General features: G+C 69.9%; 42 protein-coding genes and 1 other RNA gene (1 of these 43 cut by a window edge). 14 read left to right on the top strand and 29 right to left on the bottom strand.

Features of this window, described 5'->3' with window-relative positions:
* Positions 1-505, top strand: the 3' portion of a protein-coding gene (gene murA, locus PXH83_RS10440) for a UDP-N-acetylglucosamine 1-carboxyvinyltransferase (protein WP_214922212.1). The gene continues 836 nt to the left of window position 1, outside the view; the window shows 505 of its 1341 coding nt (coding positions 837-1341); its start codon lies off the left edge, out of view; the stop codon is at positions 503-505.
* A gap of 406 nt (positions 506-911) precedes the next feature.
* Here the strand turns inward: murA and PXH83_RS10445 are convergent, their stop codons facing one another.
* The 12 genes from PXH83_RS10445 to PXH83_RS10500 form a co-directional block, all read right to left on the bottom strand.
* The gene (locus tag PXH83_RS10445) at positions 912-1193 is read right to left on the bottom strand and encodes an HU family DNA-binding protein (RefSeq protein ID WP_028815325.1); all 282 of its coding nucleotides are present in this window, start codon (positions 1191-1193) and stop codon (positions 912-914) included.
* Between the two features lie 255 nt (positions 1194-1448).
* The gene (locus tag PXH83_RS10450) at positions 1449-2873 is read right to left on the bottom strand and encodes an NAD-dependent malic enzyme (protein ID WP_274559115.1); all 1425 of its coding nucleotides are present in this window, start codon (positions 2871-2873) and stop codon (positions 1449-1451) included.
* Positions 2874-3261: 388 nt separating this feature from the next.
* Complete coding sequence (locus PXH83_RS10455) at positions 3262-5664, bottom strand: HelD family protein (RefSeq protein WP_420803143.1); 2403 nt, start codon at positions 5662-5664, stop codon at positions 3262-3264.
* Between the two features lie 96 nt (positions 5665-5760).
* Positions 5761-6513 (bottom strand): anti-sigma factor family protein, encoded by a 753-nt coding sequence (locus tag PXH83_RS10460; protein WP_274559116.1) that lies wholly within the window; start codon positions 6511-6513, stop codon positions 5761-5763.
* A complete protein-coding gene (locus PXH83_RS10465) occupies positions 6510-7139 on the bottom strand; it encodes a sigma-70 family RNA polymerase sigma factor (RefSeq protein ID WP_274559117.1) in 630 nt (209 codons plus the stop codon). The genes PXH83_RS10460 and PXH83_RS10465 overlap by 4 nt, the downstream gene beginning before the upstream one ends.
* A 61-nt stretch (positions 7140-7200) precedes the next feature.
* On the bottom strand, positions 7201-7758 hold the full coding sequence (locus tag PXH83_RS10470; RefSeq protein ID WP_274559118.1) for a CGNR zinc finger domain-containing protein: 558 nt from the start codon (positions 7756-7758) through the stop codon (positions 7201-7203).
* A 182-nt stretch (positions 7759-7940) separates the two neighbouring features.
* Positions 7941-9089, bottom strand: coding sequence for a uroporphyrinogen-III synthase (locus tag PXH83_RS10475; protein ID WP_274562760.1), 1149 nt, complete (start codon positions 9087-9089; stop codon positions 7941-7943).
* A gap of 114 nt (positions 9090-9203) precedes the next feature.
* Positions 9204-10535 (bottom strand): nitrate/nitrite transporter, encoded by a 1332-nt coding sequence (locus PXH83_RS10480; RefSeq protein WP_274559119.1) that lies wholly within the window; start codon positions 10533-10535, stop codon positions 9204-9206.
* Between the two features lie 105 nt (positions 10536-10640).
* A complete protein-coding gene (locus PXH83_RS10485) occupies positions 10641-11867 on the bottom strand; it encodes an acyltransferase family protein (protein WP_420803144.1) in 1227 nt (408 codons plus the stop codon).
* Positions 11864-13987 (bottom strand): bifunctional polysaccharide deacetylase/glycosyltransferase family 2 protein, encoded by a 2124-nt coding sequence (locus tag PXH83_RS10490; RefSeq protein WP_274559120.1) that lies wholly within the window; start codon positions 13985-13987, stop codon positions 11864-11866. The genes PXH83_RS10485 and PXH83_RS10490 overlap by 4 nt, the downstream gene beginning before the upstream one ends.
* Positions 13988-14065: 78 nt before the next feature.
* Entirely contained in the window at positions 14066-14941 is an 876-nt protein-coding gene (locus PXH83_RS10495; protein ID WP_274559121.1) for a hypothetical protein, read from the bottom strand.
* A 226-nt stretch (positions 14942-15167) separates the two neighbouring features.
* Positions 15168-16133 (bottom strand): LysR family transcriptional regulator, encoded by a 966-nt coding sequence (locus PXH83_RS10500; protein ID WP_274559122.1) that lies wholly within the window; start codon positions 16131-16133, stop codon positions 15168-15170.
* 83 nt (positions 16134-16216) lie between these two features.
* On the opposite strand from PXH83_RS10500, the gene PXH83_RS10505 reads away from it, so the two are divergent.
* Positions 16217-17545 (top strand): MFS transporter, encoded by a 1329-nt coding sequence (locus tag PXH83_RS10505; protein WP_274559123.1) that lies wholly within the window; start codon positions 16217-16219, stop codon positions 17543-17545.
* A 21-nt stretch (positions 17546-17566) separates the two neighbouring features.
* Positions 17567-17989 carry a hypothetical protein gene (locus tag PXH83_RS10510; protein ID WP_214922234.1) on the top strand — a complete coding sequence of 141 codons (423 nt, stop codon included), beginning with the start codon at positions 17567-17569 and terminating at the stop codon, positions 17987-17989.
* 56 nt (positions 17990-18045) lie between these two features.
* Here PXH83_RS10510 and ssrA read toward each other — a convergent pair.
* From ssrA to ftsE, 5 genes are all read right to left on the bottom strand, one after another.
* Positions 18046-18416, bottom strand: a transfer-messenger RNA (tmRNA) gene (gene ssrA / locus PXH83_RS10515).
* Positions 18417-18526: 110 nt separating this feature from the next.
* Positions 18527-19012, bottom strand: a complete 486-nt coding sequence (smpB, locus tag PXH83_RS10520) for an SsrA-binding protein SmpB (RefSeq protein ID WP_214922236.1) — start codon at positions 19010-19012, stop codon at positions 18527-18529.
* A gap of 18 nt (positions 19013-19030) precedes the next feature.
* On the bottom strand, positions 19031-20197 hold the full coding sequence (locus PXH83_RS10525; RefSeq protein WP_274559124.1) for a S41 family peptidase: 1167 nt from the start codon (positions 20195-20197) through the stop codon (positions 19031-19033).
* A 68-nt stretch (positions 20198-20265) separates the two neighbouring features.
* Positions 20266-21183 carry a permease-like cell division protein FtsX gene (gene ftsX / locus PXH83_RS10530; RefSeq protein ID WP_274559125.1) on the bottom strand — a complete coding sequence of 306 codons (918 nt, stop codon included), beginning with the start codon at positions 21181-21183 and terminating at the stop codon, positions 20266-20268.
* 9 nt (positions 21184-21192) lie between these two features.
* A complete protein-coding gene (gene ftsE, locus PXH83_RS10535; RefSeq protein WP_274559126.1) occupies positions 21193-21882 on the bottom strand; it encodes a cell division ATP-binding protein FtsE in 690 nt (229 codons plus the stop codon).
* 257 nt (positions 21883-22139) lie between these two features.
* Between ftsE and PXH83_RS10540 the strand changes: the two genes are divergently transcribed.
* Complete coding sequence (locus PXH83_RS10540) at positions 22140-22331, top strand: hypothetical protein (RefSeq protein ID WP_274559127.1); 192 nt, start codon at positions 22140-22142, stop codon at positions 22329-22331.
* Between the two features lie 398 nt (positions 22332-22729).
* Here PXH83_RS10540 and PXH83_RS10545 read toward each other — a convergent pair whose 3' ends face one another.
* From PXH83_RS10545 to PXH83_RS10560, 4 genes are all read right to left on the bottom strand, one after another.
* Complete coding sequence (locus tag PXH83_RS10545; protein ID WP_274559128.1) at positions 22730-23587, bottom strand: LPXTG cell wall anchor domain-containing protein; 858 nt, start codon at positions 23585-23587, stop codon at positions 22730-22732.
* A gap of 268 nt (positions 23588-23855) precedes the next feature.
* Complete coding sequence (gene prfB, locus PXH83_RS10550; protein WP_274559129.1) at positions 23856-24965, bottom strand: peptide chain release factor 2; 1110 nt, start codon at positions 24963-24965, stop codon at positions 23856-23858.
* Between the two features lie 121 nt (positions 24966-25086).
* Positions 25087-26355 (bottom strand): serine/threonine-protein kinase, encoded by a 1269-nt coding sequence (locus PXH83_RS10555; RefSeq protein WP_274559130.1) that lies wholly within the window; start codon positions 26353-26355, stop codon positions 25087-25089.
* Between the two features lie 137 nt (positions 26356-26492).
* Positions 26493-28136, bottom strand: a complete 1644-nt coding sequence (locus PXH83_RS10560; RefSeq protein WP_274559131.1) for a serine/threonine-protein kinase — start codon at positions 28134-28136, stop codon at positions 26493-26495.
* Positions 28137-28599: 463 nt separating this feature from the next.
* Between PXH83_RS10560 and PXH83_RS10565 the strand changes: the two genes are divergently transcribed.
* From PXH83_RS10565 to PXH83_RS10590, 6 genes are all read left to right on the top strand, one after another.
* A complete protein-coding gene (locus PXH83_RS10565; protein WP_274559132.1) occupies positions 28600-32199 on the top strand; it encodes an FtsK/SpoIIIE domain-containing protein in 3600 nt (1199 codons plus the stop codon).
* A 169-nt stretch (positions 32200-32368) separates the two neighbouring features.
* Positions 32369-33766, top strand: coding sequence for an ABC transporter substrate-binding protein (locus tag PXH83_RS10570; protein WP_274559133.1), 1398 nt, complete (start codon positions 32369-32371; stop codon positions 33764-33766).
* A 12-nt stretch (positions 33767-33778) separates the two neighbouring features.
* Positions 33779-35134 carry a carbohydrate ABC transporter permease gene (locus PXH83_RS10575; protein WP_274559134.1) on the top strand — a complete coding sequence of 452 codons (1356 nt, stop codon included), beginning with the start codon at positions 33779-33781 and terminating at the stop codon, positions 35132-35134.
* Positions 35131-36033 carry a carbohydrate ABC transporter permease gene (locus tag PXH83_RS10580; protein WP_274559135.1) on the top strand — a complete coding sequence of 301 codons (903 nt, stop codon included), beginning with the start codon at positions 35131-35133 and terminating at the stop codon, positions 36031-36033. Before PXH83_RS10575 ends, PXH83_RS10580 begins: the two co-directional genes overlap by 4 nt.
* A gap of 146 nt (positions 36034-36179) precedes the next feature.
* A complete protein-coding gene (locus PXH83_RS10585) occupies positions 36180-38420 on the top strand; it encodes a bifunctional glycosyltransferase/CDP-glycerol:glycerophosphate glycerophosphotransferase (protein ID WP_274559136.1) in 2241 nt (746 codons plus the stop codon).
* 19 nt (positions 38421-38439) lie between these two features.
* Positions 38440-39654: a glycosyltransferase 87 family protein gene (locus tag PXH83_RS10590; RefSeq protein ID WP_420803145.1), complete on the top strand. Its 1215-nt coding sequence runs from the start codon at positions 38440-38442 to the stop codon at positions 39652-39654.
* Between the two features lie 103 nt (positions 39655-39757).
* Here PXH83_RS10590 and PXH83_RS10595 read toward each other — a convergent pair whose 3' ends face one another.
* The gene (locus PXH83_RS10595) at positions 39758-44746 is read right to left on the bottom strand and encodes an NAD-glutamate dehydrogenase (protein WP_274559137.1); all 4989 of its coding nucleotides are present in this window, start codon (positions 44744-44746) and stop codon (positions 39758-39760) included.
* 493 nt (positions 44747-45239) lie between these two features.
* Between PXH83_RS10595 and PXH83_RS10600 the strand changes: the two genes are divergently transcribed.
* Positions 45240-45806: a DJ-1/PfpI family protein gene (locus PXH83_RS10600; protein ID WP_214922268.1), complete on the top strand. Its 567-nt coding sequence runs from the start codon at positions 45240-45242 to the stop codon at positions 45804-45806.
* Between the two features lie 182 nt (positions 45807-45988).
* Here the strand turns inward: PXH83_RS10600 and PXH83_RS10605 are convergent, their stop codons facing one another.
* Together PXH83_RS10605 and PXH83_RS10610 are read right to left on the bottom strand one after the other, a co-directional pair.
* On the bottom strand, positions 45989-46651 hold the full coding sequence (locus PXH83_RS10605) for an HAD family hydrolase (protein ID WP_274559141.1): 663 nt from the start codon (positions 46649-46651) through the stop codon (positions 45989-45991).
* A 73-nt stretch (positions 46652-46724) separates the two neighbouring features.
* Positions 46725-47231, bottom strand: a complete 507-nt coding sequence (locus PXH83_RS10610) for a DUF6912 family protein (RefSeq protein ID WP_274559143.1) — start codon at positions 47229-47231, stop codon at positions 46725-46727.
* 278 nt (positions 47232-47509) lie between these two features.
* On the opposite strand from PXH83_RS10610, the gene PXH83_RS10615 reads away from it, so the two are divergent.
* Positions 47510-48043, top strand: a complete 534-nt coding sequence (locus tag PXH83_RS10615; protein ID WP_274559145.1) for an Rv3235 family protein — start codon at positions 47510-47512, stop codon at positions 48041-48043.
* Positions 48044-48164: 121 nt separating this feature from the next.
* Here PXH83_RS10615 and secA read toward each other — a convergent pair whose 3' ends face one another.
* The gene (gene secA / locus PXH83_RS10620; RefSeq protein ID WP_274559147.1) at positions 48165-50999 is read right to left on the bottom strand and encodes a preprotein translocase subunit SecA; all 2835 of its coding nucleotides are present in this window, start codon (positions 50997-50999) and stop codon (positions 48165-48167) included.
* Positions 51000-51240: 241 nt separating this feature from the next.
* On the opposite strand from secA, the gene PXH83_RS10625 reads away from it, so the two are divergent.
* Together PXH83_RS10625 and PXH83_RS10630 are read left to right on the top strand one after the other, a co-directional pair.
* Positions 51241-51825, top strand: coding sequence for a GNAT family N-acetyltransferase (locus PXH83_RS10625; protein ID WP_274559150.1), 585 nt, complete (start codon positions 51241-51243; stop codon positions 51823-51825).
* A 50-nt stretch (positions 51826-51875) separates the two neighbouring features.
* Positions 51876-53048: a winged helix-turn-helix domain-containing protein gene (locus tag PXH83_RS10630; RefSeq protein WP_274559153.1), complete on the top strand. Its 1173-nt coding sequence runs from the start codon at positions 51876-51878 to the stop codon at positions 53046-53048.
* 33 nt (positions 53049-53081) lie between these two features.
* Here PXH83_RS10630 and PXH83_RS10635 read toward each other — a convergent pair whose 3' ends face one another.
* The 4 genes from PXH83_RS10635 to PXH83_RS10650 form a co-directional block, all read right to left on the bottom strand.
* Entirely contained in the window at positions 53082-53843 is a 762-nt protein-coding gene (locus PXH83_RS10635) for a response regulator (protein WP_274559155.1), read from the bottom strand.
* Positions 53844-54064: 221 nt separating this feature from the next.
* On the bottom strand, positions 54065-54754 hold the full coding sequence (gene hpf / locus PXH83_RS10640) for a ribosome hibernation-promoting factor, HPF/YfiA family (RefSeq protein WP_214922285.1): 690 nt from the start codon (positions 54752-54754) through the stop codon (positions 54065-54067).
* A 315-nt stretch (positions 54755-55069) separates the two neighbouring features.
* Positions 55070-55807, bottom strand: coding sequence for a ComF family protein (locus PXH83_RS10645; protein ID WP_274559159.1), 738 nt, complete (start codon positions 55805-55807; stop codon positions 55070-55072).
* A gap of 57 nt (positions 55808-55864) precedes the next feature.
* Positions 55865-57652, bottom strand: a complete 1788-nt coding sequence (locus tag PXH83_RS10650; protein ID WP_274559162.1) for an LpqB family beta-propeller domain-containing protein — start codon at positions 57650-57652, stop codon at positions 55865-55867.
* Between the last annotated feature and the right edge of the window lie 19 nt (positions 57653-57671).

Genomic DNA, 57671 nt, shown 5'->3' on the forward strand with positions numbered 1-57671 from the left:
CGGCGCGTTCGAGATCGACGACGAGGGCATCCGCTTCTGGCACCCGGGCGGGCCGCTCAACGCGATCGCCCTGGAGACGGACGTGCACCCCGGCTTCCAGACCGACTGGCAGCAGCCGCTGGTCGTGGCCCTGACGCAGGCGTCGGGCCTGTCCATCGTCCACGAGACGGTGTACGAGTCGCGCCTCGGCTTCACGTCCGCGCTGAACCAGATGGGCGCGCACATCCAGCTGTACCGCGAGTGCCTGGGCGGCTCCGACTGCCGCTTCGGCCAGCGCAACTTCCTGCACTCGGCGGTCGTCAGCGGTCCGACGAAGCTCCAGGGCGCGGATCTGGTCATTCCCGACCTGCGCGGCGGCTTCTCGTACCTGATCGCGGCGCTGGCGGCGCAGGGCACGTCGCGGGTGCACGGCATCGACCTGATCAACCGCGGCTACGAGAACTTCATGGAGAAGCTGATGGAGCTCGGCGCGAAGGTGGAACTGCCGGGCGGAGCGCTCGTCTGAGAGTTTTCCCACGAGTACGGCGAAGGGGCGGCCACCCGGTCATCGGGTGGCCGCCCCTTCGCCGTACTCAGTGGATGCTGGCGGCGGCGAGCGTCGCGATCAGCAGGGCCGCGCCCACGAGCAGGAGGGAGAGGCTGGGGCGGGTCGGACTGGCATCGCGCACGGTGAACTCCTGGTGGTCTGAGTCTGCGTACGGCTCCTCACCACTTTGCCGACGCTCAAACCTCCCGGCACACAATCTCGGCTGACGGTCGTTCAGGCGGCTCGTGAGCAGGCCTGTACGCGCCCGTAGAGCCTCCGTGGACCCCTGACCCGGTCCTGGCCCTGATACGGCCTCAGAAACGCGAAGAGGGCGGCCGCCCGGCGTGTTCCGGGTGAACGCCCCCTTCGGGTCTGCCTTGGGGTGTTACTTGCCCTTGGCGGCTTCCTTGAGCTTGGAGCCCGCGGAGACCTTCACGCTGTAGCCGGCCGGGATCTGGATCGGGTCGCCGGTCTGGGGGTTACGAGCGGTGCGAGCGGCACGGTGGGTGCGCTCGAAGGTCAGGAAGCCGGGGATGGTTACCTTCTCGTCGCCCTTGGCGACGATCTCGCCGACGGTCTCGGCGAGAGCGGCCAGAACGGCGTCGGCGTCCTTGCGGGTCACGTCGGCACGGTCGGCCAGGGCGGCCACCAGCTCACTGCGGTTCATGTTGTTACTCCCGTGTTCTTCTTGCCTGTAAGGCGTGAGATCGAAGCCGATGCTGCCAGGGCCCTCGGACAGTCCCCGGACCCGGGTCTGTCGTAAGACCCTCGCGCCCGAATACGCATCCTGCCCCCACCTGCGGCGGGAAAGCCAATCCGGCACCCTCCGGAGGGCCGCAAGGCTCATGGTCCGCCACCCTAAAGGGGCGTTTAGGGCCCTGCATCCCGCGACGCGCCGGATGTCAGGCGGACGTGGGGCCCGTCACAGAGCGGCGTCGGGCTTTGCGTCTGCCTTTGCGGCCGTACGGACGGCTCCGGCGACGGCGCCCGCCACCTTGTCGTTGAAGACGGACGGGATGATGTAGTTGGCGTTCAGCTCGTCCTCGGTGACGACGTCGGCGAGGGCGGTGGCCGCCGCCAGCATCATCTCCGTGTTGACCGTGCGGGAGTGGGCGTCCAGCAGGCCTCGGAATACGCCGGGGAAGACCAGCACGTTGTTGATCTGGTTCGGGAAGTCGGAGCGTCCGGTGGCCACAACTGCCGCGGTTTCGCGGGCGATTGCGGGGTCGACCTCGGGGTCCGGGTTCGCGAGCGCGAACACGATCGCGTTGTCCGCCATGGCCGCCACGTCGTCCCCGTTCAGGACGTTCGGGGCCGAGACGCCGATGAAGACGTCGGCGTCGACCACGGCCTCCTTGAGGGTGCCGGTGACGCCCTCCGGGTTGGTGTTGTCGGCGATCCAGCGCAGCGGCGATTCGGGTGCGGCGTCGACGAGGTCCTTGCGGCCCGCGTGCACCACGCCGTGGATGTCGGCGACGACCGCGTGCTTGACGCCCGCGGCGATCAGAAGCTTGAGGATGGCCGTACCGGCCGCGCCCGCGCCCGACATGACGACCCGTACGTCACCGATCGCCTTGCCGACCACGCGCAGCGCGTTGGTCAGCGAGGCGAGCACCACAATGGCCGTGCCGTGCTGGTCGTCGTGGAAGACGGGGATGTCGAGGGCCTCGCGCAGACGGGCCTCGATCTCGAAGCAGCGGGGCGCGGAGATGTCTTCGAGGTTGATGCCGGCGAAGCCGGGGGCGATGGCCTTGACGATCTCGACGATCGCGTCGGAGTCCTGGGTGTCCAGACAGATGGGCCACGCGTCGATGCCGGCGAAGCGCTTGAAGAGGGCCGCCTTGCCCTCCATGACCGGAAGTGCGGCCATCGGGCCGATGTTGCCGAGACCGAGCACCGCGGAGCCGTCCGTCACCACTGCGACGGAGTTCCGCTTGATGGTCAGGCGGCGGGCGTCCTCGGGGTTCTCCGCGATCGCCATGCAGACGCGGGCGACACCCGGCGTGTAGATCATCGAGAGGTCGTCACGGTTGCGGATGGGGTGCTTGGACGCCATCTCGATCTTGCCGCCGAGGTGCATCAGGAACGTACGGTCGGAGACCTTGCCCAGCACCACACCCTCGATGCGGCGCAGCTCCTCGACGATCTCGTCGGCGTGCGCGGTCGAGGTCGCCGCGATCGTGACGTCGATCCGCAGCTTCTCGTGACCGGAAGCGGTCACGTCGAGGCCGGTCACCGACCCGCCGGAGGACTCCACGGCCGTGGTGAGCTGGCTGACCGCGGTCCCGCTCGCGGGGACCTCCAGCCGGACCGTCATCGAGTACGAGACGCTGGGCGCCGTTGCCATGGCCGACTTCCTCTGCTTTCCCTAGCTTCTTTGCTGCGCGACCGTGGCTGTTGCCCGGCAACGCCCTCCGATGGTCCCACCTACCTGCGGGTAGCAGGTAATGCGGTCATTTTGTTTTCGGAAACTGTTTTCCACCATACGAGAAGCGCAGGTGAAACAGAAGAGGCCCGCGGCACCCGTGGGTGCTGCGGACCTCTTCTGTATGTACGTACCAAGTGGTGTACGTACTGAGCGCTCAAGTGGCACCGACCCGCCATGCTCGCCTCGCGGCAAGTGGTCGCTCGTAGCGACGAAGGTTGGGCCCGGGGGCTTGGATCGAGCCGGTGCCACAGCAAGGCTAACAAACCACCCCGGCAAGTGATTCCCCCAAGCGCACGTTGACCCCGGTTCAGTCCCGCAGCAGCGCCGGCACCCCGTCCGCACCCGGCTTGTCGCGCTCCCCCGAAACGACCGTGAGCTGCTGCGTCGCGCGTGTCAGCGCCACGTACAGCACCCGCAGGCCCGCCGGGGACTCCTCCGCGATTTCCGCAGGTGATACGACGACCGTCGCGTCGTACTCCAGGCCCTTCGCCTCCAGGCTGCCGAGCGCCACGACGCGCTCGCCCAGCGGCGCGAGCCACTTGCGGGCCTGCGCTCGCCGGTTCATGGCGACGACCACGCCGACCGTGCCGTCCACGCGCTCCAGGAGGCGCTGTGCCTCTTCCCGCATCGCCGTGGCGACGTCCTTGTCCCGTACGACGGCGAAGCGCGGCTGGACGCCCGTGGAGCGGACGGCGGCCGGTGACTCCATGCCCGGCATGGCCAGCTCCAGGACCTTGGCCGCCAGGGCTGCGATCTCGGCCGGGTTGCGGTAATTCACGGTGAGCGTGAACTTGCGGCGCGGGCGGGCGCCGAGGGCCTCGTCGCGGGACGCGGCCGCCTCGGCCGGATCGGACCACGAGGACTGTGCCGCGTCGCCGACGATCGTCCAGGTGGCGTGCCGGCCACGGCGGCCGACCATCCGCCACTGCATGGGCGTCAGGTCCTGCGCCTCGTCGACGATCACGTGGGCGTACTCCGTGCGCTCCTGGGCCAGCCGCTCGGCCCGCTCCCACTGCGTCTCCTCGCGCTGCGGCATCAGCTCTTCGAGGCCGCTGAGCTGGTCGAGTGGGTCGTACTCGCGCTTCCGCTTGGGGCGGGCCGGGGTGCCGAGCAGCATCTGGAGCTCGTCGAGCAGCGCCACGTCGTGGACGGACAGCGGACCCTGCCCCTCCGCGTCGAGACGGCGCAGGGAGCGGGCCAGCTGGCGGGTCTCGCGCGGGTTCAGTACGCGGCGGGCCCAGCGGCCCAGGCGCTTCTCGTCGGCCATGGCGGCGAGCACCCGGCGGGGTGTGAGCTCGGGCCACCAGGCGTCGAGGAAGTCGATGAACTCCGCCTCGGTCGAGATGTCGTCGTCGAAACCGGAGCGCAGCTCGGCGACCAGTTCGGGGTCCGTGTGGCGGCCCCGGCCGCTCGACTTGGACCACAGGGCGTCGAGCAGCAGCTTGCGGGCACGGGGGCGCAGCAGGTTGACGGGCGCCGTGCCGCTGAGGACGTTGTGCCGGATGCGGCTCAGGTCGTCGGCGTTCAGCTCCACGCGGGCGCCGAAGGCGACGACGCGCAGCCTGTCCGGGGTCGCTGCTGCCTGAGGCTCCTGCGGCTCCTCGTCGCCGAAGGCCAGCTGTCCTTCGGCGGCGGGGGCCGGCGCGGGCCGCGCGTCGAGGGCGCCGCGGGCCGCGTTGCGCAGCACCTTGAGCATGCGCGAGGAACCCTTGATGCGGGCGATGTTCGGTTCGTCGTACGTCGATGCCTCCGCGCCGTCGACGAGCGAGCCGACCGCGCGGATCGCGACCTGGCCCTCCTCGCCCAGCGAGGGCAGCACGCCCTCGGTGTACGCCACGAGAAGCGGCGTCGGCGACACGATGAGGATGCCGCCCGCGTACTTCCGCCGGTCCTGGTAGAGCAGGTAGGCGGCGCGGTGCAGGGCCACGGCGGTCTTGCCCGTGCCGGGGCCGCCGGAGACCTCGGTGACGGAGGCGGCGGGGGCGCGGATCACCAGGTCCTGCTCGGCCTGGATGGACGACACGATGTCGCGCATGGTGTGGCTGCGGGCCTGCCCGAGGGCGGCCATCAGCGCGCCGTCGCCGATGACGGCCAGCGGGGCGTCGTTCAGGTTCGCCGTCAGCTCGGGGCGCATCAGGTCGTCCTCGACGCCGAGCACCTTGCGGCCCTTGGAGCGGATGACCCGGCGGCGTACGACCCGGCCGGGCTCCTTGGGCGTGGAGCGGTAGAAGGGCGCCGCGGCCGGTGCGCGCCAGTCGATGACCAGCGGGGAGTAGTCGGCGTCGAGTACGCCGATGCGCCCGATGTGCAGGGTCTCGGCGATCTCGGCCGTGAGGTCGGGGCGTACCGCGTCGTCGGCGGGTTCGACCGAGGTGTACGCGCCGTCCGGGCCCTTCTGCCCGTCCTTGCCGCGCAGCAGATCGATGCGTCCGAAGAGGAAGTCCTCGAATTCGTTGTTGAGCCGGTTGAGGTGAATTCCGGCGCGGAAGACCTGCGCGTCACGCTCGGCGAGCGCGCCGGGCGTGCCGACCTGGCCGCGCTTGGCGGCGTCGTTCATGAGGAATTCCGCCTCGTGGATCTTCTCCTCCAGACGGCGGTACACCTGATCCAGATGATCCTGTTCGACACCGATTTCGCGGGTCCGCGCCGACTCCTCGGAGGAGTCGGAAGCGGAATCCACGGAATCGACAGCGGCATCCTGCACGGCCACCGAGGCCCCCTTCTGACGTGCTGCGGGCAGCCGTCAACCGTACGCGAAGGGGGACCCGGACCGCACCTGTACGGAACAGGGAATTGAGTGGATCTGTCAGGCTTCGACCTCGACCAGGCGCTTTCCGTCGAACGTCCGGACCTCGAAGTGGTCGATCTCGTCGCGGTTCATGGCCGCGCCGCCGTGCACGTACAGCGGGTTCTTCGCGGTCTTGTTCGTGCTGTCCGGGATGCCGTATCCCCACTTCGGGACGGCCCACGTGGTGACGGTCTCCTCCTTGCCGTCCTTCGCGACGGCGATGAGGCTGCACTTCAGCGGGCCCTTGACGTTCTTGAGCTCCAGGACGGTGTGGGTGCCCCAGCCCTTCTTCTCCATGCCGACGGTCGCACTGACCTTCGTGGTGGCGTCGGTCGCGACGATCTTCTCCTCCATGTGGTTGAAGAAGGCGTCCTCGGCCGGGCTGGTCGGGTGGGGTCCCGCGACATTGCTGCCGCCGTCGCCGTCCGACGTGGCCACGACCGCGATCGCAGGGCCGCCGACGACCAGTACGGCGGCTGCCGCCACCAGGTAGAACCCGCGCCGTCTGCTCTGCGCGCGCTTGGTGGCGACCTCGTCGGTGAGGCGGTCGAGCAGCTGGGGAGTGGGCTCGGTCAGCCGCGCGGGCGGGCCCGGGTACTCGGCGAGGGCGGCCATCATCGGTTCCATGCCGGCGAAGTCGTCCAGCTGGGCGGCGCAGTACTGGCAGCCGGCCAGATGGGCTTCGAAGGCGGTGGCGTCCGCGTCGTCCAGAATGCCGAGCACATATGCGCCGACGGCATCATGCTCGGAGTGCCGGTCCTGCGTCGTCATGCCGTCACCCCTCGTTCCTCAAGCGCGAGTTTCATGGAGCGCAGTGCGTAGAAGACCCGGGACCTGACCGTCCCACTGGGTATGCCCAGCGCTTCGGCCGCCTCATTGACCGTACGCCCTCTGAAGTACGTCTCGACAAGTGCTTCCCGGTGAGCGGGAGTCAAATCGTCGAGCGCGTCAGAGAGCGTCATCAGCCACAACGCCTTGTCGATCTCGTCCTCCGCGGGCATGACCTCCAGCGGCGACGGATCGACCTCCTGCGGCCGGGACTGCCGGCTGCGATGGTTGTCGATGACGATGCGACGGGCGACCGTCACCAGCCAGGGGCGGACAGAGCCGGTGGCCCGATTGAGCTGACCGGCATTCTTCCAGGCACGGATGAGCGTCTCCTGTACGACGTCCTCGGCGCGTTGGCGGTCGCCGGCGACGAGGCGCAGTACGTAGGCCAGCAGAGGGCCGGCGTGTTCGCGGTAGAGCGCGCGCATCAACTCTTCGTCAGGAGCCTGTTTTACGGCGCGCGGTCCCCCCAAACGATGTCGAGCCCTGTGCTGACGGTCATCGGCCACGGCCGCATCCTCGCGCACCCGAACCTCCTGGTCGAGACCCTGTGTGGCTCCCTCCTCCATCACTACGCAAGGACGGCCGGATCGACTCAACGCAATCCGAAGAAGTTTTCCGGGCTTTCGTTCAGGCGCGTGACGCGACTGCGCGGCGCCGGTGGCGGGCGACCCTTTCCCGGTTGCCGCACACCTCGCTGGAGCACCAGCGCCTGCGGCGCCCCCGGGACGTATCGAGGTACAGGCGACGGCAGTTGTCGCCCTCGCACTGGCGCAGGCCGGCGCGGGCGGCGGGGTCGGTCAGCAGGTCCACGGCGTCGCGGGCGACGGCGGCGAGCAGCGCCGCGCATCGGGGGGTGTCGCTGAGCGCCCTGACGAGGACGCCGTCCGCCGTACGTACGGCCCTGACGCCGGGCGGAGCGGTGGCGGCCAGGGCGTTGACGTACTCCAGGGCGCGGGGCGCGGGCCGCCCACCGAGCTCTGCGCGCACCAATTCGCCGACGTACTCCCGCACTTCGACGAACCGGCGCACCCACCCGTCGTCGACAGCGTCGAGCGCCACGGTGCAGGGCACGAGCCCGGCGCCCACCAACCACTCCCGGAGCCGATCGGCGTCGTCGAGCTGCTCGGCGGGGTGCACTCCTGTCGCTACCAGATCCAGACAGACGCGTCCGGAGTCGTACCGCATGCGCGTGTCACCGCCTCGGGGTTACCGGTGGGTGTCGTCCCGTCCCCCCAGAGTGCCCGCCAACACGCCGGCCCGGAACCCCTCCCACCGCACGTGCGCCCCCCGGAGGCCTTCCGGGCTCCGCAGTTCGGGAAGGGGCGGGGCGAGGGAAACGGAACGCCCCCCGGTTCATGCCCCCCGGCTCACGCGTCCGCGTACTTCGTGTCTGCCGCCGGGTCCAGTGCCAGGCGGTAGCCGCGTTTGACCACCGTCTGGATGAGGTTGGGGGCGCCCAGGGCCGTGCGCAGGCGGGCCATTGCCGTTTCGACCGCGTGTTCGTCGCGGCCCGAGCCGGGCAGTGCGCGCAAGAGGTCCGCGCGGGAGACGACCCAGCCGGGGCGCCGCGCGAGCGTTCGCAGGAGGGACATTCCGGCGGGCGGCACGGGGCGTACCTCGCCGTCCAGGAGCACGGCGTGGCCGCGGATCTCGACGCTGCGGCCGGCGACCGGCAGCGTACGGGCGCGGCCCGGGAGCTCGCGGCAGATCAGCTGGACGAGCGGGCCGAGCCGGAAGCGGTCGGGCTGGACGGTGTCGATGCCCAGCGCCTGGAGGGGCAGGGCGGTGACCGGCCCTACGCACGCCGCCAGTACGTCGTGGTTCAGCGCGGCCAGCAGCTCCGGGAGCATCCCGCGCTCCTCCGCCCGGGACAGCATCGACGCCGCCGCCGGGGCGCTGGTGAAGCTCACTGCTTCGAGGCCGCGGCCGACCGCAGCGTCGATGAGGCGGTCGAGCGGGGCTATGTCCTCGGGCGGCATCCAGCGGTAGACAGGCACGCCGACGACCTCCGCGCCACCGGCCCGCAGCGCTTCGACGAAGCCGGGGAGTGGTTCGCCGTGCAGCTGGATCGCGATACGGCGGTCCGCGACGCCCTCCGCGAGGAGCCGGTCGAGGACTTCGGCCATGGATTCGGAGGACGGTGACCATTCCTCCGTGAGGCCCGCCGCGCGGATCGCGCCCTTGACCTTCGGGCCGCGGGCGAGGAGTTCGACGCCCTGGAGGCGGGCGAGGAGGTCCTCGCCGAGGCCCCAGCCGTCGGCCGCCTCCACCCACCCCCGGAAGCCGATCGCCGTGGTCGCGATCACGACGTCGGGGGCCCGGTCGATGAGCTGCTTGGTGGTGGCGAGGAGTTCGCTGTCGTCGGCGAGCGGAACGATCCGCAGGGCCGGCGCGTGGAGTACGGAGGCACCGCGCCGCGTCAGCAGCGTGCCCAGTTCGTCGGCACGCCGGGCCGCTGTGACACCGACGGTAAAGCCCTCGAGGGGGCCTTGCTGCTCTGCATGCGTGGGGGACATGTCGTACCCGGCTCTCATACCGCTGTGCTGGTTCATGCGGATGGCCGAGCCTGTCACCAGCACGTGACAGGCTCGGTTCCCGAATATTTCCCCGCCGTTAACGGGGCTGGCGGATCAGACCTCGGCATAGGCGGGCTGCGGCTTTGCCTGCACCGCGACCGGCCGGCGAAGGTATACCGCCCAGGTCAGCGTGAAGCACACAGCGTAGAAGGCGAGGAAGGAGGCGAAGGCCGCCGTGCCCGTCCCGGCGGTGAGGAAGGACTGCCGGAAGGCCAGGTTGATCGCGAGCCCGCCGAGCGCGCCGACCGCACCGATCAGGCCCATCGAGGCCCCGGAGAGCCGCCGCCCGTACGCCGCGGCCGCCTCGCCCGTCATGCCCTTGGCCAGCGCCTTCGCCTGGAAGATCGCGGGGATCATCTTGTACGTCGAACCGTTGCCGAGGCCGGTCAGGACGAAGAGGGCAATGAAGCCGGTCAGGAAGACCGGGAGCGACTCGGACACGGAGGCGTAGACGACGACCCCGGTCGCACCCGCCATCGCGGCGAAGTTCCACAGCGTGATGCGGGCGCCGCCGAAGCGGTCGGCGAGGGAGCCGCCGAGGGGGCGGATCAGGGAGCCGAGGAGCGGGCCGATGAAGGTGAGCGAGGCGGCCTGCAGCGGCGTACGACCGAACTGCGTCTGGAGGACCAGGCCGAAGGCGAAGCTGTAGCCGATGAAGGAGCCGAAGGTCCCGACGTACAGGAAGGACATGATCCAGGTGTGCGGGTCGCGCACGGCGGCCTTCGCCGCCCCTGTGTCGTTGCGTACGGGCGCCAGGTTGTCCATCCACAGCACGGCGCAGACGGCCGCGACGATGATCAGGGGGATGTACGCGGCGAGCAGGATGCGGGGGTGGGTCGCGCCTGCCGTGCCGATGACGAGCAGGCCGACGAGCTGCACCACGGGTACGCCGATGTTGCCGCCGCCCGCGTTGAGGCCCAGCGCCCAGCCCTTCTTACGGAGCGGGAAGAAGGAGTTGATGTTGGTCATGGAGGAGGCGAAGTTTCCGCCACCGACGCCGGTGAGGGCCGCGACCACCATGAAGGTGGTGTAGGAGGTGCCCGGTTCCATGACGGCGTACGCCGCACCCGTCGGCAGGAGCAGCATCAGCGCGCTGAAGACCGTCCAGTTCCGGCCGCCGAAGCGCGCTACGGCGAAGGTGTACGGGACCCGGACGAGGGCCCCGATCAGGGTGGCCGTCGCGATCAGGAAGAACTTCCCGGCCGGATCCACGCCGTACTCCGGGCCCATGAAGAGCACCATGACGGACCACAGGGTCCAGATGGAGAAGCCGATGTGCTCGGAAAATACGGAGAAGAACAGATTGCGCCGGGCAATCCGCTCCCCCGTTTCCTTCCAGAAGGTCTCGTCCTCGGGGTCCCACTGTTCGATCCACCGGCCTGCCATGACGCGCCTCCACGGGTATCGGGTCGTGGAAGCGACGCTAGGTACGGCGGATTTCAGTCCCGTGCCGTGAGGTGACCGGCGCGCAACCTTGCTCTCACCCGGCGGTCAGTGCTTGTGTGAGCGGCTTGACTTCCGGGGTGACCCATTGGGCCACAGGCGGGGCTTGCGCTGGGCTGCGACGTCTTCCAGCCAACCGACAGTGATGATCATCAGGCCGATGAGCGGCCAGACGACGATCAGCATCAGCGTGGTGTACGCGTCCTCGATGTAGCCAGAGTACGTGGGCCAGACGCCCGGGATCTCGAAGAGCAGGTCGATGACGGGGATGGTCGCCATGATCAGCATGTTGTGCCAGAGGTAGATCGTCACCGCCCGGTTGTTCGCCAGCGTGATCACCGTGTCGAAGCCCTTCAGCTTCGGTGGCAGTTCCTTCCAGGACGGCGAGTACTGGAGGAGGATCACACAGAAGCCGAACGACCAGCACGCCTGGGCGAGCGGGATGTCGTTGAGGTCCCAGCCGTCCGCGGTGAGATGGCCGGATGCCCACCACAGGCCGAACGCCATGACCATCGCGGAAACTGACACCGATATGTAGCGCGGGACCTTCTGGAACAGGCCGTCGTTGTGGGCGAAGCCGAGCATCCAGCAGGAGGCGTACACCGCGAAGTCAGTGACGGCGTTGCCGGCCTCGCCGGGGATCGTCACCAGGCCGGTGCCGATGACCGCGGTGACACCGAGCGGCGCGAACAGGGCCACCCACGGGACCCTGCGGAACGCCCACAGCAGCAGCGGCGACGCGATGACGAACCACAGGTAGGCGCGGATGTACCAGAGGGGACCGGCGGCCTGGACCGCCCAGGTGTCCTCCAGGAGGCCCGGCTTGTCACCGCTGTGCCAGGGGTACGGCGGTGCCCCGAGCGGGAAGACGTAGTTGGCGAGCTTGACGAACCACCACAGGCCTTCCTCCTTCAGCGGCTCCCAGCCGAAATAGAACATGATCGGCACGATGGTGAGCGAGAACGCCCACATGGGCGGCAGCAGCCGTCGGACACGGCCACGGATGACGCCCGCCGCCGGCCGCTTCAGGGAGCGCGCCATCAGCGACCCGGCCAGCGCGAACATCACGCCCATGGACGGGAAGAGCACGGTCAGCCAGGCCCAGCCGAAGATGTGGTAGACGACGACGCGGACGAGCGCGACGGCCCGCAGCACGTCGAGATACCGGTCGCGGCCGGGCGGTCCCGCAGTGGGCGCGGCGGACGGACGTGGCCCGGCCTGTGCCCGCGGCATCGGGGCGGTGGCGTCGATCGGGCCGGTGGTACCGAAGGTCATGCGACGGGCCTCTTCTCGTTGCTCCGCTGACGCTGCGCCGGGATGGAGCCGGGCGCCTCGACCACACCGGTGCGGCGCAGCTTCTGCCAGCGCAGCCGGCCACCGGTGAGTGCGGTGATCCAGGACTGGAGCAGCACGACGTACATCAGCTGCCGGTAGAGGATCTGCTGGAGGGGCAGCGAGATCAGGTGGGTCATCTTCTCCCGGTCGAGCCGGAAGGCGTACGCGGCGCAGACCGCCTGTATGGCGAGCACGCCGAGCCAGGCGACGACGGTCTTCTGGGTGGGGCCGAAGACCAGGCCGTACAGCAGGAATACGTCGATGAGCGGCGCCAGCAGCGGGAACAGCACCATGAAGAGGGAGACGAGCGGAAGGCCCACCCGGCCGAAGCGCCCGGAAGGGCCGCGTTCGATGACGGCGCGGCGGTGCTTCCAGATCGCCTGCATGGTGCCGTAGCTCCAGCGGTAGCGCTGGGACCACAGCTGCTGCACGCTCTCCGGTGCCTCGGTCCAGGCGCGGGCCTTCTCCGCGTACACGACGCGCCAGCCGTCGCGGTGCAGCGCCATGGTGACGTCGGTGTCCTCGGCGAGGGTGTCCTCGCTCATGCCGCCGAAGCGGTGCAGCGCGTCGGCGCGGAAGGCGCCGACCGCGCCGGGGATCGTCGGCATGCAGCCCAGCAGGTCGTACATGCGGCGGTCGAGGTTGAAGCCCATCACGTACTCGATGTGCTGCCACGCGCCGATGAGCGAATCGCGGTTGCCGACCTTGGCGTTGCCCGCGACGGCGCCGACGCGCGGGTCGCCGAAGGGCTGGACGAGCTCGCGGACGGTGGCCGGCTCGAAGACCGTGTCGCCGTCCATCATGACGACGATGTCGAAACGGGCGTGCGCGATGCCGTTGTTGAGGGCGGCGGGCTTGCCCGCGTTCTCCTGGCGTACGACGCGTACGTTCGGCAGGCGCATCGCCTCGACGATGTCCGCCGTGCCGTCCGTCGAGCCGTCGTCGATGACGATGACCTCGATGGGGTGCTCGCTGGACATCAGGGAGTGCACCGTATTGGCGATGCACTCGCGTTCGTTGTACGCCGGGACGAGCACCGAGACGGGGCGGGTGACCGGCGGGCCCCAGCTGAACGTCCGCCTGCGCACCTTGCGGGCGTGCAGGACCGACAGCAGCAGCATCAGGCCGAAACGCAGCATGACGAGGACGCCGATGGCGGCGAGGCCGACGACCAGGACGCTGGTGGTCTTCTCGGAGAACGCCACGGCGTAGACCCAGGCCTTGCCCTTCCACAGCTCGGGGCCTGTGACCTCGGTGTGGGCGGAGGGTGCGCCCAGGGCCTCGGTGAGGTTGTTGAACCGGTAGCCGCGCTCCTGCATCGAGGGCAGGAAGCGGTCGAGGGCCGCCACGGTCTGCGAGCGGTCGCCGCCGGAGTCGTGCATCAGCACGATCGAGCCCTCGGTGCCCTTGGGGGTGGCTCTCTTGATGATCGCCTCGACGCCGGGGCGCTTCCAGTCCTCGGAGTCGGTGTTGTTGAACGCCGTGATGTAGCCGCGGCTGCCTATGTACTGCGTGACCGGCCAGGACTTGTTGTCGAGGGCGTCGGAGAACGAGGAGTACGGCGGGCGGAAGAGAGAGGTGCGGATACCGGCCGCGCCCGCGATCGCGAGCTGGTTCTGGGACAGCTCCCAGTCGATGCGGGACTTGGTCTGGAAGGAGAGATCGGGGTGATTGAAGGTGTGCAGCCCGACCTCGTGCCCTTCGTGCACCATCCGCTCGACCAGGTCCGGGTGGCGCGAGGCCATCGTGCCGGTGACGAAGAAGACGCCGTGCGCGTCGTACTGCTTGAGCTTGTCGAGAACCTTCGGCGTCCACAGGGGGTCGGGGCCGTCGTCGAAGGTCAGGACGAGCCTGCGGTCGGGGATGCTCAGTGCCTTGGGGTCCTGCGCGCTACGCGCGTCAATGACCGGGCCGCCCTTGAGGATGCGCTCGGGGACCTGGTCGATGGGGGCCGGGGGGCGGACCCTGTGGTCGGCGAGGATCTCGCTGTGTACGTAGCCGCGCAGCATCAGCATGGCGAGCAGCGCCACCAGGAACAGCGAAGGCAGCAGATAGCGCATGGGTATACGGCGCCGAATGGTGCGTCGCCGTCTGCGGGTGGCGCGAGCGGTGCGCCTGCCGTGGGATGCCATCTCTGACTACGTGCCTTTCGCGGCAAATTCGCTGGTGGTGCCGCCCGAGCCGGCATCCGGGTCGGTGCCGGCACCGGGGTCGGTGCCTGGGTCGTTGCTGCCCGGGTCCGTGGGGTCGGTGCCCGTGCCGGGATCGGTGGCCGGGTCGGTGCCCGGGTCGGCGCCGGGGTCCGTGCCCGTGTCGGGATCGGTGCCGGTGTCCGGGTCGGTGCCGGGGTCGGTCGCCGGGTCCGTGCCCGCGTCGGGGTCCGGGTTCGTGTCGGGGTCGGTGTTGGCGTTCTGAGGCGGGCGGTTGCCGGCCGGGGCGCCGGTGCTCTCGGTGGCCGGTCGACCCGGCTCGGGGGCGACGGGGCGGCTGGTGCTCGACGTGCCGCCGGCCGCGGGCTGCGCGGTGGTGCTTGCCGATCCGGTGGGGGTCGCGCCCGGCGTCTGCCCGGGGGTGGCTCCCGGATCGAGGGGATCGTCGGGGGCGGGGGAGATCTCGACGGTGTCCGGATTCTTCTTGTCGTCGGCGAGACCGGGTATCTGGAGCCAGGGCGCGGTGGAGTTGCCACCGGCCAGGGCGACTATGAGCGTGATGGCGTAACAGGCGCAGGCGGTGGCGAGAACCCAGCCGACGCGGCGGAGCTTCTTGCTCCTGTTGCCGCTCTCGTCGACGAACACCGGCCCGTCGGAGCCCTCCTGGGGCTCCAGGACACCCGGCAGCTCCGACACCGGCCGGCCGAGGCCGTCGAACTGCACCGATTCGTCAAACTGCGCCGCGCGGTCCAACTGCACAGTGCCGTCGAACTGCACAGTGCCGTCAAACTGCGCCGCGCCGTCGAACTGCCCGATGCTGTCGAACTGCCTGGTGCCGTCGACCCGCACAGTGTCGAGCTGCACAGTGACGTCATTGAGATCTTCGGGATACCCGAACCGGGCATCCGCATCCTCTCGCCAATTCTCCACAGTCGTACGCACATCCCCCACACAGAAAGTGATTCGGGTGCGCACTGCGACTACTGGATACCTGCCGTCGGACCGGGCCCCCACCCACCCCGAGCGCCCCCTACCACACCGCACCCAGGCGATGAATGTAGCGCACGCCGATGACAGTAGGGCTGCCGAGTCAGGTGTTGTTGAGCATCAGTGACATATCGGCTTCGGGCAGCCAGCTCCCGGCAGGCATTTTCAGCCACTTGTGGCGCTTCAAGAGCTCATCAGTCACCCTATTTAGGACGTCAAGCCCCTTATGTCTGAGCCCTTTTCGCCACACAAGTGAGATGGGCGACAGCGGCACAGGGTCGACGACCGGCCGCAGTTCCATGCCCGGCACCGCGATGAATTCGGTACTCGCCAGCACCGACCAGCGCCGCTTGCGGACCAGCCGTACGAACTCCTCCGCGCCCTCGATCTCCGGGAACGGCGCCGCCACCTCGATGCCCCGCCCCTCGAAAAGCCTGGCCGCCAGATCGGTCCACTCCGCCGTCGCCGGATTGCCCGCCCCGGCGTAGAGCGTCTCCCCCGCGAGCGCGTCCAGCGGCACCTCGTCCAGTGCGGCCAGCGGATGGTCGTCGGCGAGCAGCACCGCCATGCGCTCGAAGCGCACCGGCCGGTGCTCCAGCTGGTCGAGCACCGCCGGGTCGAGCCCGGCGACCCGGCCCGACGAGACATCGAGCCTGCCGCCGACGATCGAGGCCGCGGCGCCCGTGAGCCCGCTGTGGAAGCGCCCGACGAACTCGATGTCGGGCGCGGCGGCCCGGGCCGCCTCCAGCACCCGGTAGCCGGTGCCGACCGGCGCCCCGACGTCCACCAGCAGCGGCCGCTCCTCGTGCGTCCATGCCGCGCCCAGTTCGTCGTACGCCGCCAGTACTCGTCGCGCGTACGGCAGGAGCCGCTCACCGTCCGCCGTCAGCGACACGCTGCGGGTGGACCGTACGAACAGCTCGGAGCCCAACTCCCGCTCCAGCCGTCGGATGTCACGGCTGAGCGCCTGCTGGGCCGTGAAGAGCCGGGCGGCGGCGCGGGTGAAGTGAAGGTCCTCGGCCACGGCCTCGAAGGCGCGCAGCAGCCGGGGTTCTATGTCATGGGGCACGCCGTGAACCTACAACGCATGTGCGTGAATCGGCGCCCAGAAGGTGTTGGACCGCAGGTGGGACCCGCCCCGAGGGTTGATCCATGCCCCCATACGAAGCCCCCTCCCCCATGCTGGCCGTTTCCGGCGACGTACTGATCGCCATGGACCGGCACCCTCCCCGGCAACGCCCCCCGCGCGAGCCGAAACGCCTCAGACCCGGGCGCCTCTCCCCGTACCGCCGCCTCTTCGCCACGCCCGGTGCCCGCGCCTTCACCGCGGGCAGCCTCGTCGCCCGCATCCCCATGGGCATGTTCAGCGTGAGCGCCGTCATGATGATCGCCGGATCGCGCGGTTCGTACGCCCTCGCAGGCGCCGTCACCGCGACCGGCCTCGCCGCCACGGCCCTGGTGGGACCCTGGACGGCCAGGCTCGTCGACCGCCACGGCCAGGCCCGTGTCGCGGTGCCCGCCGCCGCCGTCGCCGTACTCGGATCGCTGGCCCTGCTGCTGTGCGTGCATTACGACGCCCCGGCCTGGACACTCTTCGCCGCGTACGCCGCCACCGCCACCACCCCCAACACGGGCGGCATGTCCCGCGCCCGCTGGTCCCATATCCACCAGGGCGACCGAGCGGCCCGGCACACCGCCAACTCCTTCGAACAGGCCGCCGATGAGCTGTGCTTCATGCTCGGCCCGGTGGCCGCCGCCTTCCTCTGCTCGGCGCTCTTCCCCGAGGCCGGCACGCTGACCGGCGCGGTCCTCCTGATGACCGGCACGCTGATCTTCGCCGCCCAGCGCGGTACGGAACCACCCGTCTCCCCCCACTCCAGGGGCGTCCGCTCGCCCCTCCACCTGCCCGGCATACGCGCCCTGCTGACCGTCTTCCTCGCCACCGGCGCGGTCTTCGGCTCCATGGAGGTCGTCACCCTCGCCTACGCCGACGACCGGGGCCACGGCGCGGCGGCGGGCGCGGTGCTCGCTCTCCAGGCGGCGGGGTCGTGCGTCGCGGGCCTGCTGTACGGGTCCGCGCGCCCGGCGGCCGACGTGGGGCGCCGGCTGCTCGCCTGCGTATCGGCGATGACCGTCCTGATGTCGCTGCCGCTGCTGGCGGCCTTCACCGGCTCGCTGGCCGCTGTCGCCGCCGCCCTGCTGCTGGCGGGCGCCGCCACGGCCCCGACGTTGGTCACCGGCATGGCGCTGATCCAACACGTCGTCCCGCAGGCCCAGTTGAACGAGGGCATGACGCTGGCCGTCGCCGCACTGCTGGGCGGAGTCGCGGCCGGCGCGGCGAGCGGCGGCTGGATCGTGGAGCACGCGGGCGCCGCGTCGGGCTACTTGGCCCCGGTGGCAGCCGCAGGCCTCGCCCTGCTGCTCTGCGCTACGCTGCACCGCCCCTGGAAGCGGGGGCGCACATTCCGCTCATTGTGTTGATTCCGTTCAGGGGAGGGCCTCATGGCCGTAAAGAAGTCGACGATCCAGCAACAGGTCGCCGCGGCCATCGCGCAGGCCAATCCGGCCGACCGTCCGATCGTCACCATCCAGGCCATCGCAGGTCCGAGCCCGTGGCTGATGAGCATGCTGGGCCTGATCGGCCAGGCATTTCTCACCTACTACTTCGTCACCGCGACCGAGCAGGCCGTGGTCATCCACAAGGCGAGCCGGTGGAGCAACCGCCCGCAGGAGATCGTCTACGCGCTGCCCCCGGCCGAGGCGGGCCGCCTGGTCAGCGGCATACAGCGCAACACCGTCTGGAGCGTCTTCCAGCTCCAGCTGCCGAACGAGCCGAAGCCGACCCGGATGAACGTCCACCGCATATGGCGCGGCGAGATGGACCAGCTGCTCACCCTGCTGACCGGCGTACAGCCCGCGGTCTGAGACATGACTGAGGCCCCGCTGTCCTGGGACGGCGGGGCCTCGGCCTCACATGGGAATTGTGGAGATGGCGGGAATCGAACCCGCGTCCAACGGTGCAGAACCAGGGCTTCTCCGAGTGCAGTCCGCTACGTTTTTCTCGGCCCCGGAGATCACACGGACAAGTCTCCGACGGGCTCAGTCACTGTTTGATTTCCCACCCGATCCCGTGACCGGACCGAGTGGTTTAGTTCCCTTGATGATGCCAGGATCCGGGTCGGGAACACCCCCGGGCTGACACTTCGCTAAGTCGCTACTTAGGCAGCGAGGGCGAAGGAATCGCGCTTGGAATCGGCGATTATTGGTTGCGACATATGGTTAACGAGATCATTGCCGCTTCCTCGACTCGCTTCCCCTGCCTCGACATCCGCTGTCGAAACCGATCATCCCCATGTTTATTTTTCAAGGTCGCACCCCACCAGCGGTGGAGTGCAGTCCCCATCGTACGTGACCAACGCACGACGGTGCCAGCGTATTCCTGCCGGGCCCGGCGGCCTGTCCTCAGACCTGCCCGCGTTCCCTGCGCTTCACGGCCGAGATGGCACGGTTCGTCTCCCGCAGATCCTGCTTCTCGCGGAGCGTCTGCCGCTTGTCGTACTCCTTCTTGCCCTTGGCCAGCGCGATCTCGATCTTGGCCCGGCCGTCCTTGAAGTACATCGCGAGCGGCACGATCGTGTGACCCGTCTCCTGGGTCTTGCTCGCCAGCTTGTCGATCTCCGCCCGATTCAGCAGGAGCTTGCGCTTGCGGCGCGCGGAGTGGTTGGTCCACGTCCCCTGGGTGTACTCGGGTACGTGGATGTTGTGCAGCCACGCCTCGCCCCCGTCGAGCTGTACGAAGCCGTCCACCAGCGAGGCGCGTCCCTGGCGCAGGGACTTCACCTCGGTGCCGGTCAGGACCATCCCGGCCTCGTAGGTGTCGATGATGAGGTAGTCGTGCCGCGCCTTCTTGTTCTGCGCGATCATCTTGCGCCCTTTTTCCTTAGCCATAGTGCGTTCATTTTCGCACTACGACCCTCCCCCGAGGCCACTCAATACTGTCCGGGCCCGTTCCTCGGCCCGCTCGCTCACCGCGAGGTCCGGGCTGATGCCCCTGCCGTCGACATTTCGCCCCGCGGGAGTGCGGTAATGGCCGACAGTCAGCTCGGCAACAGAACCGTCGGGAAGAACGCTCGGCATCTGGACCGAGCCCTTGCCGAAGGTCCGCGCACCCACAGTGACCGCACGGCCACGGTCCTGGAGCGCGCCGGTGACAAGCTCGGCCGCGCTCATCGTGCCTCCGTCGACCAGCGCCACCACGGGCCTCTCGGTGTCGCCGCCCGGCTCGGCATACAGGGCGCGCTGCGAGCCGTGCACGTCGTACGTCGCCACCAGGCCGCCGTCGAGGAAGGCGGAAGCGGCGGTGACCGCCTCGGTCACCAGGCCGCCCCCGTTGCCGCGCAGATCCAGCAGGACGCCGTGATCCTTGGGTACGGCCCGTACCGCGTCGCGCACCTGCTCGCCGGAGCCCTTGGTGAAGGACGCCACCTTGATCAGCGTCGCACCGTCCGCATGCCGCTGGACCGTGACGGCCTCGGTGGCGAGGCGGGCGCGGCGCAGCGTCTCGTGCCACTCCCGCCCGGCGCGCTCCAGGCCGAGTACGACGGATGTGCCGGCCTGCGCCGTGCCGTCGCCGCGCAGCAGCGCGACGACCTCGGTGACGGGGCGCTTCTCGACGCGGCGGCCGTCGATCGTACGGAGCCGGTCGCCCGCCCTGACGCCTTCGAGCTCGGCGGGGCCGCCGGGCTGGACCCTGGCCACCTCGATGCGTCCGTCGCGGGTGCGCTTGGCCCACAGCCCGACGCCGGTGTACTCGCCGTCGAGTGCCTGCTGGAACTCCTCGTACTCGCCCTGGTCGTACACCGCCCCCCACCGGTCATCGCTGCGGCTGACGACCTCCTCGGCTGCCTCCTTGCCCGACTTGCCGTCGGCCATCGCCTCGACCGCGGCGGCGGTGACTTCGTCGCGGTGGGCGGTGACGGCGACCGAACTGGCCGAGAGGGAAGGCGTTTTCTCGTCGTCGAGCTGCCAGCAGTCGGTGGCGGCGGCGGTGACGAGGACGGTCGCGAAGACCAATGTCAGGGCCGCCCCGCGGCGTACACCGCGGGACTGAAGGCTGAGTTCCGAGCCCAACATGGCGCTGAGTCTAGGACAAACAAAGGGCGCCGTACGGTTGGTTGACCGCACGGCGCCCAGGGCTCATGTCACACCTTGAGGTACTTGCGCAGCGCCACGAAGGCGGCGAGCGCGGGCATCAGCAGGCCGATCGCGATCACGAGCGGCAGCTTCGCGAGCACCGCGTCCCAGCCGATGAAGTTGACGAGGTTCAGCTTCTCGGACAGCGCCAGGCCGTGGTCGATCAGGAAATACCGGCCGACGAGCAGCATGACGCAGGCGAATCCGCCGCCGATCAGGCCCGCGAACGCGGCCTCCATGATGAACGGCATCTGGATGTAGAAGCTGGACGCACCGACGAGTCGCATGATGCCCGTCTCACGGCGCCGGCTGAACGCGGACACCCGCACGGTGTTGACGATCAGCATCAGTGCGATGACGAGCATCAGGGCCATCACGCAGAGCGCGGCCACGTTCATGCCGTTCATCAGGTTGAAGAGGTTGTCGAGGATGCCGCGTTGGTCCTGGACGGACTGCACGCCGTCCCGGCCCGCGAACGCGGTCGCGACCACCTTGTACTTCTCCGGGTCGTCGAGCTTGACGCGGAACGACTCCTGCATCTGGTCCGGGGTGATGGTGTCGGCCATCGAGGAGTCCCCGAACTGCTCCTTGTAGTGCTTGAACGCCTGGTCGGCGGACTCGTACTCGACGCTCTTGACGATGTCCATCTTGTCGAGGTCGGCCTCGATCTGCTTCTTCTGCTCCGCGGTGACCGCTCCCTTGGAGCACTTGGCAATGGTCTCCGCGTCGTTCTTGTTGCAGAAGAAGATCGAGACGTTGACCTTGTCGTACCAGTAGCCCTTCATCGTGCTCACCTGCTCGCGCATGAGCAGCGCGCCTCCGAAGAGGGCGAGTGAGAGAGCGACGGAGATGACCACCGCGAAGGTCATGGTGAGATTCCGGCGGAGACCGACGCCGATCTCCGACAGGACGAACTGGGCGCGCATGGCGTCCTTTCAGTGCTGGTAGCCGTAGACGCCGCGAGACTGGTCGCGCACGAGGCGGCCCTTCTCGAGTTCGATGACGCGCTTGCGCATCTGGTCGACGATCTGCTGGTCGTGGGTCGCCATCACCACAGTGGTGCCTGTGCGGTTGATGCGGTCCAGCAGCTTCATGATGCCTACGGAGGTCTGCGGGTCGAGATTTCCCGTCGGCTCGTCGGCGATCAGCAGCATCGGGCGGTTGACGAACGCCCTCGCGATCGCCACCCGCTGCTGCTCACCACCCGAGAGCTGGCCGGGCATCCGGTCCTCTTTGCCGCCGAGACCGACGAGATCGAGAACCTGGGGTACGGACTTGCGGATCTCTCCGCGCGACTTGCCGATGACTTCCTGCGCGAACGCGACGTTTTCCCCAACGGTCTTGTTGGGAAGAAGGCGGAAGTCCTGGAAGACGGTGCCGAGCTGGCGCCGCATCTGCGGCACCTTCCAGTTGGACAGGCGCGCGAGGTCCTTGCCGAGGACGTGCACCATGCCGTGGCTGGCGCGCTCCTCACGCAGCAGCAGCCGCAGGAAGGTTGACTTGCCGGAGCCGGAAGAGCCCACGAGGAAGACGAACTCGCCCTTCTCGACCTCCAGGGAGACATCCCTGAGGGCGGGGCGGTTCTGCTTCGGGTAGGTCTTGGAGACGTTGTCGAATCGGATCACGGGTGCACCACGGTCGCCGGGAGTAGGTGTGCGTGACCATACGCGACGTGGGCAGGCGTCCGCAGTCCGCGTCCTGAGATGGGCGATTTATCACGGATCGGCGACCGGACTTGCACGTAACAGAACGGTCGTAACCCGGCGGGCCGCGCCGTGACGCGTGGGAGCTGGCACAGTGGAAGGGGGAACAGTCGCGTTTCCCTGAGCGTTGGGCGGAGAATAAGAGGTTGCGGCTCCGCCGCGCGGGAGGAGGAAAGCGCATGACCTATGACCGACTGGTGTGCGCGAACTGCGCGGCCCCGGTGGCCGAGGGCCGTTGCCGTGTCTGCCGCGCCCACAGGGAGCGGCTCCAGCAGGAGGGCCCGCTGGGCGGGCTGAGTCCTGTGGTGCTGGTGGTACTCGTGGCGCTGCTGGTGGCCGCGGTGGCCCTGCTGGCGCACCAGACCGCGTAGCACGAGCAAGCACGGCGTACGGGCAAGCACGGCGTACTCGCGAGTACGGCCGCGCGGTACGACGGATTCCGCTGCCCGCGACCCGCCAGGGCGTGTCCGGCGGATCAGGCCGGCTTCAGGGTGCGGCGCCTTCTTGGCGCTGGTGAGCGGGGCCTGGTGCGTGCAGCTGCAAGGCGGAGGAGGGAGGCGACGCGATGGGGGTTCCCCCTGTTCGAGCGCAGTCGAGAACTCGGGGGAGTCGCCGACCGACAACAACGCCGCAGATGTGCGTGCCATGCCCCGCGGCCCAGGCATGATCCGCCGGACACGCCCTAGCCCCCTCTGAGGGCCTGTCAGGGCAAAGGGAAGGGCCCGGGGCGCTCAGCGCGCTCCGGGCCCTTCTCGTACGCCTAGCTGGATCAGACGGCGGCGCGGCCGCCTGCGAGGCGGGGCAGCATGCGGAAGCCGATGCCACCAGCGATCATCGTCGCGGCGCCGACCAGCAGGAACGTGGTCTCGGCGGCGCCCGTCTCGGCGAGCTCCTCCTTGGCCTTGCCCTGCTCTACCGGCTTGGAGCCGGCACTGTCGGTGTCGGTGTTGTCCTCGCACTCGGCGCCGTCGAGGTCGACGGTGCAGGTGCCGGTGTCACCGTCGGTGCCGCCGTCGGAGCCACCGGTCTCGGAGCCACCGTTGCCGTTGCCACCGTTGTCGGTGCCGCCGTTGCCACCGTTGCCGTTGCCACCGTTGTTGCCGTTGCCACCATTGTTGGTGCCACCGTTGTCGTCGCCCGGGTCGGTCGGGTCAGTCGGGTCGACCGGGTCCGTGGGATCCGTCGGGTCGACCGGGTCCGTCGGGTCGGTCGGGTCGACCGGATCCGTCGGGTCGGTCGGGTCAACGGGGTCCGTGGGGTCGGTCGGGTCGACCGGGTCCGTCGGGTCCGTGGGGTCGACCGGGTCCGTCGGGTCGACCGGGTCCGTCGGGTCCGTGGGGTCGAGCGGGTCGAGCGGGTCCGTCGGGTCGGCGGGGTCCGCCGGGTCGGCCGGGTCCGCAGGGTCGGCCGGGTCGGCCGGGTCCGCGGGATCGGCCGGGTCCGCCGGGTCGGCGGCTACGGCGATGTCGAGGCCCTCCTGGTCGACCTCGGCCTTGGCGCTGAGGCCGGCCACGTCGACACCGATACCGACGGCCGAGGCGGCGCCCGCGGCGGTCAGCGAAGCACCGGCGGCAATCACCGCACCGGCTGCTATACGCGCAACGCGGATCCGCGTCTTCTTGGTCATCTGCTTGCTACCCCCAGTAGCTGAATTCGTCAGTGGAGCAGCGCAAGGGGCGGAAGCGGCTGGGGATTTGAACACTCCCCCCGATCACACGCGCCCCAGGGATACGCATGCCGCGCGTCAGCTTTCCCAGTTTTAAAGGGAACGTCAAGGTCGTTGCGTACGCGATGTCCGAAATGACGTCAGTTGACCGTCGTACGGGAATGCGACTGTGACACAAAAGGCAACTGCCGCCTCAAGGGCGGCAGTTACTGTGTCGACAAAGCGAGTTTTACTTCGCCTGCTGCTTGCGCCAGCGAATTCCGGCTTCCAGGAAGCCGTCGATCTCACCGTCGAGAACAGCCTGCGGGTTGCCGACCTCGAAGTCCGTCCGCAGGTCCTTGACCATCTGGTACGGGTGCAGGACGTACGAACGCATCTGGTTGCCCCAGGAGTTGCCGCCGTCGCTCTTGCCGAGGGAGTCCATGAGCGCCTGTTCCTCCTGGCGGCGGCGCTCAAGGAGCTTCGCCTGGAGGACGTTCATGGCGCTCGCCTTGTTCTGGATCTGGGAGCGCTCGTTCTGGCAGGAGACGACGATGCCGGTCGGAACGTGCGTCAGACGGACTGCGGAGTCAGTCGTGTTGACGCCCTGGCCGCCGGGACCCGAAGCGCGGTAGACGTCCACGCGCAGCTCGGACTCGTCGATCTCGATGTGGTCGGTCTGCTCGACGACCGGCAGCACCTCGACGCCCGCGAAGGACGTCTGGCGGCGGCCCTGGTTGTCGAAGGGCGAGATGCGGACCAGGCGGTGCGTGCCCTGCTCCACGGAGAGCGTTCCGTAGGCGTACGGCGCCTTGACGACGAAGGTGGTCGACTTGATGCCGGCCTCTTCCGCGTACGACGTCTCGTAGACCTCGGTGGAGTAGCCGTGGCGCTCGGCCCAGCGGAGGTACATGCGCTGGAGGCGCTCGGCGAAGTCGGAGGCGTCGACGCCGCCGGCCTCGGCGCGGATGTTGACCAGCGCCTCGCGCTCGTCGTACTCGCCGGACAGGAGCGTCCGTACTTCCATCTCGTCCAGTGCCTTGCGGACCGCGAGAAGCTCGGCCTCGGCCTCCACGAGGGTGTCGGCGTCGTCCTCGGCCTCGGCGAGCTCGAAGAGCACAGAGAGGTCGTCTATCCGGCTCCGGAGGGCTTCCGTCTTGCGGAGCTCGGCCTGGAGGTGGGACAGCTTGCTCGTGATCTTCTGCGCGGCCTCGGGGTCGTCCCACAGGGACGGGGCCGCGGCCTGCTCCTCGAGCACGGCGATATCGGCCCTCATACTGTCGAGGTCCAGGACGGCCTCGATCGACCCCATGGTCGAGGAGAGGGACTTGAGCTCTTCGGAAACATCGACGACTGCCACGGGTCCAGCGTAACGGCACGGCGGCCAAGCGTTCCCCTTCGGCCGGTACTGCGCCTCCCTCCGCCCCACTCCGCCCTTGTCCTGCGGGCTACGGCCCTGCTGCGGCTTGGGCTACGGCGGGCTATGGCTGGGCCGGGGACGACTGCCGCGTGTCCTGGGGGACGGTTTCCGGGGTGTCGTCCGTCACGGCCAGCCAGCCGCCGACGCCCAGAGCGGCGGTGATCACGACCGCCGCCCCGCCGAGCAGGATGCGGCGCCTACGCACCGTGTCCGACTTGTGGCGGGCCGAACCGGGACGGCGCTGGCCCGCCGCACGGGGGACGCGGGCCGTGCCCCGTGCGCCGCCGGCCAGCTCGTCGGGGGCCGGGACGCGCATGCTCGTGTGGGTGTCGCGGCTGGAGTCGAGGGCCGAGCCGGGCACGAGCGGGACGGCGCCGCGGCGGCGCGGTTCGTCGGGTCCTGCCGGCCGCTGGGAGGGGTCGTCGTACGCCGCGCCTGCCGGGTTTGCTGCGTATCCGTCCCCCTCCGCCTCCGAGTCCGGCTCATCCACGTCCAGCGGCGGCATTCCGGCGAGAAGGGGCAGCTGGTCGCGGAGGCGGGCGGAGAGCTCGGAGGCGCGCAGCCGGGACGCCGGAGCCTTCGCCAGGCACTGGACGATGAGCTGCCAGAGCTCTTCCGGGATGCCGGGGAGGGGGACGACTGTCTCGGTGACGTGGCGGCGCAGTACGGCGCCAGGGTGGCCGCCGCCGAAGGGAGTGAAGCCCGCCAGGAGTTCGTACAGGACGGTGGCCAGCGCGTAGATGTCGACGGCAGCACGGGGCGGCAGGCCCTCGACGATCTCGGGGGCGAGGTAGTCCGGCGTACCGATGATCTTTGTCGCGCGGGTGCGGCGCGGGGTGTCGATCAGCTTGGCCACGCCGAAGTCCGTCAGCAGCGCGGGGTGCGCGCCGCCGGGGCCGAGGGGGCCCTCCATGTCCAGGAGGATGTTCTCCGGCTTCACGTCGCGGTGGACGACGCCTGCCGCATGTGCGGCGGCGAGGCCGTCGGCGACGTCGGCGGCGATCGCGACGGCCGCCTCGGGCGCCAGGCGGCGCTCGCGGTCGAGCCGGGTGCGCAGGTCGGTGCCGCGTACGAGGTCCATGACCAGCGCGAGGTCGTTGCCGTCGACGACGAGGTCACTGACGGAGACGACCCGGGGGTGGTCCAGTCCGAGCAGCGCGGTGCGCTCCTGGACGAAGCGCCCGACGAGCTCCTGGTCGGACGCGAGGTCCTCACGCAGCAGCTTGATGGCGACGGGGCCCTCGGGTCCGTCACCCAGCCACACCGTGCCGGCACTGCCCCGTCCCAGGATCTGGTGGGCGGTGTACCGGCTGCCGATCTTCCGTGCCAAGACTGCTCCCTCAGCGGCGAGACGCCCTCTGACGATCGCCCTGAGGTTACGCGGGCGCCGGGGCGTCGCGTGCCCCGTATGGCGCCAATCCTTGACTTCTGGGGGCGAAATCCACCCCCAGAAGTCGACAAATCAACTCAGCCGGCAGTTCCGGTTCCCGGTCCGCCGAGTTCGCTCAGAAACTTCTCGACCTTGTCGTAGACGTCGCCGATCTGGGCGAAGAAGCCCTTCGTCGTACCGATCCACTCCTGGAGCGGGGACAGCTCCCAGATCAGCCAGGACGCCACGAACAGCAGGAGGAACGTGAACAGGCAGCCCTTCAGGCAGCCGAGGCCCGGGATCCGCATCGGGTTGGCGCTGCGACGGCGCGGCTCGCGGGGCTCGCGCGGCGGGCGCGGGGCCAGCTGAGCGGGCTGCTGCGGCGGCGCGTACCGCTGCTGCGGGGCCGGAGCCTGGGGCTGCTGGTACTGCGGCGGGGGCGGCGGGGCGTACCGCTGCGGAGGCTGCGGACGCTGTTGCTGCTGATGCTGCGGGGGGCGCTGCTGCTGTTGCGGCTGCTGATGCTGCTGCGGCTGGCGCTGGGGGCGGCGGCGCAGCGGGTCCTGGCTCGGGTCGAGGTACTGGACCTGGGTCTGCTCGTTGCGGTCGCGGGCCGCGCGCAGCTGGCTCTGCCAGGGGTGCGGGTCCTCGGGGCCGGGGGCGCCCTGCGGTACCGGCGGCATGACTGCGGTCGGGTCGGCGGCACCCCCCTGGTGCGCGCCGGCCGACGGCATGACGCTGGTCGCGGCACTCGGGTCGTACGAGCCCGCGTTGCTCGGCAGCACCTGGGTCGGGTCGGCGGCACCCGGGGCGCCCGGGACCGGTGCGGGCGCCGGGTCGGGCGCGAGCAAAGCGCCGACGCCCATGGCCGCCTCGACCTGGGCGGCGGACGAGTGCACGCCGACGCCGGCCGAGACGGTGCGCAGGGCGCGGGCGAGGTTCTCGGCGCTGGGCCGCTCGTCCGGTTCCTTGCGCAGGCAGCGCTCTATGACCGTCCAGAGCGGCTCGGGGACGGTGGTGGGGCGGCGGGGCTCCTCGCTGAGGTGACGGTGGAGCACCTCCAGCGCCGTACCGCCCGCGAACGGGGGACGCCCGGTGACCAGCTCGTACAGCAGGATGCCCGCGCCGTAGATGTCGACGGCGGAGGTCTGCGGGCGCCCCTCGGCGGACTCCGGGGCGACGTAGGCCGGCGTACCGACGAACTCGTGCGTACGGGTGAGGCCCGGGGAGTCCGCGAGGCGCGCGATGCCGAAGTCGGTGAGCATCGGGTGCATCTGGCCGTCGCGCTCGTCGAGCAGGACGTTCGCGGGCTTGAGGTCGCGGTGGACCACGCCGTCGGCGTGGCTGGCGGCGAGCGCGTCCGCGATCTGCGCGGTGAGGAGGGAGGCGGCGACCGGCGAGAACGGACCGTTGTCGCGGAGATAGCGGTGCAGGTCCGGGCCGTCGATCAGGTCCATCACAAGGGCGAGCAGGTCGCCCTCGACGACCAGGTCGCGGGTCCGCACGATGTTGGGGTGCGTCAGACGCAGCAGTACGGAGCGTTCGCGCAGGAAGCGCATCACCACGTCCGCGTCGTTCGCGAGCTCCTCCTTGAGGACCTTGATCGCGACGGTCTCGCCGGGCTGGCCGGCCACGGCCGCCTCGGCGCCTGCGGTCTCGCGCTGGCGGGCTCGCCAGACGGTGCCCGTGGCGCCGCGCCCGAGCGGCTCCTCGAGCAGGTATTTGCTGCCTACCGGCCGCACGTCATGCGCTCCCTGCTGCTCGTGGTGTACGCCGTTTCATTGCGTTTCTGCTGCGTTCTACGGCGTTCTACGTCGTCCCGGGCGCTCGGGCCCGCATTCCGACCCACTGTAATGCCGCCCGAGTGCCACTGAACGGGGCACAGGCGGGTCGTGTTCGAGGGAAGACGCACGCATCGCATGGATGGTTGCCGAACATGCGTTCCGCACGTGTCGGCGGCGATGTCACCCTGCGATCCCAACCTGGCACTTTTACGTCCACAGCCGACCAATCAAGATCACTTGGCGGTGGGCGCCGGGCGTGTTGTCAGTGGCAGGTGCGAGGATGCCTGCAGCACGGGACTGTGGAGTCGGGAGCTTCGCGTCACGTGCCGACCTGTACCGGACGACGCGTCCGTGCCGGGTGGGGGGAATCACAGGACGGCTCCCCTGCCGGGCACTTCGCGCAGAAGGGACCGCTGACGCGATGCAGATCCGGCTGACCGTCCTCGCGCCGCGCAGCGGCCAGAGCACCCACGCCGTGCGTGACGTCCTCGTCACCGCGCCCGCCGGAACGGCGCTGGCCGCCGTGGCCTCGGGCCTGGCCACCGCGGTGTCCGGTCCCGGCTCGGGCCCCGAGACGACCGGCGCGGTGGTGGTCTACGCGGGGCGGGAGCGGCTCGACGCGCAGCGCTGCGCGCTGGGTGAGCCGCCGCTGGTCGACGGGGCGGTGCTGTCGCTGCACGCGCCCGCGCCGGACGGCGAGGCCCCGACGGCCCTGACCGCCCTGACGGAGACCACGCCTGCCCAACTGCACGTGGTGGCGGGCCCCGACGCCGGAGGCATCCACCTCCTCCACGGCGGCCAGGTCCGCATCGGCCGCTCCACGGACGCGGACGTGCCGCTGGACGACCCGGACGTGTCCCGGCTGCACTGCGCGGTGACGCTGGCGGAGGACGGCCGGGTCTCGGTGGAGGACCTCGGCTCCACGAACGGCACCGCCCTGGACGGCAAGGAAGTTACCGCCCGCCCGGTACGCCTGACACCGGGCGCGCTGCTACGCGTAGGCGAATCCGCCCTGCGCCTGACCCCCGGAAACCCCCGCGCGACGCTCCCGACAACCCCGGACGGCGAGGGTCACCTCCGCGTAACCCGCACGCCGGACGAGACGACCGGAAGCACGACCGGCACAACCCCGGAGGGGCCGATCCCGGGCCCGCACCGCGCGGGCACAGTCCCGTACGGCCCGGCGACGGGTTCACACCACCCGAGTGCGGCGTCCGGCGCCGACGTGACTGCGCGGGGCACCGGCGCGGGCTCCGTGCGGGGCTCTTCGGCGCCCGGTGGGCGCCGTGTCTCCGGTCGCCCACCCGCGGCGGCCTCCCCTGCCCCGGCATCGCAGAGCACGGCAGCAGGCGACCGCCCCGGACCCGTCCCGCACGACGATCAGGGCCGGGCAATGCCCGCTGCGGGCGGCACCTACGGCGAGCACGGCGGGCCCGCTCCGACAGCGTCCCCAAGTGACGCGTACGGCCCCGGTGGCCGGCCCGGCGCCGCGAGCGCCGCGTACAGCCACGGACCGACAGCGCCGCATCACACCGGCGACCAGTCCGCGCCCGCCACCCACGGCGGCCCCGCCGGCCCGCAGGGCAGCGCCGGCTTCGGCGACGGCGCCCACGGCCCCGGCAACAGCCCGAATCGCCCGGCCCAAGGCGTCGCCCACGGCGGGCCCGTCCCCGCCGGGAGTGATGTCACGCACGCACACGCCGCCTACGGCAGCGACGGTCGCCCCACGGCCGGTGCGCACCCCGGTGACGCCCCCGCCACCGGGCGCAGTCGCGAGGTGTACTCCGAGGCCCCCCGTCGACGGGGCGGCCGGGGTGGCATAGGGGCCTGGGCGCGGCGGCTTGCCGGGGGGCGGGCGGAGACCGTGGACGAGTACGCACCGGCCGAAGCCACTCCGGTCGGGATGCCGCCCGCCCACGGCGTCGCCGCCGTGCCGTCGGCCACCTCGACCACCGCCGCCCTGCCCGAGGCCTGGCCCGATCCGGCCTCGCTTCTGCTCACCGCACTCGGCCCCGGCCCCCGGCTGTGGGAGCGCGGCCCCGGGCACCCCGAGGCGCTCGTGCTCCGGCTCGGCACCGCCGACCGGGCCGCGCCCGACGGCGGGCGCCCGCTGCCCGCCGTTCCGGTGACCGTAGGGCTGCGGGAAGTCGGCTCGCTGGGGCTCGCCGGGCCCCGCGCACGGCTGGCCGGGCTCGCCCGGTCCGCCGTGGCGCAACTCGCCGCGCTGCACTCCCCCACAGACCTCGAAATCGTGCTGATCAGTACGGACAGGTCAAGGGCCGTCGAAGAGCGCACCGCTGAGTGGGCCTGGCTCGGCTGGCTGCCTCATCTGCGGCCCGCCCACGGCCAGGACTGCCGGCTGCTCCTCGCGTACGACAAGGACCAGGCCGCCGCCCGCGTCGCCGAACTGGTGCGCCGCACCGACGAGGAACCGCAGGGGAGCGGCGCCGAAGGGCCGTACACCGTCGTCATCGTCGACGGCGACCCCGGCTCCACCGCGCTGCGCGACGCCACCGCCCGGCTCGCCGCGACCGGCGCCGCGTCCGGTATCCACCTCGTCTGCCTGGCCGAGACGCCCGCCGCGTCCCCTCTGTCCCCTGTTGCCGAGACGTACGAAGCCGCCTGCGCGGTGTCGGCGCCGTTCCGCGAGTGCGGGGCCGCCGCGCTGCTCAGCGGCGATGTGGCCACCGCGCTGCGGCTGCTGCGTACGGCGGGCGGTCAGCCCGCGGGGCGCGGCACGCTGGGCGCGGTGGACGCGGTGTCCGCCGCCTGGGCGGAGCGTTTCGGGCGGGCGCTGGCCCCGCTGCGTGCGGACGGACCGCCGGCCGGACGCCCCGGCCGCGCCGCCGCGCTGCCCGCCTCCGCCCGGCTGCTGGACGAGCTGGGCCTGGCCAGGGCCACCCCGGCCTCCCTGATGGCGCGCTGGGCGGCCGCGGCCGACGACGGTCAGGCGCCCGGAGCCACGCGCGCGTGGGCGGTGCTCGGGGCGGGCCCGCGCGGACCGCTGTGTGTCGACCTGACCGCCGAGGGGCCGCATCTGCTGATCGAGGGCCCGGCCGGCAGCGGCCGCACCGAGCTGCTGCGTTCCGTCGCCGCGTCGCTGGCCGCCGCCGCCCGCCCGGACCGGCTCGGTCTCGTCCTCGTCGACGGCGCGGGCGGCGGACGCGGCGACGGCCTGCGCGCCTGCACCGAACTGCCACACGTGTCGACCCATCTGGTGGCGTCCGACCCCGTCCGGATGCGGGAGTTCGCCCAGGCCCTGGGCGCCGAGCTGAAGCGGCGCCACGAGCTGCTCGGCAGCCTCGGCTTCGCCGAATGGCACATGAACTGCGAGATCTCCGGCCGGCTGATCAACCAGCGACCGCCCAGCGCCGCCGAGCAGCGCGGCGACCTCGACCCGGCCCCCAGCGGCACGCTGCGCCTGCGGACCACCACGGCCCGGGCCCAGCAGGCCCGCCCGGACACCGGCCCGTCCCCGCTCCCCCGTCTCGTCGTCCTCGTCGACGACCTCGACGCGCTGGTCGCGCCCGCCCTCGGCAGTACGGGCAGGCCTACGGCGGGTTCGGTCGTACGGGCCCTGGAAGCGGTGGCCAGGGACGGCGAGCGGCTCGGCGTGCATCTGGTGGCCACATCCGCCAGGCCGGACCGTACGGCGGACACCGAGCTGGCCCGTGGGACGCGGCTGCGCGTGGCGCTGGACGCCCCGCCGTCCGCCCCCATACCCGACGAGCCTGCGGCGGGACGCGGCAGGCTGCGGCACGCGGACGGCTCCGCGACGCCGTTCCAGGGGGGCCGGGTCACCGGACGCATTCCCCGTACGGCGACTCTGCGGCCCACCGTCGTGCCCCTGGAGTGGGAGCGGATGGGCGATCCGCCGACCCGGCGCCCGGTGCGCGAGCTCGGCAACGGGCCGACGGACCTGGCTCTGCTGGCCAGCGCCCTGGACCGGGCGGCCCGCACGGTCAACGCGTCACCGTTGCCGCCTCTCGGCACCCCCGTCACACCTCGCCCTGAAGCCTGACTGGACGTCACGGGCCCATCACGATCACCCAGTTGACACTGATGGCACTATTGCGGGCTCCCGACCGCCGGGCGTAGACCTGACGCACGGGACAGCGAAACCGGCACCGGCGCCACCTTCGTCCGAAGGCTGCGCCGGTGCGTACGCGCACGGGAGAGACGGGGCAGTGATGCGCACAACTCTTCGCACGCACAGGGCTCACAATCCGCACAGGGCTTACAGCAGCCGAAAGGCCCGAAGGGCCGCCCTGGCGGTGATCGCCGCGAGCACGCTCGCTCTCACCGCCTGCGGTGGCGACGGCGACAAAACGCCGGAGAACAACGGGGCGAACGCGACGGAGCCGGCTGCTTCCGTCAAGCTCCCCAGGCTGAACGGCGAGGAGGTCCAGGTCGCCGCGGTCTGGACGGGCCCCGAGCAGGAGAACTTCACCAAGGTCCTCGACGAGTTCGAGAAGCGCACCGGAGCCAAGGTCACCTTCGTCCCGGCGCAGGACCCGATCGTCAACTTCCTCGGTACGAAGATCGCGGGCGGATCGCCGCCCGACGTGGCGATGCTGCCGCAGGTCGGCGCGCTCCAGCAGGCCGTGGAGCGCAAGTGGGCCAAGCCGGTCGACGCCGCCACCCAGGGCCAGCTCGACAAGAACTACTCGCAGGGCTGGAAGGACATCGGCGCCGTCGACGGCAAGCAGTACGGCGTGTACTTCAAGGCCGCCAACAAGTCCTTGATCTGGTACAACGCCCAGGTCTTCGAAGACGCGGGCGCCGAGGAGCCGAAGACCTGGAACGACTTCCTGGCCACGGCCGAGACGATCTCCGCCTCCGGTGTCACTCCCGTCTCGGTCGGCGGCGCGGACGGCTGGACCCTCACCGACTGGTTCGAGAACATCTATCTTTCCCAGGCCGGTCCGGAGAAGTACGACCAGCTGGCCCAGCACAAGATCAAGTGGACGGACCCGTCCGTGAAGGACGCGCTGACCACGCTGGCCGAGCTGTTCGGCAAGAAGGAGCTCATCGCGGGTGGCCAGGAAGGCGCGCTCCAAACGGAGTTCCCCGCGTCCGTCACCCAGACGTTCGCCGACGAGCCGAAGGCCGCGATGGTCTTCGAGGGCGACTTCGTCTCGGTCAACATCGCGCAGACCAAGGCGAAGATCGGTACGGACGCCAAGGTGTTCCCGTTCCCGGCGGTGGGCGACGAGCCCCCCGTGGTGACGGGCGGCGACGCGGCCGTGGCGCTCAAGGACTCGAAGGGCGCCAAGGCGCTGCTGACCTTCCTGGCCTCCACCGACGCCGCGAAGATCTGGGCCGCGGAAGGGGGGTTCGTATCGCCGAACAAGTCGATGGACGTGGCGGCGTACCCCAATGACGTTCAGCGCGACATCGCGAAGGCGCTGATCGCGGCGGGCGACGACTTCCGCTTCGACATGTCGGACCAGGCGCCGCAGTCGTTCGGCGGTACGCCGGGCAAGGGCGAGTGGAAGGCGCTCCAGGACTTCCTGAAGAACCCGAAGGACATCGCGGGGACCCAGCAGCGGCTGGAGTCCGACGCGGCCAAGGCGTACAAGAGCTGACGGGTTGACGCGATGACGTCAGCGACCGCGGGGGGCGCGGCGAAGGTGCCGCCGCCCCCCGACGCCAGCGGTACACGCAAGAGCGTGACAGGCACACGTAAATCCATAGCGGTCGGCTTCCTGCTGCCCGCACTGGTGCTGCTCGGCGCGCTCGTGGTCTACCCGATCGGGTACTCGGTCTACCGGAGCTTCTTCGACAAGTCGGGCGACAGCTTCGCCGGCCTCGACAACTTCGTCGAGATCTTCACCGACGACACCATCCTGACGGCCGTCAAGAACAACGCGGTCTGGGTGGTCGTCGCCCCCACCGTCTCGACCGCACTCGGCCTGATATTCGCCGTACTCACCGAACGCATCCGCTGGGGTACGGCCTTCAAGCTGCTGGTCTTCATGCCGATGGCGATCTCGATGCTCGCCGCGGGCATCATCTTCCGCCTGGTGTACGAGCAGGATCCCGAGCGCGGCGTCGCGAACGCCGTCGCGGTGAGCGTCCATGACACCTTCTCCGAAGCGGCCGGCTTCACAAAGGCACGTCCCCTTCCGATTCATCCGCTGAAGGCGGGCGGCGGCGGGTCCTTCGTCACCAAGGAGACGGTCTCGGCGGGCGATCCGGTGCTGCTGCCGCTGGTCGGCGTCCCGCCCGCCAAGATGCCGGGCGACGCGAAGAAGGCCGCGCCCGCCCCCACCGAGCCGGACAAGGTCACCGGCACCGCCTGGCTCGACTTCACGAAGGGCGGCGGCGGCAAGCCCAACACCATCGACTCCACAGAGCTGGGCCTCAAGGGCATCAAGGTCGAGGCGGTCAAGGACGGCAAGGTCGTCGACACGGCCAAGGCCGGCGCCGACGGTACGTTCACGCTCTCCGCGGAGGCCGACGGCGCCCAACTGCGCTTCCCCGCGTCGAACTTCAAGGAGCCGTACAACGGTGTCGACTGGCTCGGCCCGAGCCTCGTGACACCGGCCATCATCGGGAGTTACGTCTGGATGTGGGCGGGCTTCGCGATGGTGCTGATCGCGGCGGGGCTCGCGGGTCTGCCGCGCGAGCTGCTGGAGGCGGCCCGGGTCGACGGCGCGAACGAATGGCAGGTCTTCCGCCGCGTCACCGTGCCGCTGCTCGCGCCCGTACTGGCGGTGGTGCTGGTCACGCTGATGATCAATGTGCTGAAGATCTTCGACCTGGTGTTCATCATCGCCCCGGGCTCGTCTCAGGACGACGCGAATGTGCTGGCGCTCCAGCTCTACCGCTCGTCGTTCGGTACGGACGCCGACCCGGGCATCGGCAGCGCGATCGCCGTACTCCTGCTGCTGCTCGTCGTCCCGGTGATGCTCTTCAATATCCGGCGGATGCGACGGGAGGCCCGACGGTGACCACCACGACCACTCCGACCACCACGGGCGCAGAAGCGGTCAAGGCCAAGCAGTCCCTCCCGGCGCGGATCGCTGCGCGCGCGGGCGGCGGTGCGGTGCGGGTCTTTCTCCTCGTGGTCGCGCTGTTCTGGCTGATGCCGACGATCGGGCTGCTGGTCTCTTCGCTGCGCGATCCCACCGACATTGCCGAGTCGGGCTGGTGGGAGGTCTTCTCGGCCCCCTCCCAGCTCACCGTCGACAACTACTCCAGCCTCCTCGACAACAACATCATCATCGACTCCCTGTTCAGCACGGTCATGATCACCGTTCCGGCGACCGTTCTGGTCGTGGTGATCGGCTCACTCGCCGGATACGCCTTCGCCTGGATGGACTTCCCGGGCCGCGACTGGTGGTTCCTGGTCGTCGTCGGCCTGCTGGTGGTCCCGGTGCAGGTCGCCCTGGTCCCGGTGTCCGAACTCTTCGGCAAGATCGGCATTTTCGAGACCACCGCGGGCGTGGTGCTCTTCCACGTCGCCTTCGGCCTGCCCTTCGCGATCTTCCTGCTGCGCAACTTCTTCGCGGAGATCCCCCGGGAGCTCCTTGAAGCGGCGCGGCTCGACGGGGCGGGCGAGATCCGGCTGTTCACGCGTGTCGTGATGCCGCTCGGCGGCCCGGCCATCGCCTCGCTGGGCATCTTCCAGTTCCTCTGGGTCTGGAACGACATGCTGGTCGCGCTGATCTTCGCCGACTCGGCCAATCCGCCGATCACGGTGGCTCTTCAGCGGCAGGTGCGGCAGTTCGGCAACAACATCGACATCCTGGCGCCCGGCGCCTTCATCTCGATGGTGATCCCGCTCATCGTGTTCTTCGCGTTCCAACGGCAGTTCGTGTCCGGCGTGATGGCGGGCGCGGTGAAGTAGAGCACCCAGCACATGCGGCGGTCCGGCGCCCCGTAGCCGGACCGCCGCCGCGTGCTTCGAGTTCCCCCGTATGCCACGTCTGGCGTAACCAACCCGCTCGGTCGGCCGTTCCGGGGCCATCTGCCCGCGTCGACTCCAGGAGTCCCGTGCCCCGGTTCAGCGTCATCGTGCCCGCGTACAAGGTGCAGGCTTACCTCGAAGAGTGCATGGATTCGGTGCTGGCACAGCGTTACGACGACCTCGAACTGATCGCGGTGGACGACTGCTCGCCAGACGCCTGCGGCGCGCTCATCGACGAGTTCGCCGCCCGCGACCGGCGGGTCTTCCCCGTACACCTGCGGGAAAACACCGGTCCGGGGCCCGCGCGCAACGCGGGAGTCACGAAGGCGACCGGCGACTACCTGATCTTCCTCGACGGCGACGACACCCTGGTTCCCGGCGCGCTCCAGGCCATCGCCGACCGTCTCAAGGAGACGGGCTGTCCGGACGTCCTGGTGTACGACTTCGCCCGTACGCACTGGTCGGGCGAGGCCGTGCGCAATGAGCTCGCCGACCGGCTCAGCGAGCGGGGCCCCGCCTCCTTCGAACTCGCCGACCGGCCGGGCCTGCTGGAGATCCTCCCGGCGGCTTGGAACAAGGCGTACCACCGCGAGTTCGTGGAGAGCGAGGGCCTCGCCTTCCCGCCCGGCCGCCACGAGGGCACACCCTGGACCTACCCGGCGCTGATGGCCGCCGCCTCGATCGCCGTCCTCGACGAGGTCTGTGTGCACCACAGGCAGCGGCGCCTGGGCAAAGCCCCCGCCGCGAACGGCCGGGGGCACTTCGACATCTTCGGCCAGTACGACCGGGTCTTCGGCTTCATCGACTCCCGCCCCGAACTGGCCCGCTGGCGCCCGGTGATCTTCCGGCGGATGGCTGACCACTTCACCACGCCGGACACTTCCCGCCGCCGGCTCCCGGCGGGCAGCCACGCGGAGTTCTTCCGCCGGGCGCGTGCCCATTACCGCCGCTACCGCACCCCCGGCGCCGCCCCTCGTCCCGGCGCACGCCTGCGGCACGCGATGGTGCGGCTCGGCAGCCACCGCACGTACCTCACGCTACGGACCGCCCGCCGCCTGTACTCCACGCTGCGGCGCGGGTCCCGTGCCGTCCGCCGCGTCATGCGCGCCGCCGCCCTGCGCCTCCACTACCGCGTCCAGCTGCGCCTGCCGCTGCGCCCGGGGCAGGCCGTCTTCTCCGCGTACGGGCACGGCGGTTACGCCTGCAATCCGGCCGCGATCGAGGAGCAGGTGCGCGAACTCGCCCCGCACATCCGGACCTTCTGGATCGCCGATCCCCAGCACCACCACACCGTCCCCACGGGCACCCGCCGCCTCAGGCCCGGCACGTTCGCCCACCGGACGGCGCTCGCCCGCGCCAAGTACTTGGTGAACAACACCGGCTTCGACCCGTGCCTGACCAAGCGCCCCGGCCAGGTCCTCCTCCAGACCCAGCACGGCACCCCGCTCAAGTCGATGGGCCTCGACCTCCAGGACCACCCGGCGGCCGCCCGCTCCACGGAGTTCGCCCGCCTCCTCGACGACGTCGACAAGTGGGACTACTGCCTCTCCGCCAACCGCCACTCCTCCACGGTCTGGGAGCGGGCGTACCCGTCGGGATACACCACGCTCGAATACGGCCATCCGCGCAACGACATCTTCCAGCGCGCCACCGCCGCCGATGTCGCGCGCCTGCGCGAGACGCTCTCCGTCCCCAAGGACAGCACCTGCGTCCTGTACGCCCCGACCCACCGCGACTACAGCCGCACGCAGCGCCTCTCGCTCGATCTCGAACGGATCTCCCGCGAACTCGGCCCCCGTTTCGTCATCCTGACCCGTGCCCACCACTCCTACAACGCCCCGCTGTCCCGCCCGAGTTCCGCCCGCACGTCCCGGATCGTCGACGTCACCGACCACCACTCGATCGAGACCCTCTGCCTGGCCGCCGACGCACTCATCACCGACTACTCGTCCCTGATGTTCGACTACGCCGTCCTCGACCGCCCGATCGTCATCCACACCGACGACTGGGACGCCTACGACGCGGCCCGCGGCACCTACTTCGACCTGCGCGAATTCCCGCCGGGCGCGATCGCCCGCACCGAGGACGAGCTGATCGACATCTTCGCCGGCGACCACTGGCGCGGCTCCCGCTCCGCCCAGTTGCGGACCGCGTTCCGGGCGCGCTTCTGCGCGTACGACGACGGCCGGGCGGCCGAGCGCGTCGTGCGCCATGTGTTCCTCAACGAAACCTCCGGGCTGCCGCCCGTCATCCCGCTGGAGGACCGCAGTCCGGCTCCCCGGGCCGCGCCGCTGCAGAGCGAAATGAACGCCGTAGTCCTGACATAGCTGATTAAAGTTCGCGTTGATGACGACGCAGAAAGTCGCGGCCCGCACCTCGAACACCGTCCCAGCCGCGCGCGCCCTCGGCGTCGTCTGGCTCACCACCCGCCTCGGCATGTTCGCCCTGCTCGTGCTGCCCTCCGGCGACCTCCTCGACGCGCCGGACATCGGCGGCGAGGTGTACCGGATCTACTACGGCTGGTACGAGCAGCTCACCCGGGGCGGCTTCCCGTTCGACGACGTCATGTGGCAGTACCCGCCAGGCGCCGGACTGGTGATCCTCACGCCCGCCGCCCTCCCGTGGCTGACCTACTTCCAGGCGTTCGTCGCCCTCACCCTCGCCGCCGACGCACTCGTCGCCCGGGCGCTCGCACGGGCCGGCGCCGCCGGCTACGGGCGCAGCGCCGCCGGCGCGTGGATGTGGGTGTGCGCGCTGCCGCTGCTCCTCCACCTCCCGCTCGTCCGGTACGACGTCCAGGCCACCGCCATCGCCGTACTGGCCCTCCTGGCGCTCCACCGCCGCCCGGTCCTCGGCGGTACGCTCGCCGGGCTCGGTGCGATGGTGAAGGTGTGGCCGGTGCTCACGCTGCTCGGCGCTCCCCGGGGACGTACGACCAGGGAGGCATGCGCGGCGGCCGCCGCCAGTGCGGCGGTGCTGCTCGCCGTGCTCACCCTCGCCTTCTCGCACACCCTGGACTTTCTGCGGCAGCAGGGCGGCAGGGGTGTGCAGATCGAGTCGATGGCCGGGACGGTGCTCTCGCTCGCCCGCCTGGCGGGATGGTCCGGCAGGGTCGAATACCGGTACGGCTCCATGGAGTTCACCGGCCCGTATGTCTCGGCGCTCGTCCACGCATCGCTGTTCTTCACCGCCGCCGCCTTCTGCTGGCTGCTGCTGTGGCGGGTCAGGGCCCGCCGCTGGACGACCGCGACTCCCTTCGACGCCACGCTGACCGCCGTACTCCTGTTCACCGTGACCAGCCGGGTGATCAGCCCCCAGTACCTGATCTGGCTGCTGGGGCTGGCCGCCGTCTGCCTCACCTCGCGCGCCACCACCCAGCGCCCGGTCGCGGCACTGCTGCTGCCCGCGGCCGCCATCAGCGCGCTCGCATATCCGGTGCTGTACGGGGATGTCGTCGTGGGCACGCCGCTGGGCTGCGCGATCATGGTCGTACGCAACGGTCTGCTGCTCGGCGCGGCCCTGCTGGCCTGCCGCAGGCTCTGGACGGCTTCCGGAGCGTGAACAAGGGCGTAAAACAGGGGCGCCCGGCACCGAAACCCGGTGCCGGGCGCCCCCTTCTACGTACCGCTGCTCTACGTACCGTTCCTCGACGTACCGCTGAGGATCAGACGCGCGTACGCAACATCGTCCGCATCGTCCGCATCGCCACCGACAGGTTCGCCAGGTCGAACGCGTCCGAGCCCTGGATCTCCTCCAGCGTGGTCCGCGCGCGGCCCAGGATCGCCGCGTTCTTCTCCTCCCACGCCTTGAAGCGCTGCTCCGGCGTCGAGGTCCCGTTGCCGACGGACAGCACGTCCTGCGTCAGGCCGGCGTGCGCCGCGTACAGGTCCTCGCGGATGGAGGCACGGGCCATGGACTGCCAGCGGTCGGCCCGCGGCAGTTCGATGATCCGGTCCATCAGCTGCGTGATGGAGAGACGGTCGGCGAGGTCGTAGTACACCTCGGCGACATCCATCGGAGCCTTGTCGGTCCGCTCCGCTATCGCGACGATGTCGAGCGTCGGGAAGGCCGACGAGAACCCGGCGACCCGCAGCGCGAGTTCCTCCGGAACACCCGCCTCCGTCAGCTCGTCCAGGATGCTCTGGTACCACTCCAGGTCCGCGCCGCGCAGCAGCTTCGGCAGCTCGTCCCAGACCCGTTCCACACCCTGGCTGAAGAAGGCGATGGTCTCGCCGAGCTCCAGCGGCTGCGGCCGGTTGCCCAGCAGCCAGCGCGTGCCGCGCTCGACGAGGCGGCGCGAGTGCAGCCGGATCCGGGTCTGGACGTCGGCCGGGACCTTGTTGTCGAGCGCCTCGACGGCGTCCCAGACCTGGCTGAGCCCGAAGATCTCGCGGGCCGCGAACTGCGCCCGTACGATCTCCTCGATCGCCGCCCCGGTCTCCTCCCGCAGACGGTGCAGGAAGGTCGAACCACCGGTGTTCACGGTGTCGTTGACCAGCACGGTCGTGACGATCTCACGGCGCAGCGCATGCGCGTCGATCTGCTCGCCGAACTTCTCGCGCAGCGCCTGGGGGAAGTACGCGTGCAGCAGGCTCCGCAGGTGCGGGTCGTCCGGCAGGCTCGTCTTGATCAGCTCGTCCGCCACCGTGATCTTGGTGTAGGCGAGCAGGACGGCGAGCTCGGGCTGGCTCATGCCCCGGCCGGTGCTCAGCAGCTCGCGGATCTGGCGGTCGGCGGGCAGGAATTCGAGAGCGCGGTTCAGGTGGCCGTCGCGCTCCAGCTTGCGCATGAAGCGCTGGTGCGCGTGGAGCAGCGAGGGCGACTGGGTGACGGCGTTGGCCAGGGCCACGTTCTGCGCGTAGTTGTTGCGCAGCACCAGCATGCCGACCTCGTCGGTCATCGTGGCGAGCAGCTGGTTGCGCTGCTTGACGGTCATGTCGCCGTCGGCCACGAGCGCGTTGAGCAGGATCTTGATGTTCACCTCGTGGTCGGAGGTGTCCACACCGGCGCTGTTGTCGATGGCGTCGGTGTTACACCTTCCTCCTGAACCACGGGGGCCGCCTTCACCGCCGGCGCCGCGGCGCGCGAACTCGATGCGGCCGAGCTGGGTCGCGCCCAGGTTGCCGCCCTCGCCGACGACCTTGACCCGCAGGTCCTCGCCGTTGACGCGGATCGCGTCGTTGGCCTTGTCGCCGACGTCGGCGTTCGACTCGACCGTCGACTTGACGTACGTACCGATGCCGCCGTTCCACAGCAGATCCACCGGCGCCTTGAGGATCGCCTTCATCAGATCGGCCGGGGTCATCTTGGTGATGCCCCGCTCGATGCCGAGAGCCTCGCGCATGTGCGCGTTGACCGGGATCGACTTGGCGGTGCGCGGGTGGATGCCGCCACCTGCGGACAGCAGCGTCTTGTTGTAGTCGGCCCAGGACGAGCGCGGCAGGTCGAAGAGGCGGCGCCGCTCGGCGTACGAGACGGCGGCGTCCGGCGTCGGGTCGATGAAGATGTGCCGGTGGTCGAAGGCGGCGACGAGGCGGATGTGCTCGGAGAGCAGCATGCCGTTGCCGAAGACGTCGCCGGACATGTCGCCGACGCCGACGACCGTGAAGTCCTCGGTCTGGGTGTCGTGGCCGAGCTCGCGGAAGTGCCGCTTGACGGACTCCCAGGCGCCGCGGGCCGTGATGCCCATGCCCTTGTGGTCGTAGCCGACGGAACCGCCGGACGCGAAGGCGTCGCCGAGCCAGAAGTTGTAGGCGATCGCGATTTCGTTGGCGATGTCGGAGAAGGTCGCGGTGCCCTTGTCGGCGGCGACGACGAGGTACGTGTCGTCCTCGTCGTGCCGTACGACCTCCCTCGGCGGCACGACCTCGCCCGCCACCATGTTGTCGGTGATGTCGAGCAGCGCCGAGATGAAGGTCTTGTACGAGGCGATGCCCTCGGCCATCCACGCGTCACGGTCGACGGACGGGTCCGGGAGGTTCTTCGCGACGAAGCCGCCCTTGGCACCGACCGGCACGATGACGGTGTTCTTCACCATCTGCGCCTTGACCAGGCCGAGCACCTCCGTACGGAAGTCCTCACGCCGGTCGGACCAGCGCAGACCACCGCGGGCGACCTTGCCGAAGCGCAGGTGGACGCCTTCGACGCGCGGCGAGTAGACCCAGATCTCGTACGCCGGGCGGGGCGCGGGGAGGTCGGGGATGGCCTGCGGGTCGAACTTCATCGAGATGTAGCCGTGCGGCTCGCCGTTGTCCGCGGTCTGGAAGAAGCTGGTGCGCAGCGTCGCCTTGATGACGGTCAGGAAGGACCGCAGGATGCGGTCCTCGTCGAGCGAGGCGACCTGGTCGAGCGCCCCGTCGAGCTCCTCCAGGAGCCCGTCGGTCAGCTCGGTACCGGCCCGCTGCCGCTCCGGCGACATCCGCGCCTCGAAGAGGCTCACCAGCAGCCGAGTGGTGTGGACGTTGTTGCGGAGGGTGTCCTCCATGTAGTCCTGGCTGAAGGTCGAACCGGCCTGGCGCAGGTACTTGGCGTACGCGCGCAGCACCATCGCCTGCCGCCAGTCCAGACCGGCGCTCAGGACAAGGGCGTTGAAGCCGTCGTTCTCGGCCTGCCCGGTCCACACCGCGGCGAAGGCGTCCTGGAAACGGTCACGCGCGTCGTCGGCCAGGTAGCCGCCGTTGCTGCTCGGCTTGGGCATGCGCAGCCCGAAGTCGTAGATCCACGCGTGTGTACGGTCCGCGCAGCGCAGCTCGTACGGGCGCTCGTCGACGACCTCGACGCCGAGGCGCTGGAGGACGGGCAGGACGGCGGAGAGGGAGACCTGCTCGCCGATCCGGTAGATCTTGAAGCGGCGCTCGTTGGGTCCGGCGCCGACCGGCTCGTACAGCGAGAGCGCGAAGTCCTTGCGGCCCTTCGTCAGGTGCTCCAGGTGGACCAGGTCGGCGACGGCGGCACGCGGCGAGTGGTCGGCCTTGTAGCCCTCGGGGAAGGCGTGACCGTATCTGCGCAGCAGCTCGGCGGCGCGCTCCTCGCCGCACTCGGCGTTCAGCGCCTCGGCGAAACCGTCGGCCCAGGAGCGGGCGGCCTCGACCAGGCGGGCCTCGATGCGCTCGGTGTCGGCGTCGGTGAGGTGGGGCAGCTCGGTGCCGGGCGGGACGCGGACGACGAAGTGCAGGCGGGAGAGGACCGACTCGGTGTTCCAGGCGGTGAAGTCGACGCTGATGCCGCCGAGCTCCTCCTTCAGGATGTCGATCAGGCGCAGCCGGACGCCGGTGGTGTAGCGGTCGCGGGGCAGGTAGACGATGGCGGAGTAGTAGCGGCCGTACTCGTCCTGTCGCAGGTACAGCCGCAGGCGACGCCGTTCCTGGAGGTAGAGCACGCTCGTCACGATGGACGTCAGCTGGTCGACGGGGGTCTGGAAGAGCTCGTCGCGCGGGTACGTCTCCAGGATCTGGAGCAGGTCGCGGCCGTCGTGGCTGTTGGGCGAGAAGCCCGCGCTGTCGAGAACCTCGGCGACCTTGCGGCGGATGACGGGGACGCGGCGTACGGACTCGGTGTACGCGGCCGAGGAGAAGAGTCCGAGGAAGCGCCGCTCGCCGATGACATTGCCGTCGGCGTCGAACCTTTTCACGCCGACGTAGTCGAGGTAGCTCGGCCGGTGCACGGTCGAGCGGCTGTTGGCCTTCGTCAGTACGAGCAGCTTGTGCTCGCGGGCCTTGGCGCGGGCGTCGGCGGGCAGCCGGCTGAAGGACGGCGAGACGGGGTGGGCGTGCGCGTCGTCGCCGCTGTGGTGCGGGTCGGAGCGGAGGATGCCGAGGCCGGTGCCGGGGACTGCGGCGAGCGCGTCGCCGTTGACCAGGTCGTACTCGCGGTAGCCGAGGAAGGTGAAGTGGTCGGCGGACAGCCAGCGCAGCAGCTCGCGGGCTTCGTCGACCTCCTGGTCGCGCAGGTCGTCGGCGGTGGGCTCGCTCGGCAGCTCGTCGCCGATGCGCAGCGCGGCGTCGCGCATCTTCTCCCAGTCCTCGACGGCCTCGCGGACGTCGGACAGGACGCGGAGCAGATCGGCGGTGATCTGCTTGAGGTCGGAGCGGTCGGTCTCGCGGTCGAACTCGACGTGAATCCAGGATTCGATGAACGCGTCGTGCGGCAGCTTCTTCTTGCCTGCCGCAGAGCCCGCCTTTTCGGCGGTGAGGACCTCGATCAGCTTGCCGGTGACATCGCGTCGTACGACGACCTGCGGGTGGATCACGACGTGGATGCCGCGGCCCTGGCGGGACAGCTCATTGGTGACGGAGTCGACCAGGAACGGCATGTCGTCGGTGACGACCTCGACGACGGAGTGGCTGCAGGTCCAGCCGTTCTCCTCGACCGTCGGCGTGTGGACGCGCACATTCGCCGTGCCCTGGGGGCGGTTTTCCGCCAGACGGTAGTGCGAGAGGGCCGCGCCGAACACGTCGACCGGGTCGCGGTCTGCCAGGTCTTCGGGTGCCGTGTGCAGGTAGTAGCGCTGGAGGTACGCGAGGGTCGTGTCCCTGTCGGGAGCCCCTGCCCTCGTGGACCCAGTCGAAGGTTGCCCCCCGGCCGGGCTGTGCTCAGCTACCCGGGCCGCCCGTGCGAGCAGCTCGGCCTTGGCTTCGTCCAGCTTGGTCTGCATGTCCTCTGGCTCCTGTCGCGCGCCGTTGCGTGACGTAGGTGGTGAAGAAGGTGGCACAGCGCCACGACGCGGGGTGTCCGGTCGATGTCGACGTTATGCCGCGATGAGAGATACCCGTGACGTTTTTGGCCATATTGGCTATTTTTGGCATCAGGTCAGGGTTTCGGGGATCAGCGACCGCCCGGGCACGGTGGTGCTCCGGGCGCATGGCGGGGGCTTCACTGCCCCCGAGGCCTATCGCGCTGATCACGGGACCAGGCTATCGCCCCGTACCGGGGGGCCGTCATGTCCGGATGGTGTACAAAACCAGCCGCGAAGTTTGACAGTCTGGACAGCGACGAGCGCGGTAAGCGTGAGAACCGGCGAGGCAGCCGCTCCGCAACGGCCCGGCGCCCACCGAAACCGCCCGTCAATCCGGCCGCGCGTGCTTGGCAAACCCGCGACGCGGATGCACGTTGACCGGGACAGTAAAGGCCGAGAGGAGCAAGTAGCCATGGTGGCGAAGATCCTGATCGTGACCGGCGACGCGGCAGAGTCGCTGGAGGTCCTCTACCCGTACCAACGTCTGCGCGAGGAGGGGTACGAGGTCCATATCGCGGCCCCGACCCGCAAGACGCTCCAGTTCGTGGTCCACGACTTCGAGCCCGGCTTCGACACGTACACGGAAAAGCCCGGCTACACCTTGCCGGCCGACGTCGCCTTCTCGGAAGTCGACGCGGGCGAGTACGCCGCACTGGTGATCCCCGGCGGACGCGCCCCCGAGTACCTGCGCAACGACGGAGAGCTCCGCAAGATCCTCAAGGCCTTCTTCGACTCGGACAAGCCGGTGGCCCAGATCTGCCACGGCCCACTGCTGACGGCAGCCATCGACGGCCTGGTGGGTCGGCGGGTCACGGCGTACCCGGCCCTGGAACTCGACATGCAGGCCGCCGGGGCGACCTTCCACGACGCGGAGGCAGTGGTCGACGGCACCCTGGTATCAGCCCGAGCCTGGCCGGACCACCCAGCCTGGATGCGCGAATTCCTCAAAGTGCTTCGAACGAAGGCACCGGTGACCTGAGGCGGCTTGGGGATCAGGCCAGGGGGCTTGGGGACCAGGGCCGCGGGACGGGAAGGGGCGAGAAGGGGCGGGGTGGGGAAAATGTCCGCCGCGCCCCGACCCGCGCACAACGCCCTCGCCGGTCAGCAGCCGGCGAACGCACCCGTCGACAGCCCTCTCACCCCACTCACCCCGTAAGCCACTCATCCCGTAAGCCACTCAGCCGCAACCACCGCTTCCTCCAGCGTGTCGACCACCGGTACGCCCGCCTGCTCCAGGCTGGCCCTGCTGTGCGAACCCCCGGTGTAAAGCACCGCCCGCGCTCCGACATGCGCCGCCGCCACCGCGTCGTCGACCGCGTCACCGATCACGACCACCCGATCCGAGGCGACGCCGCCCAGCGCCGCGACATGGCGGGTCATGTGCGCGGCCTTGCTGCCGCCGGAAGGGCCGGTCCGGCCGTCGATGCGTATGAAGTGCCGCTCGATTCCGTAGCCGCGCACCACCGGGAGCAGCTGCTCATGCCCGTACATGCTCAGCAACGACTGACTGCGGCCCCGGGACTGCCACTCCAGCAGCAGCTCCTCCACGCCTTCGGCGAGCGCGCACGCCACCCGTCGTTCCGTGTAGTGCCGGTGGAAGGCCTCGTCCATGACGACCCACTCCGCATCGGTCGGCAACCGCCCCATGAGCCGCTCGTAGAAGCGCGGTATGGGCACGCAGTACAGCTCCTGGTAGCGCGCGAGCGTTATCGGCTCAAGGCCGATCTCCGCGAACGCGGCGTTCGTCGCGCCGATGACCGCACTGATGTCGTCGAGCAGCGTGCCGTTCCAGTCCCAGACCAGATGCGTCGTGTGCTTCACCATGCAAAGACGGTACCCATCCGCTCTGACAACCCAGTCCGCCCAGCCTGCTCAGCCGCTCAGCCCGCCCCGGCCTTCAGCCGATCAGGTTCGGGATCTCCTGCACGCCGAACCACAGCAGCTCGTGGTCCTCCGCCCCGTCCACCGTGAACTGCGCGTCGTCGTCCCCGTGGTCCGCCGCCCCCAGCGCCGCGGCCGCCGCCGTCACATCGGCCTCCGCGTCGTCCGCGTCGACATGCACCGCCGCCGCCTTCTTCAGCGGTACGGCGTCCGCGATCCGCACCTCGCCGATCCCGGCGGCATCGAGCCCGCGGTCCGGGTCGGCGACGGCCTGCCCGTCCGCCACGTCGACGGCGACGACGACCCGGCGCCGCGCGGCCCCGGGGTCCCCTGCCAGCAGCCGCAGCGACGCTGCCGCGGCCCGGTTGAGTGCCGCGTACTCCAGCTCCTCTATGTCGTCCGAGACGTACCACTCGCGCAGACCCGGCGTAACGGCGTATGCGGTCAGCGGGCCGGGGCCGAGCTCGCCCGCTTTGTGCGCCTCAGCGAGACCAGGAAGGGTCAGGGGTACGTAGACGCGCATCGCAAGCCGCTTTCGTAGTCGGAAGACGGACTCAAGGATACGTACGGAGTCCCCCATCGGGGTGGTGGTCCCCACCCCGCGCGACGTCCACCTGAAGGGGGCGCGCGACGCCTCACGCCGCCCCTGGTGGACCCCAGGTCACCCTGATAGGTGAATTCACCGGCCGCCACCCAGAGCGGCCACTGCGTCTTGCCGCCGCCCACCCGCCCCCGTAAAAGATCAGCAGCAGAAGTTACTGCCCGGTATCAACGCCGGGCACGCAGAGCGGGGGCAGCAGGATGAGCAAGGACAGGACCAGGCCGCAGGGACGCCGGGACCAGCGCAGGCCGGGCACACCCACAGCAAGGGCCGCAGCCGCAGCCGCACCCACAGGCACCGGAGCAGGCGCTGGAGCAGGCACTGGCACCCGAACGCGCACAGCACCCGCAGCCGCAGCCGCACTACGGCAGCGCCACCACCGCCCCACGCCGCACGAACAGTTCGCGGAGCGCCTGCTTGCCGTGCTCAGTGGCCGCCGCCCCGTGCACTGGATGCTCGGGCACACCATCGGTGAGGCGTACGAGCAGCTGGTCCAGCTCGCCCCCCGAACTCCGCTGAGGACCCGGGGCACGCTCCCCGTCGTACGCCGCTGCGGCGGCTTCCACCCCCGCCCCGGCGTGGTCGAGGCCTTCGCGAGCATCGCGGCCGGCGAGCAGGTGCGGGCGATGGCGTTCCGGCTGGAGCGCGGCCAGGACCTGCGCTGGCGATGCGCCGCAGTCGAAATCGGCGGCACCCCGTCGGGCACGACCGACGCGACCCGAGCCAGGGCATAGACACGGCCGGGGCCGGACACCACTCAAGGTGCCCGGCCCCGGCCGGCAAATGCCCGTCGCACAGACAGACCTGCAAGACCACCGACCGGTAAGGCCGCAGACCTGCCAGGACGGCTGCGCGCTACTTCTTGCGGCGGCGGCTGCCACCCTTCTGCGCCTTGCGCCGCTCGGCGCGAGTCATCCCGTCCGACGCGGACCGCGCAGGCCCGTCACCGTTCTCGAAGTCGCCCTCGACGACACCGCCCTCGCCGTCCACCGTGGGAGCGGAGAAGTGCAGCCGGTCGGGCCGCTGCGGAGCGTCGAGCCCCTTCGCCCGGATCTCCGGACGGGCCGCACCGGCCGGCACCGCGTCTTCCTTGGCGAGCGACGGCTTCGCGGCCCCGGCCCGATCGGCCACAGCCTGCACCGGAACTTCCTCGACCTGCTGCTCGACCTGGACCTCCAGGTTGAACAGGTAGCCGACGGACTCTTCCTTGATGCCGTCCATCATGGCGTTGAACATGTCGAAGCCCTCGCGCTGGTACTCGACCAGCGGGTCCTTCTGGGCCATCGCACGCAGGCCGATGCCCTCCTGGAGATAGTCCATCTCGTAGAGGTGCTCACGCCACTTGCGGTCCAGGACGGACAGCACCACGCGCCGCTCCAGCTCCCGCATGATCTCGGGGCCGAGCTGCGTCTCGCGCTCCGCGTACTGATCGTGGATGTCGTCCTTGATGGACTCGGCGATGAACTCGGCGGTGATCCCCGCACGGTCACCCGCCGCGTCCTCCAGCTCCTCGATCGTGACCTTCACCGGGTAGAGCTGCTTGAACGCGCCCCACAGCCGGTCGAGGTCCCACTCCTCGGCGAAGCCCTCGACGGTCTCCGCCTGGATGTACGCGTCGATGGTGTCGTCCATGAAGTGACGCACCTGCTCGTGCAGGTCCTCGCCCTCGAGCACCCGGCGCCGCTCGCCGTAGATGACCTCGCGCTGCCGGTTGAGCACCTCGTCGTACTTCAGGACGTTCTTGCGCGTCTCGAAGTTCTGCTGCTCGACCTGCGACTGGGCGGACGCGATCGCCCGCGTCACCATCTTGTTCTCGATCGGTACGTCGTCCGGCACATTCGCCATCGACATCACACGCTCGACCATCGCGGCCTTGAACAGGCGCATCAGGTCGTCGCCCAGCGACAGGTAGAAGCGGGACTCGCCCGGGTCGCCCTGACGGCCGGAACGACCGCGCAGCTGGTTGTCGATACGCCGCGACTCGTGCCGCTCCGTACCCAGCACGTAGAGCCCGCCGAGCGCCTTGACCTCTTCGAACTCCGCCTTGACCGCCAGCTCGGCCTTCTCCAGCGCGGCGGGCAGCGCAGCCGCCCACTCCTCGATGTGCTCCTCCGGGTCGAGGCCGCGCTGGCGCAGCTCCGCCTCGGCGAGGTCGTCCGGGTTGCCGCCGAGCTTGATGTCCGTACCGCGGCCGGCCATGTTCGTGGCGACGGTGACGGCGCCCTTGCGGCCGGCCTGGGCGACGATCGATGCCTCACGGTCGTGCTGCTTGGCGTTGAGGACCTCGTGCTGGACACCGCGCTTGGAGAGCTGCTGCGAGAGGTACTCGGACTTCTCGACCGAGGTGGTGCCGACCAGGATCGGCTGCCCCTTCTCGTGCTTCTCCGCGATGTCGTCGACGACCGCGGCGAACTTGGCGACCTCGGTGCGGTAGATCAGGTCCGACTGGTCGGCGCGGACCATCGGCCGGTTCGTCGGGATCGGCACGACGCCCAGCTTGTAGATCTGGTGGAACTCGGCGGCCTCGGTCATGGCCGTACCGGTCATGCCGGAGAGCTTGCCGTAGAGGCGGAAGAAGTTCTGCAGGGTGATCGTGGCGAGGGTCTGGTTCTCGTCCTTGATGTCCACCCCTTCCTTCGCCTCGATCGCCTGGTGCATGCCCTCGTTGTAGCGGCGGCCGGCGAGGATACGGCCGGTGTGCTCGTCGACGATCATGACTTCGCCGTCGATGACGACGTAGTCCTTGTCCTTCTTGAACAGTTCCTTGGCCTTGATGGCGTTGTTCAGGTACCCGACGAGCGGCGTGTTGACCGACTCGTAGAGATTGTCGATGCCCAGCCAGTCCTCGACCTTGGCGACACCGGGCTCGTGGATGGCGACGGTGCGCTTCTTCTCGTCGACCTCGTAGTCGCCGGTCTCCTCGATGCCCTTGAGCTGGTTGCCCGGCTCGCCCTTCTTGAGGCGGGTGACCAACTTGGCGAAGTCGCCGTACCACTTGGTGGCCTGGTCGGCCGGGCCGGAAATGATCAGCGGCGTACGGGCCTCGTCGACCAGGATCGAGTCGACCTCGTCGACAATGGCGAAGTTGTGGCCGCGCTGGACAAGCTCGTCCTGGGACCACGCCATGTTGTCGCGCAGGTAGTCGAAGCCGAATTCGTTGTTCGTGCCGTACGTGATGTCGCAGTTGTACATCTCACGGCGCTGAGCGGGCGACATGTTGGCGAGAATGCAGCCGACCTCGAGGCCGAGGAATTTGTGCACCCGGCCCATCATTTCGGAGTCTCGCTCGGCCAGGTAGTCGTTCACCGTGATCAGGTGGACGCCCTTGCCTGACAGCGCGTTCAGATAGGCGGGGAGCGTACCGACGAGGGTCTTGCCCTCACCGGTCTTCATCTCGGCGACATAACCGAGATGGAGGGCGGCGCCACCCATCATCTGGACGTCGTAATGGCGCTGACCGAGAACACGCTTGGCGGCCTCGCGAACGGTCGCGAATGCCTCGGGGAGCAGGTCGTCCAGGCTCTCGCCGTCGGCGTACCGCTCCTTGTACTCATCGGTGAGCGCCCGCAACTCGGCGTCGGAGAGGTTGATGAAGTCCTCTTCGATGGAGTTGACCTGGTCCGCGATGCGGTGCAGTTTGCGCAGGATCTTGCCTTCGCCTGCACGCATGAGCTTGTTGAAGACGGACACTGAGGCTGGTCTCCTTGCCGGTCGGGCCTGTGCACTGGGTCGTGTATGGACGCTGGCGCGGGCACGGCAGGTGGGCCCCACCGCAACGGCCATCGTAAGCGAGGACCCCGCCGCGCCGGGAGGTCCGCCGGTATGAAGGCCCACTGTCACCCGCAATGAGAACGGACAGGGAGCCCGGAAGGTGCCGGGCCATCCCGAAAAGGTCTGGCGCCCACGACCCCGCCGAGCCGAGAATCGGCCGATGGATCCCGTATTCCTCACCACCGAGCGTCTGCTGCTGCGCCCCTTCGAGCCGGCCGACACCGACGCCGTCTTCCTGGCCTGCCAGGACTCCGAGATCCAGCGCTGGACTACGATCCCCTCGCCGTACGAACTCGATCACGCCGACATGTTCGTCGCCCACATCGTGCCTGACGGCTGGCGTGACGACACCGGCTACAACTTCGCGGTGCTCACCCGCAGCGGCGGGGAGCTCGTGGCGGCGATGTCCGCGATCCGGCGCGGCGAGGGCAGAGCGGAGATCGGCTTCTGGGCGGCGAAGCCGCACCGCGGCCGCGGCTACGTCACGGAGGCGGCGGGGGCCGTCGCCCACTGGGCCTTCACCACGGCGGGCGTGGAACGCCTGGAGTGGCGGGCCGAGGTCGGCAACAGCGCGTCGCGCGCGGTGGCCGAGAAGACCGGTTTCGTCATCGAGGGCACGCAGCGCTCCGGCATCCTGAACAAGGGCGTCCGCCGCGACAGCTGGACCGGCGCACTGCTGCCGTCCGACCTCGGACTGCCCGCCACACATCAGTACCAGCCCGGCGAACCTGCCGACCGGACCTGAATCCCGGCAGCTCAGGGCCTGTTGTCAGTGGCGGCACTTAGGCTGCGGACATGACCAGTCTGCTGCCGCCAACGACCTCCCTGTCCGCCGACGAAGCACGCAGGATCGCCCTGCGGGCCCAGGGATTCCTGGGCGCCCCGGACCGGCGGGGCGGGGTGCGCGGCGTGCTGCGGCACCTGGGCGCGGTGCAGCTCGACACCATTTCCGTACTGGCCCGCTCGCACGAGCTGATCCCGTACGCCCGCCTCGGCGCCGTAGGCCGCAAAACGGTGGACGATGCCTACTGGACGGACAGCCACGCCTTCGAATACTGGTCGCACGCCGCCTGCATCCTGCCCATCGAGGAGTGGCCGCACTTCGCCTTCCGCCGCCGCGCCTACCGCGACCGCCCGCACTGGCACCACGACCTCCCGGACGGCGCGTACGACGCGGTGATCAAGCAGCTGCGCGCCGAAGGCCCGCTGACCGCGACCGAGTTGGGCGGCGCGAAGAACGGCGGGGAGTGGTGGGACTGGTCGGTGTCGAAGGTGGCCGTCGAGCGGGCGCTGATGTACGGCGAGGTGGTCTGCACCCAGCGGCGCAGCTGGAAGCGGGTCTACGACCTCGCCGAACGCGCGGTGCCCGATGCTGTCTATCACGACGAGCTGGACGACACCGAGTGCCTGCGCCGCCTGGTCCGGCTGGCCGGGCAGTCCCTCGGCGTCGGCACCCGCGCCGACATCGCGGACTACCACCGCCTCAAGGGCGAGCAGGTCGACGCCGTGATCGCCGACTCGGGGCTGGTCCCGGTCGAGGTGGAGGGCTGGGCCAAGACGGCGTGGGCCGATCCCAATGCGCTGGCGGCCGCACCCCGCGGCCGTCACCGCACGACCCTGCTGTCGCCCTTCGACTCGCTCATCTGGGACCGCCCCCGCGCGGAGCGGATCTTCGGCTTCACGCACCGCCTGGAGGCCTACGTCCCCAAACCGAAGCGGATACACGGGTACTTCGCGATGCCGCTGCTGGCGGGCGGGCGGCTGCTGGGCCGCGTCGACCCGGCGCGCGAGGGCAAGACTCTGGTGGCTCGCCAGGTCTCGCTGGAGAACCGGAAGGCGGTCCTGCCGATGGCGCAGGCACTGGTCGAAGCGGCGGAGTGGGTCGGCTGCAGCAACGTACGGCTGGAGCGTGTCGACGCCCCGGAGCTGCGCGAGCCGCTGACGGCCGAACTGGCCCGCCTCGGCTGAGCCACCTCACCCGACCCGCTTGCCCGGCCCGCCTCATCTGATTTCGAGGATCTTCTCCCGCATCGCGTAGACCACGGCTTCCATCCTGGAGTGCAGCTGCAGCTTCTCCAGGATGTTCCGGACGTGGTTCTTCACGGTGTTCTCGGAGATGAACAATTCCTTGGCGATGTCACGGTTGTTCATCCCGGTCGCGACCAGCTTGAGGACCTCCAGCTCGCGCTCGGTCAAGCGCGGCGCGGGGACGAGTCTGCGCTCGTCGGTGCGCTGGATCATCGACTTGAACTCGGTGAGGAGCTTGGACGCCATCGACGGGCTGATCTGCGATTGGCCGTCCGCCACGGCCCGGATCGCGGTGGCCACCTCGTCGGTCGAAATCTCCTTGAGGAGATATCCCGTGGCGCCGGCCTTGATCGCGTCGTAGAGATCCGCTTCCTCGTCGCTGATCGTCAGCATGATGATCTTCGCGCTGGGGGCGACTTCCTTGATCGAGGTGCATGCCTCGATGCCACCGCGCTTGGGCATCCGTACGTCCATCAGCACGATGTCGGGCAGCAGGTCGGCCGCCTTGTCCACCGCCTCTGCCCCGTCACCGGCTTCCCCGACGACCTGGATGTCCTCTTCCTGCGCGAGAACGATTTCAAGCCCCCGGCGGAAAAGCGCGTGATCGTCGACGACGAGGACCCGGATGGGCTCCTTGCGCGACCCGCCATTGTCCGTGCCGATACCGGCAACGCCGACACAGTCGGCGTCTTCCCCGTCGGTCTCGTCGTGCACCGGCCCGAAGCTGTCCGCCATCGTTCCTCCCCCTGAAGGCCGTGGCCCTAAATTCATGAGCTGTGCCAACCCCAGTCCGTAGAGCACCGATTGGCCTGCGACGCCATGATTTCATGCCCCGACGGCAGAGCGGTGATCCTCTGGTCGCACGATGGTGCCCCTGGGGGCGCACAGGCGCTCCAGGGGCACCACGACAAGTGGTACGGCGCGCTGGCCACGTTTGTTCAGCGCGTCCGGCGGGATCACCCGCCGAGTGCACCGCCCGCGCCGCCCACCTCTGACTCGGCGAGGGGGTCGGTCGTCAGGTGGATGACACCGTAGTCGTAAGCGTGCCGCCGGTAGACGACACTGGGCTCCTTCGTCTCGGCGTCGACGAAGAGGTAGAAGTCGTGCCCGACGAGCTCCATCTCGTAGAGCGCCTGGTCGAGCGACATCGGTGCTGCGACGTGTGTCTTCTCGCGCACCACCAGCGGTCCCTCGCCCTGCACTTCGAGCGAGCCGATCCTGGTGGTGGGGATGGTTGCGGGCGCCTCCTCGGCGACGAGCTGGCCGTTCCCGTTGAGGGGTGCCGCGCCCGGCACCGTCGCACCGACCGCGGCGGCCGGCAGTCGGCCGTTGCCACGGCGGGTGTGGCGCTTGTCGTGCTGCTTGCGCATCCGCGCCTCCAGCTTGCCCGTAGCCAGGTCCAGCGCTGCGTACGGGTCACCGGCCGACGCCTCGGCCCGGATCACCGGGCCACGGGAGTGAAGCGTGATCTCCACACGGTCGGAACGGTCGGCCTGCCGCGGGTTGGGCTCCTTGGACACCTCGACGTCCAGGCTGATCACCTTGCCGTCGATCTTCTGGATCTTTTCCAGGTTCAGCTTCTCGGCCACGTGCTTGCGGAACCTCTCGGGCACCTCGGTCTTGCGGCCCTTGACGACGATGTCCACGCAGAACTCCGTTCCCGGATCACTCCGCTTCAGCGGCGGAGCATCTCCCTCTTGCACCAGGTTCCGGTGAGCACCGGAACCTCGGACTTGGCGACTTTCACCTCCTCCTCCCCAGTCGACAAGATCCCCACCCCATCGACTTCGGGCTGAAGGGAAAAGCCCGAAGCACAGCCGTCCAATAAGTGAGGCACAGGGTCTGCCTTTCCTCACAACCGAACATAGCTCGCCCGGACGCTTGTCGGCACCCGCTACCGCCACGTACCTCCGTTCAGGTGCTTTTCCCGTCTTACCACCAGCAACGATCCAAGTTCCAGGTCAGTTCCGGTTTATTTCGAACGCCGGCGAAGGCGCCGCGACAACAGCCGCGCTCAGCTGTCCGAATCCGCGAAACAGCTGTTCGTCGGTGGCACGCAGTGCACGAGATGCCTCTACGAGCGAAGCGCCCGTCGTCATGAGATCGTCCACCAGCACCACTCTGCCGCCCTCCAGCAACCGACGACCGCCGGCCGCGACCTCCAGAGCCCCGGCCAGATTCGCCAGCCGCTCACGGGCACCCAGGCCCGACTGGTCGACCACCGCACGCCGCTGCCGCAGCACGGCGAGCACCCGCGCGGGAACCCCGGCCCGGCGCAGCTCCCCCGAAGCGGCGAGCGCGATACGACGCCCGGCATCGTGCCCACGTGCCCTTACTGCCCGCCTGGCGGACGGTACGGGCACGAGCAGCAGCGGCTGCGACAACTGCACGGGCTGAGCGCCCGAGGCCGCCACAGAGCCCCTGATGGCCCCCGCCAGGGCTGTACCGAGCGCCCCGGCGAGCCCCAGTGCGCCCCGCTCCTTGTGTGCGAGCAGCACGGCCCGTACGGCGTCCTCGTACGGCGCGGCGGCATGGACCACCGGCAGCCCCGGCGGCTCGGGACACGGCCGCACCCGGCGCGGCCCCACCCCGTACAACGCCTGCCCGCAGTCAGTGCACAAAGCCGTGCGCCTCCTGCCGCAGCCACCGCACGCCACCGGCAGCACCAGACCGGCGAATTCCCTCCACCACCCCCGCATGGCATCTACTCTGCCAAGCCGGGCACGCCCCAGCCACCCCTGTGGAAAACTCCCCCGCTAGCCCGGATAGACCGGCGAAGAGCCCTTACTCGCGACAGTTTTCCAATTGGCACCGGGTGGCAGCCTCACAATGCCGTCCTCCAGCGAATGCGCCAGCAGCGGCAGCCGGTCGTCGTCCGCCGACGCGACCGTCGTGACCCGGTTCGCGCCCGGCACCGACTGGGCGTCCGACGTCGAACCGTCCGTCTGCAGATAGCGCAGCTGCTGTACGCCGCCGGACTCGCGCCCGACCACCACAAGACGGCTTCGGCCGGCCCAGGACACGGCCGTCACTTCTTCCATCTGCGGGGCGATGGGCCGCAGATCGACGACGGACACCTCCGGACTGTCGTCGGGACCGTGCCGCTCGATGCGGCCGAGCTTCAGGGTCGTCCGGCCGTCCTCGGTCACCAGCAGCGCGATCCGTACGCCGTCCGCCGACACCTTCAGGGCTTCGATCCGCGCGCCGTCGAGGCCGTCGACGACCCTGACCTCCTCGGGATCGCCCTCGCCGCCCGCCAGCCTCAGCAGCCGGGGCTGACGGGGGTCCCGGTCGGCCACCCACAGGTCGCCCCTGCCGTCCCAGCTCGGCGCCGAAAGCCGGTCCTCCTCCAGCTTGGCACCACTGGTCAGCACCGGCTTCTCCGGCTCACTGTCCGACACGATGGACGCCACATACAGTGACCTCGCGTCCTTCGAGACGCCCGCCGCCCGCCGCTCGTCGCGCGCCACACCGACCGTGCCGAGCAGCCGCTCGCCGCCGCCGAGCGGTCCGGGCACAGGCTCGGCCTCGTCCTCGCTGCCGGTGTTCTCGGCGCTTCCCACCATCCGTACGAGACGGTGCTTCGTGTCGAGGAAGTACTGGTAGTCGGGGCTCCCCGAAGCACGTTCCGGAGCGAAGTCCTCAGCCTGATCCCCGCCGAGCACGCACAGCGTCGAGTTGTCCGACCGCTGCAGTTCGACCTGCCCGACCCGGTACGACGTCAGGTCTCGCAAGGTGAAGAGCAGTTGGGCCGCCATCTCCCTGCACCGCTTCTGACCGACGTTGGACGCCTTGCCGTTGAGCGGCACCTTGAGCGCATTGCGGTCGTCGAACACCAGCGACTTGGTGCCTTCCTTCAGCTTCAACGCCGTCCCCGTGGGGAAGCTCGAACCGACCACCGGTTTCAGCCAGTTGGTCGGACCGCTCAGCAGCGCCTCGACCGTCTGCGTCACCGGGTCCATCTGCGTCTGCGGGTCCATGCGCTTGCGCACATAGACGGGGTCGGCGACCAGCCACGGGTGGGCGCCGGTCCGCTCCGACGACGTACCGGAAGCGAAGTAGTACTTGTTGACCCGGGTATAGATGCGCTCGAAGTCCGACTCGCCGAGCACCAGGCCGGGCGGCAGGCCGTCGATCCGCCACTCCTGCCCGTCAGGGCCGTTCTGCCTGCTGAGATGGATCGTCTCGCGGTACGCCTGCTTGACCGGCTGGTAAGCGCGCTGCTCGTTCACCTCGGCGATCTTCGTGCCGGTCAGCGCGTACGTGTACGCCCCGCCCTCCCGGTCATTGGAACGGTCGGCCTGGGGCACAGGACCGTTGTCCAGCACAGTGACCTGGCGCGGGTCCCACTTCTGGGAAACCTTCTTCGTCAGGTACTTACGGGCCGTGGCGAATTCGGGGTCGTCACCCGTCATCGCCTCCAGGAAACCCTCGACGATCTCGTTGGGCTGCGCCCCGTCCCGCGGCGCCATCCCGTACACCCGCACCTGCGAGTCACCGCGCGGAGACGCGTCCACGGCCTCCACGTCACCGTTGTCGGGCATGGATGCACAGCCCGCCAGC

Origin of the sequence: Streptomyces spiramyceticus (assembly GCF_028807635.1) — a bacterium.
Classification (GTDB): Bacteria; Actinomycetota; Actinomycetes; order Streptomycetales; family Streptomycetaceae; genus Streptomyces; species Streptomyces spiramyceticus.

Bases quoted from the DNA above. Each gene is read 5' to 3' on its own strand.
- PXH83_RS10635 (WP_274559155.1), bottom strand. From the start codon at position 53,843: ATGGCGGACAGCTTCGGGCCGGTGCACGACGAGACCGACGGGGAAGAC.
- PXH83_RS10485 (WP_420803144.1), bottom strand. From the start codon at position 11,867: ATGACCTTCGGTACCACCGGCCCGATCGACGCCACCGCCCCGATGCCG.
- PXH83_RS10470 (WP_274559118.1), bottom strand. From the start codon at position 7,758: ATGCGGTACGACTCCGGACGCGTCTGTCTGGATCTGGTAGCGACAGGA.
- PXH83_RS10570 (WP_274559133.1), top strand. From the start codon at position 32,369: ATGCGCACAACTCTTCGCACGCACAGGGCTCACAATCCGCACAGGGCT.
- PXH83_RS10595 (WP_274559137.1), bottom strand. From the start codon at position 44,746: ATGCAGACCAAGCTGGACGAAGCCAAGGCCGAGCTGCTCGCACGGGCG.
- PXH83_RS10510 (WP_214922234.1), top strand. From the start codon at position 17,567: ATGGCCGTAAAGAAGTCGACGATCCAGCAACAGGTCGCCGCGGCCATC.
- PXH83_RS10630 (WP_274559153.1), top strand. From the start codon at position 51,876: ATGACCAGTCTGCTGCCGCCAACGACCTCCCTGTCCGCCGACGAAGCA.
- PXH83_RS10590 (WP_420803145.1), top strand. From the start codon at position 38,440: ATGACGACGCAGAAAGTCGCGGCCCGCACCTCGAACACCGTCCCAGCC.
- PXH83_RS10540 (WP_274559127.1), top strand. From the start codon at position 22,140: ATGACCTATGACCGACTGGTGTGCGCGAACTGCGCGGCCCCGGTGGCC.
- PXH83_RS10480 (WP_274559119.1), bottom strand. From the start codon at position 10,535: ATGGCAGGCCGGTGGATCGAACAGTGGGACCCCGAGGACGAGACCTTC.
- PXH83_RS10575 (WP_274559134.1), top strand. From the start codon at position 33,779: ATGACGTCAGCGACCGCGGGGGGCGCGGCGAAGGTGCCGCCGCCCCCC.
- PXH83_RS10505 (WP_274559123.1), top strand. From the start codon at position 16,217: ATGCCCCCATACGAAGCCCCCTCCCCCATGCTGGCCGTTTCCGGCGAC.
- PXH83_RS10475 (WP_274562760.1), bottom strand. From the start codon at position 9,089: ATGTCCCCCACGCATGCAGAGCAGCAAGGCCCCCTCGAGGGCTTTACC.
- PXH83_RS10615 (WP_274559145.1), top strand. From the start codon at position 47,510: ATGAGCAAGGACAGGACCAGGCCGCAGGGACGCCGGGACCAGCGCAGG.
- PXH83_RS10610 (WP_274559143.1), bottom strand. From the start codon at position 47,231: ATGCGCGTCTACGTACCCCTGACCCTTCCTGGTCTCGCTGAGGCGCAC.
- smpB (WP_214922236.1), bottom strand. From the start codon at position 19,012: ATGGCTAAGGAAAAAGGGCGCAAGATGATCGCGCAGAACAAGAAGGCG.
- PXH83_RS10465 (WP_274559117.1), bottom strand. From the start codon at position 7,139: ATGGAGGAGGGAGCCACACAGGGTCTCGACCAGGAGGTTCGGGTGCGC.
- PXH83_RS10450 (WP_274559115.1), bottom strand. From the start codon at position 2,873: ATGGCAACGGCGCCCAGCGTCTCGTACTCGATGACGGTCCGGCTGGAG.
- PXH83_RS10650 (WP_274559162.1), bottom strand. From the start codon at position 57,652: ATGCCCGACAACGGTGACGTGGAGGCCGTGGACGCGTCTCCGCGCGGT.
- PXH83_RS10525 (WP_274559124.1), bottom strand. From the start codon at position 20,197: ATGTTGGGCTCGGAACTCAGCCTTCAGTCCCGCGGTGTACGCCGCGGG.
- PXH83_RS10490 (WP_274559120.1), bottom strand. From the start codon at position 13,987: ATGCGCTATCTGCTGCCTTCGCTGTTCCTGGTGGCGCTGCTCGCCATG.
- PXH83_RS10445 (WP_028815325.1), bottom strand. From the start codon at position 1,193: ATGAACCGCAGTGAGCTGGTGGCCGCCCTGGCCGACCGTGCCGACGTG.
- PXH83_RS10645 (WP_274559159.1), bottom strand. From the start codon at position 55,807: ATGCGGGGGTGGTGGAGGGAATTCGCCGGTCTGGTGCTGCCGGTGGCG.
- PXH83_RS10460 (WP_274559116.1), bottom strand. From the start codon at position 6,513: ATGACGACGCAGGACCGGCACTCCGAGCATGATGCCGTCGGCGCATAT.
- PXH83_RS10605 (WP_274559141.1), bottom strand. From the start codon at position 46,651: ATGGTGAAGCACACGACGCATCTGGTCTGGGACTGGAACGGCACGCTG.
- PXH83_RS10565 (WP_274559132.1), top strand. From the start codon at position 28,600: ATGCAGATCCGGCTGACCGTCCTCGCGCCGCGCAGCGGCCAGAGCACC.
- PXH83_RS10625 (WP_274559150.1), top strand. From the start codon at position 51,241: ATGGATCCCGTATTCCTCACCACCGAGCGTCTGCTGCTGCGCCCCTTC.
- ftsX (WP_274559125.1), bottom strand. From the start codon at position 21,183: ATGCGCGCCCAGTTCGTCCTGTCGGAGATCGGCGTCGGTCTCCGCCGG.
- PXH83_RS10600 (WP_214922268.1), top strand. From the start codon at position 45,240: ATGGTGGCGAAGATCCTGATCGTGACCGGCGACGCGGCAGAGTCGCTG.
- PXH83_RS10545 (WP_274559128.1), bottom strand. From the start codon at position 23,587: ATGACCAAGAAGACGCGGATCCGCGTTGCGCGTATAGCAGCCGGTGCG.